The sequence below is a fragment of the Chryseobacterium sp. genome (assembly GCF_019236175.1).
In the GTDB taxonomy this organism is placed as follows: domain Bacteria; phylum Bacteroidota; class Bacteroidia; order Flavobacteriales; family Weeksellaceae; genus Chryseobacterium.
In genome coordinates this window covers 1-57,671 of record NZ_JAFAJM010000009.1, presented here as the reverse complement: position 1 = coordinate 57,671, position 57,671 = coordinate 1, and the positions used below count along the sequence as shown (strand labels likewise).

General features: G+C 36.7%; 57 protein-coding genes (1 of these 57 running past the window's edge). 32 read left to right on the top strand and 25 right to left on the bottom strand.

The features are described 5' to 3' along the window. Positions 1-425 carry the 3' portion of a TonB-dependent receptor gene (locus tag JO178_RS07740; protein ID WP_291933867.1) on the top strand. It extends 1,645 nt beyond the left edge of the window, so 425 of the gene's 2,070 nt are visible here — the last part of the coding sequence; its start codon lies off the left edge, out of view; its stop codon occupies positions 423-425. Positions 426-475: 50 nt separating this feature from the next. After that, complete coding sequence (locus JO178_RS07735) at positions 476-883, top strand: thioredoxin fold domain-containing protein (protein ID WP_291933864.1); 408 nt, start codon at positions 476-478, stop codon at positions 881-883. A 531-nt stretch (positions 884-1,414) separates the two neighbouring features. Here the strand turns inward: JO178_RS07735 and JO178_RS07730 are convergent. Together JO178_RS07730 and JO178_RS07725 are read right to left on the bottom strand one after the other, a co-directional pair. After that, a complete protein-coding gene (locus tag JO178_RS07730; protein WP_291933862.1) occupies positions 1,415-1,885 on the bottom strand; it encodes a cupin domain-containing protein in 471 nt (156 codons plus the stop codon). A 4-nt stretch (positions 1,886-1,889) separates the two neighbouring features. Further along, the gene (locus tag JO178_RS07725; RefSeq protein ID WP_291933859.1) at positions 1,890-2,882 is read right to left on the bottom strand and encodes an NADP-dependent oxidoreductase; all 993 of its coding nucleotides are present in this window, start codon (positions 2,880-2,882) and stop codon (positions 1,890-1,892) included. Between the two features lie 91 nt (positions 2,883-2,973). Between JO178_RS07725 and JO178_RS07720 the strand changes: the two genes are divergently transcribed. Then, positions 2,974-3,363: a helix-turn-helix domain-containing protein gene (locus JO178_RS07720; RefSeq protein WP_291933856.1), complete on the top strand. Its 390-nt coding sequence runs from the start codon at positions 2,974-2,976 to the stop codon at positions 3,361-3,363. 69 nt (positions 3,364-3,432) lie between these two features. Here the strand turns inward: JO178_RS07720 and JO178_RS07715 are convergent, their stop codons facing one another. The 4 genes from JO178_RS07715 to JO178_RS07700 all read right to left on the bottom strand — a co-directional run bounded on the left by JO178_RS07715 (position 3,433) and on the right by JO178_RS07700 (position 7,279). Continuing rightward, positions 3,433-4,287 (bottom strand): glycine betaine ABC transporter substrate-binding protein, encoded by an 855-nt coding sequence (locus JO178_RS07715; protein ID WP_291933854.1) that lies wholly within the window; start codon positions 4,285-4,287, stop codon positions 3,433-3,435. A 1-nt stretch (position 4,288) separates the two neighbouring features. Further along, positions 4,289-5,116 (bottom strand): proline/glycine betaine ABC transporter permease, encoded by an 828-nt coding sequence (locus JO178_RS07710; protein ID WP_291933850.1) that lies wholly within the window; start codon positions 5,114-5,116, stop codon positions 4,289-4,291. Position 5,117: 1 nt separating this feature from the next. Continuing rightward, positions 5,118-6,368, bottom strand: coding sequence for a glycine betaine/L-proline ABC transporter ATP-binding protein (locus tag JO178_RS07705; RefSeq protein ID WP_291933847.1), 1,251 nt, complete (start codon positions 6,366-6,368; stop codon positions 5,118-5,120). 545 nt (positions 6,369-6,913) lie between these two features. Next, positions 6,914-7,279: a DUF1304 domain-containing protein gene (locus JO178_RS07700; protein ID WP_291933842.1), complete on the bottom strand. Its 366-nt coding sequence runs from the start codon at positions 7,277-7,279 to the stop codon at positions 6,914-6,916. A 66-nt stretch (positions 7,280-7,345) separates the two neighbouring features. Here JO178_RS07700 and JO178_RS07695 point away from each other — a divergent pair, with 66 nt between their 5' ends. From JO178_RS07695 to JO178_RS07685, 3 genes are all read left to right on the top strand, one after another. After that, positions 7,346-7,918 (top strand): Crp/Fnr family transcriptional regulator, encoded by a 573-nt coding sequence (locus tag JO178_RS07695; protein ID WP_291933839.1) that lies wholly within the window; start codon positions 7,346-7,348, stop codon positions 7,916-7,918. A gap of 63 nt (positions 7,919-7,981) precedes the next feature. Then, positions 7,982-8,413: a DoxX family protein gene (locus tag JO178_RS07690; RefSeq protein WP_291933837.1), complete on the top strand. Its 432-nt coding sequence runs from the start codon at positions 7,982-7,984 to the stop codon at positions 8,411-8,413. Positions 8,414-8,418: 5 nt separating this feature from the next. Then, the gene (locus JO178_RS07685; RefSeq protein ID WP_291933834.1) at positions 8,419-8,862 is read left to right on the top strand and encodes a carboxymuconolactone decarboxylase family protein; all 444 of its coding nucleotides are present in this window, start codon (positions 8,419-8,421) and stop codon (positions 8,860-8,862) included. Positions 8,863-9,030: 168 nt separating this feature from the next. On the opposite strand, the gene JO178_RS07680 is transcribed toward JO178_RS07685, so the two are convergent. From JO178_RS07680 to JO178_RS07660, 5 genes are all read right to left on the bottom strand, one after another. Then, positions 9,031-9,999 carry a cyclase family protein gene (locus JO178_RS07680; protein WP_291933831.1) on the bottom strand — a complete coding sequence of 323 codons (969 nt, stop codon included), beginning with the start codon at positions 9,997-9,999 and terminating at the stop codon, positions 9,031-9,033. Between the two features lie 364 nt (positions 10,000-10,363). After that, positions 10,364-11,347 (bottom strand): aldo/keto reductase, encoded by a 984-nt coding sequence (locus JO178_RS07675; RefSeq protein WP_291933828.1) that lies wholly within the window; start codon positions 11,345-11,347, stop codon positions 10,364-10,366. Positions 11,348-11,372: 25 nt separating this feature from the next. Next, on the bottom strand, positions 11,373-12,047 hold the full coding sequence (locus tag JO178_RS07670; RefSeq protein ID WP_291933826.1) for a type 1 glutamine amidotransferase domain-containing protein: 675 nt from the start codon (positions 12,045-12,047) through the stop codon (positions 11,373-11,375). Positions 12,048-12,127: 80 nt separating this feature from the next. Continuing rightward, positions 12,128-12,415 carry a putative quinol monooxygenase gene (locus JO178_RS07665; RefSeq protein WP_291933824.1) on the bottom strand — a complete coding sequence of 96 codons (288 nt, stop codon included), beginning with the start codon at positions 12,413-12,415 and terminating at the stop codon, positions 12,128-12,130. Continuing rightward, entirely contained in the window at positions 12,415-13,029 is a 615-nt protein-coding gene (locus JO178_RS07660) for an NAD(P)H-dependent oxidoreductase (RefSeq protein WP_291933822.1), read from the bottom strand. The genes JO178_RS07665 and JO178_RS07660 overlap by 1 nt, the downstream gene beginning before the upstream one ends. 285 nt (positions 13,030-13,314) lie before the next feature. On the opposite strand from JO178_RS07660, the gene JO178_RS07655 reads away from it, so the two are divergent. Next, the gene (locus JO178_RS07655) at positions 13,315-14,061 is read left to right on the top strand and encodes a metallophosphoesterase (RefSeq protein WP_291933820.1); all 747 of its coding nucleotides are present in this window, start codon (positions 13,315-13,317) and stop codon (positions 14,059-14,061) included. 40 nt (positions 14,062-14,101) lie between these two features. Further along, the gene (locus JO178_RS07650) at positions 14,102-15,001 is read left to right on the top strand and encodes a LysR family transcriptional regulator (protein WP_291933818.1); all 900 of its coding nucleotides are present in this window, start codon (positions 14,102-14,104) and stop codon (positions 14,999-15,001) included. On the opposite strand, the gene JO178_RS07645 is transcribed toward JO178_RS07650, so the two are convergent. After that, positions 14,975-15,442 carry a GNAT family N-acetyltransferase gene (locus JO178_RS07645; RefSeq protein ID WP_291933815.1) on the bottom strand — a complete coding sequence of 156 codons (468 nt, stop codon included), beginning with the start codon at positions 15,440-15,442 and terminating at the stop codon, positions 14,975-14,977. The two genes, JO178_RS07650 and JO178_RS07645, sit on opposite strands and share 27 nt — an antisense overlap. 513 nt (positions 15,443-15,955) lie before the next feature. Here JO178_RS07645 and JO178_RS07640 point away from each other — a divergent pair. The 4 genes from JO178_RS07640 to JO178_RS07625 all read left to right on the top strand — a co-directional run bounded on the left by JO178_RS07640 (position 15,956) and on the right by JO178_RS07625 (position 19,294). Continuing rightward, complete coding sequence (locus tag JO178_RS07640; RefSeq protein WP_291933812.1) at positions 15,956-16,831, top strand: aldo/keto reductase; 876 nt, start codon at positions 15,956-15,958, stop codon at positions 16,829-16,831. A 170-nt stretch (positions 16,832-17,001) separates the two neighbouring features. Further along, positions 17,002-18,063, top strand: coding sequence for a nitronate monooxygenase (locus JO178_RS07635; RefSeq protein WP_291933808.1), 1,062 nt, complete (start codon positions 17,002-17,004; stop codon positions 18,061-18,063). A 49-nt stretch (positions 18,064-18,112) separates the two neighbouring features. Beyond that, positions 18,113-18,559 (top strand): lipocalin family protein, encoded by a 447-nt coding sequence (locus JO178_RS07630; RefSeq protein WP_291933805.1) that lies wholly within the window; start codon positions 18,113-18,115, stop codon positions 18,557-18,559. 294 nt (positions 18,560-18,853) lie between these two features. Then, on the top strand, positions 18,854-19,294 hold the full coding sequence (locus JO178_RS07625; protein ID WP_291933803.1) for a lipocalin family protein: 441 nt from the start codon (positions 18,854-18,856) through the stop codon (positions 19,292-19,294). Between the two features lie 86 nt (positions 19,295-19,380). On the opposite strand, the gene JO178_RS07620 is transcribed toward JO178_RS07625, so the two are convergent. The 8 genes from JO178_RS07620 to JO178_RS07585 form a co-directional block, all read right to left on the bottom strand. Beyond that, the gene (locus JO178_RS07620) at positions 19,381-20,718 is read right to left on the bottom strand and encodes a Mur ligase family protein (protein WP_291933799.1); all 1,338 of its coding nucleotides are present in this window, start codon (positions 20,716-20,718) and stop codon (positions 19,381-19,383) included. Between the two features lie 6 nt (positions 20,719-20,724). Next, a complete protein-coding gene (locus tag JO178_RS07615; RefSeq protein ID WP_291933797.1) occupies positions 20,725-21,162 on the bottom strand; it encodes a hypothetical protein in 438 nt (145 codons plus the stop codon). A 16-nt stretch (positions 21,163-21,178) separates the two neighbouring features. After that, complete coding sequence (locus tag JO178_RS07610; protein ID WP_291933795.1) at positions 21,179-21,985, bottom strand: lysophospholipid acyltransferase family protein; 807 nt, start codon at positions 21,983-21,985, stop codon at positions 21,179-21,181. 27 nt (positions 21,986-22,012) lie between these two features. Beyond that, on the bottom strand, positions 22,013-22,642 hold the full coding sequence (locus tag JO178_RS07605; protein WP_291933792.1) for a CoA pyrophosphatase: 630 nt from the start codon (positions 22,640-22,642) through the stop codon (positions 22,013-22,015). A gap of 151 nt (positions 22,643-22,793) precedes the next feature. Continuing rightward, positions 22,794-23,264 carry an OsmC family protein gene (locus JO178_RS07600; RefSeq protein ID WP_291933790.1) on the bottom strand — a complete coding sequence of 157 codons (471 nt, stop codon included), beginning with the start codon at positions 23,262-23,264 and terminating at the stop codon, positions 22,794-22,796. A 129-nt stretch (positions 23,265-23,393) separates the two neighbouring features. Then, a complete protein-coding gene (locus JO178_RS07595; RefSeq protein ID WP_291933788.1) occupies positions 23,394-24,953 on the bottom strand; it encodes a ribonuclease E/G in 1,560 nt (519 codons plus the stop codon). Between the two features lie 370 nt (positions 24,954-25,323). Beyond that, positions 25,324-25,614, bottom strand: coding sequence for an HU family DNA-binding protein (locus JO178_RS07590; RefSeq protein ID WP_002984212.1), 291 nt, complete (start codon positions 25,612-25,614; stop codon positions 25,324-25,326). A 279-nt stretch (positions 25,615-25,893) separates the two neighbouring features. Then, positions 25,894-26,565 (bottom strand): response regulator transcription factor, encoded by a 672-nt coding sequence (locus JO178_RS07585; protein WP_291933786.1) that lies wholly within the window; start codon positions 26,563-26,565, stop codon positions 25,894-25,896. A 203-nt stretch (positions 26,566-26,768) separates the two neighbouring features. Between JO178_RS07585 and tssO the strand changes: the two genes are divergently transcribed. From tssO to polA, 17 genes are all read left to right on the top strand, one after another. Then, positions 26,769-27,281, top strand: a complete 513-nt coding sequence (gene tssO, locus JO178_RS07580; protein WP_291933784.1) for a type VI secretion system TssO — start codon at positions 26,769-26,771, stop codon at positions 27,279-27,281. A gap of 12 nt (positions 27,282-27,293) precedes the next feature. Beyond that, on the top strand, positions 27,294-27,818 hold the full coding sequence (locus JO178_RS07575; protein ID WP_291933782.1) for a type VI secretion system transmembrane protein TssO: 525 nt from the start codon (positions 27,294-27,296) through the stop codon (positions 27,816-27,818). Positions 27,819-27,871: 53 nt separating this feature from the next. Beyond that, positions 27,872-28,783 (top strand): PKD domain-containing protein, encoded by a 912-nt coding sequence (locus JO178_RS07570; RefSeq protein ID WP_291933780.1) that lies wholly within the window; start codon positions 27,872-27,874, stop codon positions 28,781-28,783. A gap of 49 nt (positions 28,784-28,832) precedes the next feature. After that, positions 28,833-31,238, top strand: a complete 2,406-nt coding sequence (tssR, locus tag JO178_RS07565) for a type VI secretion system protein TssR domain-containing protein (protein WP_291933776.1) — start codon at positions 28,833-28,835, stop codon at positions 31,236-31,238. 414 nt (positions 31,239-31,652) lie between these two features. After that, positions 31,653-32,060, top strand: a complete 408-nt coding sequence (gene tssD, locus JO178_RS07560) for a type VI secretion system tube protein TssD (RefSeq protein ID WP_291933773.1) — start codon at positions 31,653-31,655, stop codon at positions 32,058-32,060. A 338-nt stretch (positions 32,061-32,398) separates the two neighbouring features. Further along, positions 32,399-34,894 (top strand): ATP-dependent Clp protease ATP-binding subunit, encoded by a 2,496-nt coding sequence (locus JO178_RS07555; protein ID WP_291933769.1) that lies wholly within the window; start codon positions 32,399-32,401, stop codon positions 34,892-34,894. 72 nt (positions 34,895-34,966) lie between these two features. Then, entirely contained in the window at positions 34,967-35,833 is an 867-nt protein-coding gene (locus JO178_RS07550) for a lytic transglycosylase domain-containing protein (RefSeq protein WP_291933767.1), read from the top strand. Positions 35,834-36,246: 413 nt separating this feature from the next. Then, on the top strand, positions 36,247-36,660 hold the full coding sequence (gene tssD, locus JO178_RS07545) for a type VI secretion system tube protein TssD (RefSeq protein WP_291933764.1): 414 nt from the start codon (positions 36,247-36,249) through the stop codon (positions 36,658-36,660). Positions 36,661-36,849: 189 nt separating this feature from the next. Then, positions 36,850-39,021: a phage baseplate assembly protein V gene (locus tag JO178_RS07540; protein WP_291933762.1), complete on the top strand. Its 2,172-nt coding sequence runs from the start codon at positions 36,850-36,852 to the stop codon at positions 39,019-39,021. A gap of 27 nt (positions 39,022-39,048) precedes the next feature. Beyond that, entirely contained in the window at positions 39,049-39,903 is an 855-nt protein-coding gene (locus JO178_RS07535) for a hypothetical protein (protein WP_291933759.1), read from the top strand. 13 nt (positions 39,904-39,916) lie between these two features. Beyond that, positions 39,917-41,167: a PAAR-like protein gene (locus tag JO178_RS07530; protein WP_291933755.1), complete on the top strand. Its 1,251-nt coding sequence runs from the start codon at positions 39,917-39,919 to the stop codon at positions 41,165-41,167. 112 nt (positions 41,168-41,279) lie between these two features. Beyond that, positions 41,280-42,080 (top strand): ankyrin repeat domain-containing protein, encoded by an 801-nt coding sequence (locus JO178_RS07525; RefSeq protein WP_291933750.1) that lies wholly within the window; start codon positions 41,280-41,282, stop codon positions 42,078-42,080. A gap of 50 nt (positions 42,081-42,130) precedes the next feature. Continuing rightward, on the top strand, positions 42,131-43,216 hold the full coding sequence (locus tag JO178_RS07520) for a LysM domain-containing protein (protein WP_291933748.1): 1,086 nt from the start codon (positions 42,131-42,133) through the stop codon (positions 43,214-43,216). Continuing rightward, the gene (locus tag JO178_RS07515; RefSeq protein ID WP_291933746.1) at positions 43,203-43,883 is read left to right on the top strand and encodes a hypothetical protein; all 681 of its coding nucleotides are present in this window, start codon (positions 43,203-43,205) and stop codon (positions 43,881-43,883) included. The genes JO178_RS07520 and JO178_RS07515 overlap by 14 nt, the downstream gene beginning before the upstream one ends. Before the next feature lie 11 nt (positions 43,884-43,894). Continuing rightward, complete coding sequence (locus JO178_RS07510; RefSeq protein ID WP_291933744.1) at positions 43,895-45,232, top strand: hypothetical protein; 1,338 nt, start codon at positions 43,895-43,897, stop codon at positions 45,230-45,232. 305 nt (positions 45,233-45,537) lie between these two features. After that, a complete protein-coding gene (tssD, locus tag JO178_RS07505; protein WP_291933741.1) occupies positions 45,538-45,945 on the top strand; it encodes a type VI secretion system tube protein TssD in 408 nt (135 codons plus the stop codon). A 210-nt stretch (positions 45,946-46,155) separates the two neighbouring features. Next, a complete protein-coding gene (gene polA / locus JO178_RS07500) occupies positions 46,156-48,987 on the top strand; it encodes a DNA polymerase I (RefSeq protein ID WP_291933738.1) in 2,832 nt (943 codons plus the stop codon). 88 nt (positions 48,988-49,075) lie between these two features. Here the strand turns inward: polA and JO178_RS07495 are convergent, their stop codons facing one another. Genes JO178_RS07495 through JO178_RS07485 form a run of 3 tightly spaced genes read right to left on the bottom strand, consistent with a single transcriptional unit; the run spans position 49,076 to position 50,600 of the window. Then, positions 49,076-49,534 carry a hypothetical protein gene (locus JO178_RS07495; protein WP_291933736.1) on the bottom strand — a complete coding sequence of 153 codons (459 nt, stop codon included), beginning with the start codon at positions 49,532-49,534 and terminating at the stop codon, positions 49,076-49,078. Between the two features lie 23 nt (positions 49,535-49,557). After that, a complete protein-coding gene (locus JO178_RS07490) occupies positions 49,558-50,184 on the bottom strand; it encodes a hypothetical protein (RefSeq protein WP_291933734.1) in 627 nt (208 codons plus the stop codon). A gap of 17 nt (positions 50,185-50,201) precedes the next feature. Then, positions 50,202-50,600, bottom strand: a complete 399-nt coding sequence (locus JO178_RS07485; RefSeq protein ID WP_291933731.1) for an immunity 22 family protein — start codon at positions 50,598-50,600, stop codon at positions 50,202-50,204. 200 nt (positions 50,601-50,800) lie between these two features. Here JO178_RS07485 and JO178_RS07480 point away from each other — a divergent pair, with 200 nt between their 5' ends. Beyond that, a complete protein-coding gene (locus JO178_RS07480) occupies positions 50,801-51,448 on the top strand; it encodes an MgtC/SapB family protein (RefSeq protein ID WP_291933728.1) in 648 nt (215 codons plus the stop codon). A 36-nt stretch (positions 51,449-51,484) separates the two neighbouring features. Here the strand turns inward: JO178_RS07480 and JO178_RS07475 are convergent, their stop codons facing one another. After that, on the bottom strand, positions 51,485-51,970 hold the full coding sequence (locus tag JO178_RS07475) for a copper resistance protein NlpE (protein ID WP_291933725.1): 486 nt from the start codon (positions 51,968-51,970) through the stop codon (positions 51,485-51,487). A gap of 299 nt (positions 51,971-52,269) precedes the next feature. On the opposite strand from JO178_RS07475, the gene JO178_RS07470 reads away from it, so the two are divergent. Further along, the gene (locus JO178_RS07470) at positions 52,270-54,408 is read left to right on the top strand and encodes a S46 family peptidase (protein ID WP_291933724.1); all 2,139 of its coding nucleotides are present in this window, start codon (positions 52,270-52,272) and stop codon (positions 54,406-54,408) included. A gap of 73 nt (positions 54,409-54,481) precedes the next feature. On the opposite strand, the gene JO178_RS07465 is transcribed toward JO178_RS07470, so the two are convergent. Further along, positions 54,482-57,349, bottom strand: coding sequence for an insulinase family protein (locus JO178_RS07465; RefSeq protein WP_291933721.1), 2,868 nt, complete (start codon positions 57,347-57,349; stop codon positions 54,482-54,484). A gap of 97 nt (positions 57,350-57,446) precedes the next feature. Here JO178_RS07465 and JO178_RS07460 point away from each other — a divergent pair. Continuing rightward, the coding region (locus JO178_RS07460; RefSeq protein WP_291933719.1) for a hypothetical protein at positions 57,447-57,671 on the top strand (225 nt) is incomplete at its 3' end.

Below are 57,671 nucleotides of genomic sequence, written 5' to 3'. Positions count from 1 at the left end.
ACCAGAAATATGATGATGAAAATCAAAAGACACAACAACTTCATGCCCCAAAGTGGAGTGGTACCTATAGTCTGACTTATAAATTCCCGAGCAATCTTACAGTAGACTTTACAGGACAATTTTATGGTCCTATGAGGCTGCCTGTTTTACCAAATGACTTCAGACCGGAGTATTCTCCATTTTATTCTCTGGCTAATATTCAGGTTTCAAAGAGTTTTACATCCGGATTTGAAGTGTATTGCGGGGTGAAAAATTTATTCAACTTTACTCCTAAAGATCCCCTGATGAGACCGTTTGATCCATTTGACAAACACGTAGATGATCCTATCAACAACCCCAATCATTATACTTTCGATACGGCGTATGGCTATGCCCCCATGCAGCGTATCAGAGGGTTCTTGGGAGTGAAGTATACTTTACGATGAAAAAAATAGCTTTATTTTTAATGTTAGTGCCCTGTTTTTATCTGTCTCAGATGAAGACAGGCACTTTTTCTGAACTTGAGCGTCAGCAAAAAGAAACTCCAAAGCCTGTTGTTATTCATTTGTATACGGATTGGTGTACAGTCTGCAAAATAGAATCTTTCCGTTTGAATAAGGATAAAGACTTGGTAGAAATGATGAATGATCATTTTTACCTGATTAATTTTGAGGCTGAAAAAACGAGAGAAAAAATTAACTTTCAAGGTCAGGAGTTTAGCTATTTATCCAATGGGAATTCCGGAATTCATGCGCTGGCTTTGGCGCTATCCAAGAATAAGGAACAGCCGGTTTATCCGTTGTGGATTTTTCTGGATAAGAATCAGAATTTGGTGTATTACCAGGAGGGGTTGCTCACTCCTGAAAAAATGAAACAGAAACTGAAGGAGATTTCGGCTTTGTAATAGGTTGGGAAACGCTAAGACGCAAATTTTTCTATTTTAATGTGTTGTATGTAAGACACAAGGATTTTATTTGTGATGCGATTGGATACTGCTAATTTTAATGCCACGAATATCCGAATAAAATGATACTTCCATAATTTCACAAGTAAAATCTATAGGTCTGAGTAGTTCAAAAAATAAACTGCATATCATACAGACTTTGAGCTGTATATGCATTATTCGTGCATTTTGGATGCTGCTAATTTTAATGCCACGAATACCCGAATAAAATGATACTTCCATAATTTCACAAGTAAAATCTATGGGTCTGAGTAGTTCAAAAAATAAACTGCATATCATATAGACTTTGAGCTGTATATGCATTATTCGTGCATTCGTGGCGAAATAATAACAGAGTTGACTGCCGAAAATATTCGATTTTCTTGCGCCTTAAAAACAATATCTTATTTTAAGACCTTTGCGCCTTTGCGATGTCCCACAACAAAAATGTGATTTCCGTTTTTTATTTTTATCTATTGTATGAGAGAATTTTTAAATTTCTGCATCAATCAAAACAGCTAATTGGATACAGGGTTGATGAGATCTGTTGCTCCATGCATGGCTGGTTCCTCTCTGGATCACAATATCTCCTGGCTTCAGCAGGGTTTCACCTTCTTCCATAATCAAATACAGCTCACCCGAAAGGATGATGATATAATCTAATGTGGGGGTTTCATGCATCATCGGATGAGGTTCTCCTTCTTTGAATTCGACACCAAGATCTTTATCCGGAGGGATCACTACGTATCGGAAATAGGTTCCGTTTTTGGGTGTTTGAGGAAATCCGGTATTGGGAATTCTTGTTTCAAAATCAAGGTTTGCCGGCGTTACCTGAGTATTCCAGATGTCTGAGATAATAAGTCCCGGGAGATGTTCTACAGCATTTTCAACTTGTTGATCTTCTACGATAATGGATTTTCCGTTTTTAATGCCTGTTATGATTCGTCTTGGTATGTTGTTCATTGGCTTATGAATTTTTCATGATGAGTTTATGACCTTGGGTCTGGTTATTTTTAAGAATGGAATGTGCTCTGAGAACAGTTTCTAAAGAAAGATTACCGATTATTTTGTGTTGAGAAGGTGCTATGGATCCGTTTTCAATAAGTTCTGAAATTTCTTCCAGACTATTTTTGTAATAATCATACTTTTTAACCATGCTGTAGGCATAATTGGAGATATTCATGATTACCGTTCCTTTATTGAAAAGAAGTTCATGAGCTTCCTTAGTAACAAGAGCTGTAACATCCACATAGGTTCCATTAATTTTCAATACTTCTGCCGTAATTTCAGCCATAACATTTCCAACCAGATCAATTCCGATATCATAAGGTTGATGATAATTGGCCTTTAAAATATTTTGTACAAGATTTTCTTTTTTATAATTGACGATTTGATGAGCTTTTAGTCCGAGGCTGAGAAGCATCTGTCTGTTTTCTTCACTTCCTACGGTCGCAACGAAATTTTCAATGTGGTGAGCTAACAAAATTTTGATTAAAAAGGAGCCTACACCGCCGGCTGCTCCGGTAATGAGAATGGTTTGTTCCGGCTGTAATTTTAGTCTTTTAAAAATTTGCAGAGACGTAAGGCCTGCAGATGGGATGGAGGCTGCCTGTTCGAAAGAAATATTTTGAGGTTTATGAGCAACGATCACTTCCGGAACAGAAATGTATTCCGCATAGCTTCCATTGCTTCCCATAGATCCACTGCCACAGAAGACTTCAGCTCCGATGTTGAACTGAGTGACTTCAGCTCCTTTTTCTACAACAATTCCGGATAATTCGCGCCCTAAAATGGGAGAACTGATGAGTTTTCGTTCCAGTTCATTTTCCAACATCTGATAATCGATAGGGTTGAAGCCGCTTGCTTTAATCCGGATTAATACTTCATGAGGTTTAGGTTGTGGTTGGTCTGTAAAACCATCCTCAAGTTCAAAGTTTTTATTTAAAATGACTGCTTTCATAGGATTGATTTGATGTACAAATGTAAAGCGGGAATAGTTTATATTTGCTACTAGTTAACAATGGGTAACTAGTTACCTCGATGAAACTATTATGGCAAAAATTATTGAAAACGGCATTGAAAGAGAAGCCAGCTGTACGGAAGAATTATTTGCAATGCGTGATAGTCTGGATGTGCTGGGAGGAAAGTGGAAATTGATGATTCTTCGTTATCTGACCAACAGAACGGATCAGCAGATCCATTTTAAAAAACTGGAACGCGGAATTGATGGAATTTCGGCTAAAATGCTCAGTAAAGAACTGAAAGAACTCGAAACGAATCTTCTGATTACAAGAACGATCCGGGATACAAAACCTATTACAGTCACTTATGCTGTTACGGAATATGGAAAATCTGTATTTCCGGTGACAGAGACATTGGTGAACTGGGGAATACTTCATAGAGAGAAGATCAAGGAGTCAATGACTACTTCAGGATCTTAAAAGAACAATAAAAAAATCCTCAGACTCATAAGAGCTGAGGATTTACAGTCATATAAATAGTTGATTACACTATTTTTTGTTAAGCCAGGAATTAACCAGTTCTTTGTGTGCTTCCACCCATTCTTTAGCAGTTTCTTCCTTATTTTTACTGTGTTCCATCTGGATTAAAAGATCACTCATGTTTTCATCATCAAAGTGAAGTCTGGAAAAGAATTCAGCTAAATCAGGGTGATCTTTACCAAAGCTTTTTCTTGCATATGTTTTGATCTGCTCAGATTCACCAAAAATCTTTTTGGGGTCTTCAAGAAACTTCAGTTTCATTTTACCAAACATCCAGTGAGGCTGCCATCCTGTTACTACAATCCATTCTTTACGTTGTATGGCATTCTGTAATTCAGTGATCATGGCAATGGTGGATGAATTGATTTGCTTGTAATCCAATTTGTAATCTACAATGGCTTTATCTGTTCCGGTAGTTAATCCAGCCCCTTTTTCAATTCCAATGATTCTATGATTAAACTGATCCTGATGCTGATTGAGCTCTTCAATAGAGTGAATAGCAACATAGTCGGGAACGACTAATCCTATACGACCGTTGTCATAATTGGTTCCAATATGCATTAATCCTGGAAATTTGGCAAGCTTCTTAGCATGAGTGTAAGGAAGCCAGACTCCCATAAAAAGGTCTGTATCTTCATTATTCATGGAGGCCAGAATCATATCGGTAGAGGCTTTTTGAATAATGACATGATAGCCCTGCTGGTCCAAAATAGCTTTGGCAACATGAGTCATGGCAACATCTTCTGCCCAGCCATCTACCATTCCTATGGTAATATATTTAGAGTTCTTTATGTTTCCGCATGAGTTTAATGCAGCAAACGCTGCTATTAAAATGGGAAAAAATAGATATTTTATTTGTCTCATCTTATTGTTTTTTCTTTACAAATCCCTGGGTAATCCTATCGAGAATGATGGCTAAAATGACAACAGATAATCCACTTTCAAATCCAAGGCCAATATCCAGGTTGTTAATTCCTTCCAATACTTTTTCTCCTAAACCACCTGCGGCAATCATTCCGGCAATCACAACCATAGATAGTGATAAAAGAATCGTCTGATTGATTCCTGTTAAAATAGTTTTCATAGCCAGAGGGAGTTCTACTTTAAATAAAATCTGGCGGTTTGTTGCTCCAAAAGCGCGGGCTGCTTCTACAATATCTTTCGGAACAGATTCAATTCCCAGTGTCGTTAAACGTACCGCCGGTGGCATGGCAAAAATGATGGTTGCAAAAGCACCAGGTACTTTCCCGATACTGAAAAACAGTACCGCCGGAATCAAATAAACAAATGCGGGCATCGTCTGCATTAAATCCAGCAAAGGGCGAATTATTTTTGCTGCGATTTTATTTTTAGCAGCTAAAATTCCCAGAGGAATAGAAAAGACTAAGGCGGTAATGGTGGCCACAAAAATAAGCGCCAGTGTTTCGATGGTTTCTTTCCATAATCCCATTAAAAATATCAGACTCAACCCTGCAACAGTTACTATGGCAATACCTTTTCCGGCTTTCCATAATGCTAAGAGGGAAATGAAGAGAATGATGACATAAAAAGGAGTGTTGATAAGGACCCATTCAATCCCCATGATCGAAGAGTTTCCTATATGTTTTATGATATCAAATACAGGTTTTCCGTTTTCCGTGAGCCAATTGATTGCAGTTTCTACATATTGACCTATATCTATAATTTTATTCATCTTACTGGTTGTTTGCGATTTCTTTTAATTCAATGATTTCTTCTTCGTTAAATTTCGTAGCTTCTATGACAAGAGATAATTGGGTGACAAGACCTAAAAATTTATTGTTTTCATCTACGACGGCAATGGCAGATTTACTCCCTGAAATTAGCGGTAACATTTCTTCTACTGTTACTTCTGGATAAACGGAAGGTACATTGCTATTGATAATGGATTCTACCGTAGGTTCTTTCTTTTTGGCAATGCTGACAACGTCATTAAGCGTTACAAAACCAAGGAATTTATTTTGGAAATCTACAACAGGTAAGTTTTCCAGCCCTGTTGCTCTCATTTTTCTTAAAGCTCCTTCGGGGCCGTCTTTTCTAAAACGTACGACTGTTGCTTTATCAAACATCAGAGATCTGGCAGTGATAATTGTTTTACGGTCTACTTTTTCTACGAATGCTTTTACATAGTCACTAGCCGGGTTGGTTAAAATATCTTCGGCTGTTCCTATTTGTTCTATGACCCCATCTTTCATAATGACGATACGGTCACCGATCTTAATGGCCTCGTCCAAATCGTGGGTAATGAAGACAATCGTTTTTTGTAAAGTGTTTTGCAGTTCCAGCATCTGATCCTGCATTTCAGATTTTATTAAAGGGTCCAGTGCAGAAAAAGCTTCATCCATGAGCAATACTTCCGGATCATTAGCTAAGGCTCTTGCTAATCCTACTCTCTGCTGCATTCCTCCTGAAAGTTGAGAAGGATATTGATTTTCGAAACCGTTTAAACCTACAATGTCTAATGCTTTTTGTGCTTTTTCATCTCGGGAAGTTTTGCTTTCGCCTCTGATTTCAAGTCCGAAACCGGCATTGTCTAAGATATTGTGATGGGGAAGTAATCCAAATTTTTGAAATACCATACTCATCTCTGTTCTTCTTACTTCCAGGAGTTGCTTATTGTTTTTACCGGTAATATCATCATCATTGATGTATACTTTTCCCGAAGTAGGTTCATTAAGCCTGTTAAGACATCGGAGTAAGGTAGATTTTCCACTTCCGGACAAACCCATAATCACAAAGAATTCTCCTTCATAGATTTCAAAACTTGCTTTGTTGATTCCTACCGTACAGCCTGTTTTTTCAAGAATTTCTTTTTTGGAAAAACCTTTGTCTAAAAGTTCCTGTGCTTTTTCTTTGTTTTTACCAAAAATAATAGTCAGATCTTCAACTTTAAGTTTTACTTTTCTACTGTTTTCATTTTTTTCCATATTCAGAATTTTTTAATTAATAATTGATACACAATGTGGTATATCATTATATGATTAAACATTTAATCTTTTGGTGTTGTTCTTTTGGTGACGAGCATAAAAAATAGATTGCCAGGCTTTTACCATTAAAAGCTTATCACAAAAAAATAAAAGCATAAAGCGCTCCGGCCTTATGTTTATTTTAAATATTTCAATAGATTTTACTCTAGAAAAAAGAGTGTTTCATGTAAAAAGAAATGAATCTTTTACATGAATTCTACAATTAAATTACTGATGAGGTAATTAAAGATATGTGTACTGAACAACTTGAATCCTTACATTTCATCATAATGAAGGTTTTGTAAAAAACCTGTGTATCAGATTTTTACAGCGATGCAAATTTACGAATTTTATTTTAAATGGTTTTTTTTGGACCTAAGAAGCTGGTTTTAAGTCAGGTTATGAAGTGGGATACTCATGGTAAATTTCCCTTTATCATTAACGATAAAAGTGTTTTAAAAATGCAGATGTTTTTTAGAAAAATCTATGCAGTATAAGAAGTGAAACTACTTCAGTAAAACTGCAAGAATTGCCAGTATTGCAGGCAGTGCCTGAACGAAAAATATCTTTTTCGTGGCAGAAACAGCTCCATAAATACCGGCTATGGCAACACAACTTAAAAAGAATAACGCGATATGATCCTGCCATTGAGGATCTTTAATCATAAAAGACCAGATAAGTCCTGCAGCGAGAAAACCATTGTATAATCCCTGATTAGCAGCCAATCCTTTGGTTGGTTTGAACATTTCTGCAGGTAAAGCAGCTTTGAAAACCTCTTTCCCTTTGGTTTCCCATGCGAACATTTCCATCCAGAGAATATACAGATGTTCTATGGCAACAACAGCGATCAGAATTTTGGCAATGACTTCCATGATTTAATATTTTTGTCATTGTAAAACTAAAAAAATAAAGTTAAGTTTGGGTATTCAATTCTAAAGATGGATAATTTCAAGGCACATTTAAACAAATTCATTACTGTATCAGAGGAAGAGTATATTTCAATTTTTTCATTCTTTGAAGTATTGGAGGTGAAAAAGAAAGAAACCCTTATGCTGGAAGGTGAGGTATGCAGAAATATGTATTTTGTAGTGGAAGGTTGTCTGAGAAAATACTTTATCAATGAAAAAGGAATAGAACATACGACTCAGTTTGCCATTGAAAACTGGTGGGTGACTGATACCTTTGCTTATGAGCGACAGATACAGACGGATTTCAATATTCAGTCTGTAGAAAAATCAACGATTCTCGTTATTGATTTTAAAAACCAGGAATTATTATTGGAGAAACATCCGATTATGGAGCGGTATTTCAGAATGATTTATCAGCGGGCCTATGCTGCTTCTGAAAGAAAAATCAGGTATTTATATGAATATTCGAGAGAGGAGCTTTATGTTCACTTCAGTACATTGTATCCATGGTTTATTCAGAGAATACCTCAATACCTGGTAGCTTCTTTTCTTGGTTTTACCCCGGAATATTTAAGTGAAATCAAAGCAAAATTACGTTCTTAAACCAGTTTAAGTTTTTTACGGATCGGATATCGGAAATTTGTCATGTAATTAAAAGCGAATGCAATGACAGATACAAAAAATCAATTTCCACAGTTATTTTTAAGATGGGCTCTTTCTGTAACCATGCTTTCTGCAGTAGCCGACCGATTCGGGTGGTGGAGTGCAGAAAATTCTTCATGGGGAAATATGAAGAGTTTTGAAGAATACACAAGATCACTGACCTTTTTTCTTCCGGAAGCGCTAAGTACTTTTTCCGCTTATGCAGCTACATTTTTTGAAATATTATTGCCATTGATGCTGATTGTGGGTTTTAAAACCAGAATTGCCGCCTATGGAAGCAGTATCCTGATGTTGATTTTTGCCGTATCCATGACTATTGCGTTAGGTTCTAAGGCTCCCCTCAATTATTCAGTCTGGGTGGGAAGTGCCGCCGCTCTTTTGCTGGCTGTTCAGCAACACTATTCTTTTAGTATCGATCAATTAACCAAAAAATAAATATAATGAGCGCAAGATTAAATATTGCAACAGTAGATTCAGCAGCTTACAAAGCAATGATGGGATTAGAAGGATATTTACAAACTACTTCCTTAACCCATATTCAAAAGGAATTAATTAAAATCAGAGCTTCCCAGATTAATAAATGTGCTTTCTGCCTTGATATGCATACAAAGGATGCCATCAAATATGGAGAAACAGCTCAAAGAATCTTTATTCTTGATGGCTGGACTGAAGCCAAAGAGTTTTTTACAGAAGAAGAACAGGTACTTTTGGCAATGACAGAGGAAATTACTTTGATCAGCCACAAAGGGCTAACTGATGAAACCTATCAAAAAGCTAAAACGTTCTTTGATGAAGCTCAGATTGCTCAGATTATCATGGCTATTGTAACGATTAATGCATGGAACAGAATTGCAGTAAGTACACATTTGCCAATCGCTAAGTAGGTGAGCCATTAAAATCGGTTTATTAACAAAAAAAGAGCTTTTCAATAGTGAAAAGCTCTTTTTTGTGTTTTCCATTGTTTTAAATTTTATAATTGATAGTTAAAAAAATTCTGTGATCAGTCTCTCAGATTTGGAATATTAAACTACACATTATTCCTGAGAAAGAAATTAATAAATAGCAACCGGGTTTACGTTTACCTGAGTAGAACCTACATAGAGAGGTTGTCCCAATACAAACAGGAATTCCCATACTTTTTGTTTTACCAATGGGCGGCTGTCAATCAATTCTAAATTATAGATTCCTTTTTTAGCCAACATATACTGGTTAATTGGAAATTCTTCTTTACTTTTTGGATTTGGGTATACCTCAGAAGCCCAGGTGTCACCACCAAAAGCAACAATTCCTTGGTCAGCCAGCCATTTGGCAGCATCCATTCCGATTCCCGGTTCAGTTTCTAAGAACTGTTTGTTGTCTTTACCTACCAGTTCAAGCCATCCTGTATTGAAAAGTATAACATCTCCTTTTCTTAAAGTAAGACCTTGTTTCTTTAAAACAGCTTTGATGTCTTCAACGGTGAATTCTGTTCCACCAGGTACAATAGCTTTTCCATAGTGAGCTACCATATCAAGAACAACTCCTCTGGTAACAAAAGGAGGTACTTTTTCAACCCCTAATTTTTTCACACCTTCTACGGTTACAAAATCAGCAGCTTTATTTCCGTTGTAGTAAACATTATCAATACCGATGTGTCCGATACCGTTAAGCTGAGTTCCAACACCTGTCCATCCATTCACCAATTCATCGTTGAATGTAAATTTATTAGGACCAATACTTTTTCCACCTTGTTCTCCCGGTTGAATGTTGTATAGGTTGAAACTTCTGTGTCTGAAAGCGGGTAAGTTTTTGTCAATAGGAACAGCTAATGCTAATGTTTTACCTTGTTTTACTAATCCTAGTGCCTGTTTTACGACTTCAGGGGTTAACAGATTGGCTGCTCCGATTTCATCCTGAGCTCCGTAAGCTGACGGATACCATGATTTGTCTTCCGGATTTACAAGAGTTTGTGCGTTTAATGCCATGCTGTTTATACTCAATAGGGTTACTAACCCGAACATTTTGATCAGATTCTTTTTCATTTTTTTTATGAGGTATAGGTTAAAAAAAGGAAGAGGGAAGCCAGAAGAAGGAAGTTGCTGAAATCGGTGAACAACTGGTGTTCCGTTTATTGAAATATGCTTCCGGGTTTACTTTCCTTTAAAGAGAAAGGAAGCTGGAGGAGGAGAAAGTGTATTTTTTGAAGTCCGTCAACAACTGATATTGTATGGATTAAATTGTTGTAATTATTCAAATTAACAGACGGTAAGGTAACAGTACATGCTGGTGTTTTCAACTTCACATTTCCATCTTACAGGCTGATAATACTTTGGATTCAAAGGTCTGAAAGTCATCACTAACCTGATTATACTTTCATTCTTCCTCTTCCGGCTCCCGGCTTTTATATTAAATCTCGCTTAAAGAGGCGTTGATGAAGTTTAATTCTTCCTGAGAAAGGTTTATATCCATTGCTTTTGCATTATCAATAGCCTGTTCTGCATTTCTGGCTCCGGCTAATACTACTGTAATTGCCGGCTGTAAAGCAGTCCATCTTAATACCAACTGAGAAAGGCTGGCTCCTTTTTCCTGAGCAATAGGTTCAATTTTTTCTAAGAATGTTTTTACTTTATTTACATCAAACTGAGAGAAATAACCGTTTCTGTGGTCGTTATCTTTTAATTTGTTATCCTTGAAATATTTACCTGTTAAAAGGCCTCTTTCCATTGGGCTGTATACGATAATCCCTGAATTGTTCTCTAAAGAATAAGGAACAAGATCACTTTCAATAGAACGGTTCAGCATACTGTAAGACACCTGGTTGCTTGCTAATTTCAATGTTCTGTTCGCTTCTTCCATTTGGGCAACACTATAGTTACTTACCCCTGCAGTACGAACTTTTCCTTGCTGGATTAATAATTCCATAGCTTCCATTGTTTCACTGATAGCAGTTGTGCTGTCCGGCCAATGAAGTTGTAAAAGGTCGATATAGTCAGTTCCCAGTCTTTTTAAGCTCTCTTCAACTTCTTTCATGATGTTTGCTTTAGAAGCTAATTTATATACAGGAATTACTTTTCCTTCATCTTCAGCGTCAAAGAAAAACGCTCCTTTTCCGTTGTTGCTTCCGTCCCATACCAAGCCGAATTTAGTTAACAGCTGGATTTTTGAACGGTCTTTTCCTTTAATGGCTTCACCAATCATTTCTTCACTTAATCCGAAACCGTAGAAAGGTGCCGTATCGATTGAAGTTACTCCATGATCTAATGATGCATGAATAGAGTTAATGGAATCCTGTTTTTCATTACCACCCCACATATTACCACCGATTGCAAAAGCCCCGTGTGTGATTGTTGATAATTCTAAATCTGTGTTTCCTAATTTTCTATATTCCATTTTTTTATTTTTAAATTGATTGTGATTATTTATTTAATTCTTTTAAAATTGCTTCTCCAACACTCTTTGCAGATTGTGGATTTTGTCCAGTGATGACTCTTTGATCGGTAACGACATGCTGCTGCCAAAGTCCGGATTTTTCAAATTGTGCTCCTCTTTCTTTTAATTTGTTTTCCAGTAAGAAAGGAACAATATCTGTTAGCTTTACTGCGGATTCTTCTTCATTGGTAAAGGCATTTATCTTTTTACCATCTATCAGGTATTTTCCGTTATTCAGTCTGATATTCACCAAGCCTGCGGGTCCGTGGCATACGCCTGCCACAATTCCTCCGTTTCCATAAATTTTTGAAGCGATATCTGCCAATTCTTTATTATCGGCCAGATCCCACATCGCTCCATGTCCGCCTGCATAAAAGATCGTTGAGTAGTCTTTGGAATTTATCTGTGACGGCATTAAAGAATGGTCAATCTTGTTTCTGTATTCCTTGTTTTCCCAGAACTCTTTGTTGACAGGATCTTTTAAATCAAATCCGTCTACCGGAGGAGTTCCACCTTTTGGGCTTACAAAGTCAATTTCATATCCTGCTTTGTGAAGGACTTCCCATGGATGAGAAACTTCGCCCAGATAATATCCTGTTTTTTCGTTTGTGCTGCCTTTTTTGTCATGGCTGGTTACAACGAATAAGATTTTCTTTTTCATATCAATAGATTTTTGGTGTTGAGCCTGAATAAATCCTATTGTGAAAAGGCTTAGAAATAAAAGCGCCAGTTTTTTCATTCTTAAATGAGATTGGTGATGTAAAGCTGGGGTACTTCCTGAAGTTTTTCATCAATTAAACTACCGAAAGCTTTAATATAAGGCTGCTCATTATGCTGTGCTAATCCTTCTTTACTTTTCCAAATTTCGTAGAATACAAAATGATTATTGTCTTCAATTCCCTGGTGAAGATTGTACAATTCACAAGCTTCTTCTTTTCTTGTTTCTTTTACCATATTTTGAAGAACTTCCAATACTTCTGAACGGTGCTCTTCTTTGGCTTTAATAACTGCGGTAAGATGAATTTTCATTATACTAATTCTGCTTTTAATTCTTTTTCAAATACATTTTTCACATGGTCTCTGTACAACTTCATGTCACGTTCTACGTTGGCATTTTTTTCCACATCATGGAAGTGGAAGCTATCCATTTTTTCTAACGATACGAAAGCGTTCATTCTGTGGAACCCAAATAGAGGTCCTTCGTCTACGCTTTTCTCATCAAAGAATTCTCCCGGAAGGGTAAAGGCTGTAGCAGGAGCATTCCAGCTTGTAGTCAGCATATATTTTCTTCCGCCAAGCATTCCTCCTGTTCCGTAGTTGATTTCAGGATTTACAGCATTTCTTCCGTCACTCATATAGATTCCTTTAGCGTGGCCTGCTGTGAAAACTTCATCAATATATTTTTTCAATCCGTTCGGAAGCTGGAACCACCAGATGGGAGTGTGGTAAATGATATAATCTGCCCAAACGAATTTTTCTACTTCTTCATGTTTGTCATAATTTTCACTTACATTTGTAATCTTTATTTCTACATTATCAAATTCTTTAAGAACGGTTACTGTATTTTCTGCGATAGTCTGATTATATTTTCCTCCGGAATGTCCGAAGTTCTGTCCTCCGTTGATGATTAATACTTTTTTCATTTTTTGATGATTGTTTACATTTTACTCTGCAAAGTTACCATGGAGTATTGTATAATAAAAATAATATAAATTATAGTAAAGTATTATAATATTTATAGATTGAAATTTTGAATTGAAAGTGGCGGGTTTTATACTGTCGGTTTAAAGTCTGGTATTTCTACGTTCTTATATAGAGTTTAATAATCTTTATTCATTAATATATTTTTTTTCATGGTAAAATGTCATGCTGTATCTGAACTGGAATTTCCATTTGTCTCGTACATTTGATTAACAAATTGACAGACAATGATACAGATAGCAGTTTTTGGTGATGTGCATGGGAATCTTCCTGCATTGGAAGTAGTGTTGAGGGATATTGAACAGAGAGGAATTCGTCAGAAGTTCTGTCTGGGCGATCTTGTAGATTTTGCACCGTGGGGTAATGAAGTAATAGAAAGGATTAGAAGTTTAAACATCCCTTGTATTCTTGGAAATCATGATGAAAGAATTGCTTTTGATTTACCTGTTTTTCCATTATCTAAGCATTCTGCAGAAGAAACAAAGGCAAGAGTTGTCGCTATTGATCATTCTAAAAAACATATTAGAGAGGAAAACAAAAAATTTCTTTCCGAACTTCCTTTTCATTTAAAATTAAATTATAAAGTAGGGAACAGGCATTGGAATATTCAGTTGGTGCATTCCAGTCTGGAAAGCAATGATACTTACTTATACGAATCAGAAAATGATGAGGTTTTTACCAGTATGCTGGAAGATTCAAAGGCTGATATTATTCTGATGGGACATACTCATATATCATTCAAAAAACAGTTTGAAAATGAGAAATGGGCAGTCAATTGTGGTTCTGTTGGGCGCTCCAAAGAAGCAAACAGATTAGCATCCTACGTTATATTGACTTTGGATGCTGAAAAGATGAGTCCTGAAATTATACAATTAGCATATCCGCTTGAAGAAACCGCCCGTCAGATACAGGAGAGCGGGATTCCTGATTATTATGCTTCCTTTTTAAGAAATGAAAATGTATTAATATTATGATTATTTTGTAATTTTACATTATAATATTAATAATTAAGGCATGGTTAATTTAGAATGGTATCGTACTTTTAAGGCGATCTATAAAACCGGGACATTAACAGGTGCTGCTGATGCATTATTTATCTCACAACCAGGGGTGAGTCTGCATTTAAGCTCACTGGAAGCTTATGTAGGGTATAAACTGTTTGACAGGACCGGTAGAAAGATGATTCCGACGGAAAGGGGTAAGGTATTATTTAATGCCGTTGCAGAACCTCTTACGAAACTGGAGGATGTGGAGAAAAATTTCCAGAAATCTACAGAGAAACATACACCAACCATTAGTGTGGGAATGTGCTTTGAAACTTTTCAAACGACATTGGAGCAGTATGTTTCTTCATTGCCTTTCAATCTGATCATCAGTTTTGGAGAATACCCGGAAATGCTGGATCAGCTGGACAAAGGAATTCTGGATCTTATCATTACTCCTAAAAAAGGATCTTCACCCAATATTGAACATGAAGCGTTTTCTTCTGAACAAATTGTTCTGGTAGGAGGAAAGGATGTAGATACAGGAGCGTTCAAAAAAATATTGAAAACAAAAGATATAGAACAGATCGAAGCGTGGCTGAAGAATGAAAAATGGTACGGAACCACCGGAGATATGGAACATCTTTTCCAATACTGGACTTTAAACTTTGGTCACAAACCGAATTTTCGTCCAAATTATATTGTTCCTAATCTTAATTCAATTATCCGTTGTCTGAAAGGAGGAACAGGATTGGCTGTGGTCCCTGATTTCTTATGCAAAAATGAAATCGAAAGCGGAGAAATTAAGCTGATCTGGGAAGGAAAGAAAAAGCTGGAAAATACGTTGTATTTCGGATGCAGAAAGAAAACCAATTATCAAACGGAAATAGAACATATTAAAGGTTTATTTCGTAAGATGATGGGTAAGTAGAATCATATCTCGCATCTGCAATCCGTTTTCATAAATCGGGGATGGGTAATTTTCCATAAAGAAATCTTTACGTATCCCTGTTTTGTTGAAACCGTTTTTCTCATAAAACCTGATTTGTTGAAATCCGGTATCTGAAGTTCCTACACTGAGAACTTTATAATGGTTGCCAAGGGCTATTTCCTTCGCTTTTTTTATTAAAATACTTCCGATTCCTTTGCTTCTGTACCCTTCAATGACTGCAATATTTTTAATCTCAAGTTCCGTATCATTGTTTTGATATAAGGCCATAACGGCAATATTTTCTGTTCCATTCTGTAAGATATAGATATCGCATTTGAAAATGTATTGATCAATAGCTTCAGTGGTTTCATCTGCTAATAAAAGCAATCCATAAGGGGGCTCCGAATCTTTGTCGATTTTATTAAAAGTATATTGTTCCATTTACAGGCTTATATGAATAATCTGAGAATCATCATTTTCACAAAAATAAGAAAAATAGTAACCTAAATCCGGCCATTAATGGAATCATAAATGGTTTTTTGGTTGGAAATCGCAAAAAGGCAAAGAATTTTAAATAATATATTGCTTTTAAGATGCATGAAAATTGAAGATTTTCGGCAGTACAACACTCTTGTTTTTTGCCACGAATTCACGAATAATCAATATAACTCAAAAGGCTATGTTCCTATGTGGTTTAATGATTTTTACCCCATAGGAACATAGATTTTAAGCGTAAAAAGTTATGCGTACATCATTTTTTCGTGCATTGCAATAATCGGTATTCAATTGTACTGCAGATCAAATCCTCGTGACTTTGCGATTTCCCAACATCACTGCAAACATTCATTAAATAACATTTTTTTAACATAAACAGTAAAATTGCTAAGTATAGATTCCGATTTTTTGTTGCAAATTTGTTTAATCACTTTATATTAATAACTAAAATAAAGAACTATGCAAAAGAAAATCTATACAGGACAACCTGTAGTGACTTTAAATAACGGAGTGGATATCCCGGCTTTAGGATTTGGAGTATGGCAGATGGAAGATCTGAAAGAATGTGAAAATGCTGTAATCAAAGCAATTGAAACAGGCTATAGAATGATTGATACGGCTGCTATTTACCAAAATGAAACTGCTGTAGGCGCTGCAGTAAAAAACAGCGGAGTAAATAGAGATGAATTGTTCATTACTTCAAAAGTTTGGGTTCAGGATCATGGGTATGAAAAAGCAAAAAAGGCATTCCGGAGGACATTAGATAGATTACAGATGGATTATTTGGATATGTATCTTATTCATTGGCCTTATGGTGACTTTTTGGGAACCTGGACGGCTTTAGAAGAACTGTATGGGGAAGGAAAGATTAAAGCAATCGGAGTTTGTAACTTTACGGTTGAAAAGCTTGAAGAATTAAAAGCTAATTCAGCAGTTCTTCCGGTCATTAACCAGATTGAACTGCATCCTGTTTTCCAGCAAAAAGAATTACAGGTTTATGACAGAGAAAACAATATCGTCACTCAGCCATGGAGTCCGCTTGGAAACGGAAATGCAAATCTTTTAAGTAATCCTGATTTAAAAGGAATTGCTGAGAAATATGGGAAAACAGTGGCACAGGTGATTTTGAGATGGCATTTACAGGAAGGGTTTGTGGTAATTCCAAAATCTGTAACTCCGTCAAGAATTGAAGAAAACTTTAATGTATTTGATTTTACACTGACAGAAGATGAAATGAATGTTGTCCGGTCTTTAGATACAGGAAAAAGATTATTCTTTGATCCGAAAGACCCGGAATGGGAAGAGAAAATGCTAAATGCTGTAGCGGATATTTAAACTAAATCAATACTATATCTCCCGCAGATTTCACAGATCACATAGATTTTAAATTTATGAAACTCGTGAGATCTGCGGGATTTCTATTTTATTCGGACTGAGGAATGTCATATTCCGTTGAAAGTGAGGTATTCTTATTTTTTGTACCTTTTTAATTAAAATACTTTCTTATGCTTTGGCCGGATACAATCAGTAAAAAGTTCGGGATGAAATATCCCGTTATTCAGGCTCCGATGTTTGGAGTAAGTACGGTGCAGATGACAATTGCTGCTGCAAAAGCGGATTGTCTGGGGTCACTGGCATTAGCAGATCTTTCAGCGGATGAATCCGTTAAACTGATCAGGGAAACAAAGAAATTGACTGATAAACCTTTTGCAGTCAATATTTTTGCTCATGATATACCTGCTGTAACGGAAGACTTAAAAGAAAAATTTGTTAAGACCAAGAGGTTTCTGGAGCAATTAGCCGGAGAAAATAATCTTGAAGCGAGCTTTCCTGATTTTGAAAACCTGAAGGTGAGGAGCTATCATGAGCAGGTAGAAGCGATCATAGAAGAAAACTGCAAGATTGTAAGTTTTACCTTTGGAAATCTTGATGAGAAAAGTATTCATCAGTTAAAAGAAAACGGAGTCACACTTATAGGTACCTGTACTTCTCTCAAAGAGGCTTTACTATTAGAAAAATCAGGGATTGATATTATTTGTGTACAGGGAACTGAGGCGGGTGGACACAGAGGAACTTTTGATCCGGATCATGTTCCGCAGACCGGAGGACTTTCCTTATTATCCCAAGTCTATGACCACGTAAAGATTCCTCTGATCTATGGAGGTGGAATTTATAATGCGAAAACTCTGCAGGCGGTGAAGGATCTGGGAGCGCAGGCTTTTCAGGTCGGCACTCTTTTACTGGCTTCTCAGGAAAGTGCCTTGCTGCCTTTTGAAAAGGAAAGGATAAAAAAGGTGAAAGAAGAAGACCTTATTTTAACCAAGAGTTTTTCCGGTAGATATGCAAGAGGTATTCAAAATAAATATATTCAGATCGTTGAGGATTCTGAATATATTCTGCCTTATCCTTATCAGAATAAACTGACGAACGGATTGCGCAAGGCTGCCAAGACTCAGCAAAATATAGATTTTGTGGGAATATGGATAGGCCAGTCCATTCATAAGTACAGTGAATTTTCTACGACAGAAATCCTGAAAAATCTCATTGCTGAAGCAAATGCTCTTTAGAAAATATTCTCTTATTTTTGCAGCCTTTATAACAACTTTAAATATAATCATGAAAAAATTATTTCTACCATTCGCCTTAGTTTCAATCGTAGCATGCAGCAGCAGTACTGATGATGAAACCCAGACAAGTGATGCTTCAATTACAGGAAAATGGTCTCTGGATAAGGCTGAGCAGTATATGTCCAAAAATAAAGAGACGAAAGTATATAATCCATCAGAATGTGAGAAGAAAAGTATTCACGAATTCAGACTGAAGGATATGACTTCCACTATTTTTGAACCGGTGAATAACATTTGTGAACAAACGGATGTAGTTACCAGAAAATATACCTATAATGCCATGACTAAAAAATTCTGGTATGAAGGAGAAGAAGATTATCCTTACACTATTTCGAAACTGACTTCAACGGATATGGTGATGGAAGACCATACCAATGATACTGACGGAGACGGAATTCCGGATGTTGTTAAAAGATATTTAAAAAGAATAAACTGATGAAGAGATTGCGTAATACTGCCAAGAATCAGTAAAGCGCAGATTTTTTTTGGAATACGGACAGGCCATTGCATTCATAAGTACAACGAACTTTTTACGAATGAAATCCCGAAAAATTAATGACTGAGGGTAATTCTGAAGACAGAGAGGGGGACGGAATGAATGCTGTGATAGCAAGATATTATAGAGGAGTACAATAAAAGAAGCTTAGATAAAGGGAATTTCTTTTTGGCATAAGTGAAAGCCTGCAAAATATGATTATCTTACAGGCTTAAATAACCATTTAACTTAACCATGAAAAAACGATATCTATCGCTTGCTGTATTTTCAGTAATAGCTTCATGTAGCAATAATAATGAACCGGAACCTGAACCGGAAATTATCGGAACCTGGAAGCATGAAAAATCAACAGCGTACTCATCTTCATTAAATGAAACTTCTACTTATGTGCCGACAGGATGTACCACACAAGATACCTACGAGTTCAGGCAATATGATCTGATTACCATAAATCATATGATAACAAATACCGGATGTGTCCCTAAAGCAAGTAGAATTACAAAATATATTTATGACCCCAAAACAAAAAAGATCATGTTTAATGAGGAGGGTACTGAGCAGAATGCGGTTGTTTCAGTTTTAAACCGTATCAATATGGTTCTGGAATATCATTCAGATATTGATAAGGATGGTATCATGGATGTTTCCAAGTCTTATCTGGTCAGAATTAAATAAAAACAAAATTCCTTTCAAAGCTGAAAGGAATTTTATTTTATACAGAAATTTGAAAGATTATTGATATTCAAATTCTCAAATCAAACTTATTTCGTCAGATCCAGTCCTCCGAAATTTCCTGAACTCATCATCAGATAAACACCATCTGTTTTATTTAAAGTGTTCCAGTAGGAATGAAGATCTTCAGCATTGGTGAAAACCTTTAGATTTTCATTTTTAAATTTTTCTTTAATAAATTCAGGAGAGATAGGCTCCATTCTTTTGATCTTTAGAGCATCTTCGGAATAGAATACTACCGCTTCTTCCAGACCGTCCATAGCGTGATCGTATTGCTCCAGGAAAGCAGGATTTAAACTCGAATATGTATGAAGTTCAAGAAAACCGTGTTTCTTTTCATTTTTAAACTGCTCTACAAATGCTTTTACAGCTGCCTTTACTTTACTTGGTGCATGGGCAAAATCTTTATAAAGAATTCCCTTATCTTCTCTTTCTACTTTTTCAAGACGTTTTGAAGCTCCTTTGAAACTCATAATTGCTTCATAGAAATCTTCATCCATGATTCCCAGCTGCTGACAGATATGTCTTGCTCCTTCAAGGTTTAACAGGTTGTGGGCGCCAAAAACAGAAAGCGGTACATCTCCCATTTCGGTTTTTAAGTACACCTTTCCGTTATTGATTTCGTATTCAGGAGTTTTGTAAGGAATTTTTCTGAAATAATTTTCAGCATTTTCCACTACTTTTACAACTTCAGGATCCTCTTCGTTATAGACTAAAACCCCACCTGCCGTAATGCTTGCCACAAATTTTCTGAACTGCTCGATATAATCATCAAAAGTTTTGAAAACATTGATATGATCCCATGCAATACCACTCATCAAAGCAATATTCGGCTGGTATAATAAGAATTTTGAACGCAGGTCAATAGGAGAGGACAGGTATTCATCCCCTTCCAATACCATGAAGTCATTGTCCTGGGTCAGTTTTACCATACAGTCAAAACCTTCCAGTTGTGCACCCACCATGAAATCCACATCTTTCTGATGAAAGTTCAGAACATGAAGAATCATTGAAGTAATAGTGGTTTTACCATGAGATCCGGCAATAACCACTCTTGTTTTATTTTTTGACTGTTCGTACAGAAATTCCGGATAAGAATAAATCTTTAAACCCAGTTCTTTTGCTCTTGCCAGTTCAGGATTGTCCTGATGAGCATGCATTCCGAGAATAACGGCATCAATATCCGATGTGATTTTTTCAGGGAACCAACCCATTTCCTGTGGCAGTATTCCTTTATTTTCTAATCTGGATTTTGAAGGTTCAAAAATAGCATCATCTGAACCTGTAACCTGATATCCTTTATCTTTTAACGCAATAGCAAGATTATGCATAGCACTCCCGCCGATTGCAATGAAGTGGGTTTTCAATTGTATTTATTGTTTTTTTACATTATTATTAATGATCTCCTGAAAAGCCGCAAGGATGTTATTCCAATTGGTCTGATAATTCGGAGTAACCATACTCGCATCTGTTTTGCTGCCTTCGTTAGGCCCTTTCTTGATGTTGATGGAAGTGGTGATATTATCATACAGTTTTTTACGATCTTCCTGTATTCTTCTGAAGTTATTTTGGGAAAGAACCTGATTCAGTTTTTTCAAATCTTCACCGGAAATTTTAAAATCCTGTTTATATTTTTTTCCCTGGCCCTCAAAAGAATAGTGTGCATTATTGTCCTTAATAAGCAGGTTTTCATACACAGGGGCAAAGCCACCGCTTTTCGCATAGCTGATATCAAAATCAGAATATACCTTTTGGCTGTTGCACGAAACTAATACTATGATTGCGAATAAGATTCCTATTATTCTGTTCATAATTTTTTAATTTTCTTTAATTATCTGAGTCCTTTTGTTCTAATTTTTTTGCTTTAAGTTCTTCATCATAGCTGTGTAATAGATTGAAATCTTCAGTCTGTTCAATAGCAGTCATGATTTTCAATAAAATTTCGGGTGCTTTTTCATTATCATAATCGATATCCAGAGGTGCTTTGAATTCCATGGTAGGTTTCACACCCGTTACTTTCACCCGAAGACCCTTTTTATCAAATGCTCTTCTGAAGCCGTTTATTTTGATAGGGATTACAATAGGGCGCTGGTTTTTCACCAACTTGGCAGTACCTCTTCGTCCTTGTGCAAAGGCAGAGGTTGTACCTTGTGGAAAAGTAGCTACCCAGCCATTATCCAGTGCCTTCATAATATTATCAACTTCACTCATATCCACCATTCTGTTGACATTTTTTCCTTCTGCTCTCCAGGTTCTTTTTACCGTTACAGCACCTGCAATCTTAAAAATTTTAGGAAGAATCCCTTTGTTCATAGTCTCTTCGGCCGCTACATAATAGAAGTCAATCTTAGGGTTAAGCAGATAGATCGGATTTTTGATTGTATTTAAATAACCATTATTTACAGCACAAAAAGCATGATACATTGCAGCTACATCTGCAAAATAAGTCTGATGGTTCGATACAAAAAGCACATTGGAGTCCGGCAGGTCCACAAGATGTTCTGTGCCGGTAATTTTCAGTTTATTAAAGCCATTGAATCGCCTGTAGGATACAAGTCCCAAAATAAAAATAATAAACCTTTTTAAAAAATAAGGTGTTCCGAATGCATCGGTGAATATATTTTTCTTCGCCATTTCTCAATTAAACACGGTAGTGCAAAGTTACATTTTTTTCAGCAACTGGCTGAATTCACTTAATATCATTGCTGTAGCGCCCCAGATAATATATCCGTTAAAATTAATGACCGGAACTTCGTGGCCGCCTGCGCTGGGAAGAGCCATAATTTCAGGGGTGTCAGACAGGTTTAAGAAAGAAGTAATGGGGAATTCAATAGTTTCCACCGCTTCGCTCTGCTGAAGAATGAAAAGAGGATTTTTTTTCGTATACGAAATATAGGGATATACATAAAAATTACTCGGTGGAATGTATATGGGAGACATCTCTCTGATGATTCTTACATAGTGCTTATCAATCCCGATTTCTTCAGAAGTTTCCCGAACGGCGGTTTCTGCAAAATCCTGATCCATCTCTTCGCGTTTTCCACCGGGTAATGAAATCTGTCCGCTGTGTCTGTCATGTTCATTGATAGTTCTTTGGATCAGCGGAAAATACCATTCATTGTCTTTTAAATACAGTACAATATTAACAGCCGCAAATTTGGGATTCTTTGCTAAAACTTCATCATAGGTGAAGACAGGACGATAAGGGGGGGAGAATACTCCATGAGCATGTTCTCCGGGTAATGCCACACTTTTTATTTTTCTCAATAAATCTTTTCCAAAACTTTCCATATTCCAAATTTAACAATATATCTTGAAGAAATAAGGGACTTAACAATAATTAACCTATAGGTTTTATGAATTAAAATAGTAAAAATGGAAAGATTTAAAAATTACGGGAGAAAGCATTTGAAACAATCTGTAATGCTGTATCCTGTGAAGATTATTTCTGAACAATTAGGATAGGTTCATGTTTTACCGGAAAATTAACAGAGTTGGCTATAAAACAGTATTCACTGGCTTTATGGTGAAGTTCTTTTGCTTTTTCAACCATGGTTTCATCTGCTACGGTAACGGCCGGATGTAAGGTTACTTCAGTAAAATGACCGCTTCCGTTGGCTGTTTCTGTCATGATTCCTGTAGCGGCATCAGTATAATCTGTGACGATAACTCCGGCTTCTGAACAAAAATGAAGATACCACAGCATATGACATGAAGAAAGAGAAGATAAAAACATCTCTTCAGGATTATATTTTGTTTTATCTCCCCGGAATGAAGGGTCAGAAGATCCTTCAATCGTTATTTTGTTTTCTGCTGAAACGGAGTGGCTTCTTTCATAGTCTCTGTACCCGCTGGTTCCTGTTCCTTTATTGCCGGTCCAGTGAATCGTAACCGTATAATGATGTTTTTTCATCGTTAATTATTAATTTTTTATTCTTAGCAGGCTTTCGCCAATATTTCAATTGCTGGTATTCAGACTTTTATTCTTTATGCTAAAGTAACAAAAAACCTCCAGTATACACTAGAGGCTTTGAATTTTGTCTTAATTAGAAAATTCTATCAATTCTTCTTTTTTCGAATTGTAAATTTTGTATTCTAAATATTTAAAAGAATCCCTTGGTACAATGGTTACCCATTTTTTGTATTTGATAAACCATTTCATCTGGATACTTTTGATGCCTTTGGTGAGGTAGGCTTCCACAAACGGGTGTACATGCAGATATACTTTTCCTTTTTCTTTCTGCAGGATGTTTCTTAAGGTTTCACCCATTCTTTCCACGATCACAATAGGAGCTACAATTTCTCCGTCTTTGTTCGGGTTTTCTTCTTTGGTCTCAATCTGTTTTTCCGGGCGGTTTCTTTGTCTGGTGATCTGAATCAGACCAAATTTGCTCGGAGGAAGGATTTTGTGGCGGGCTTTGTCGCGCTTCATTTCCTCTTTCAGATGTTCATAGAGATCTCTTCTGTGTTCAGAGTTGGGCATATCGATAAAATCGATGACGATAATCCCTCCCATGTCACGGAGACGCAGTTGTCTTGCGATCTCTGTAGCTGCCATTTTGTTCACTTTCAGTGCGTGTTCTTTATTGACAGCGGTTCCGGTAGTAATATTGTTTCCGGAGTTAACGTCGACGACGTGAAGTGCTTCTGTGTGTTCAATAACAAGATAAGCTCCTTTTGAACTTGGAATGTTAACATGTTTTCCGAAGCTTTGTTTAAGCTGTTTTTCAACATTGTAATATTCCAGAAGAGGAATATGAGAATCATAAAACTGGACAATATTCTTTTTTTCAGGGGCTATTACTTCAACGTAATTTTTCATCTCGTGCACCATCTGCTCGTCATCACAGATGATATTGACGAAATCCTGATTGAAATTGTCTCTTAAAATAGCTGAAGCTTTGTCTTCTTCACTTAAAACTTTGGACGGAACTTTATTTCTCTGGATGTTTTTAAAAGTGCTTTCCCATTTCTGAATCAGTTGATTCATATCATTGTGAAGGTCTGCTACTTTTTTTCCTTCGGCTACTGTTCTGATAATTACTCCGAAACCTTCAGGTTTGATACTGTCGATAAGAGTTCTCAGTCTTTCCTTTTCTTCAGAACTTCTGATTTTTTTAGAAATGGAAACTTTGTTGTCGAAAGGAATTAAAACCAGAAAGCGGCCGGTTAAGGAAACCTGGGTCGAAATTCTTGGTCCTTTGGTGGAAATAGGTTCTTTGGTAATTTGCAATAAAACAAGATCGTCTTTTGCGATTACCTTATCTACCGTTCCGTTTTTGTCTATTTCGGGTTGTATCTCGAAATTTTTTAAGCTTGAAGTGCTTTGTTTTTTAGAAATAGTATCTTTTAAAAACTTTCTGTATGTAAGATATTGCGGTCCCAGATCCTGATAATGAAGGAAAGCATCCTTATCATATCCGATATTTACGAATGCTGCATTCAGGTTTGGGGCCAGTTTTTTTACTTTTCCTATAAACAGATCTCCAACTATAAAATCGCTTTTGTCCTCTTGCTCATGAAGTTCACATAGTCTTCCGTCTTCCAGCAGTGCAATCTTTGTCAGATCATCTTCATGCGAAACTATTAGTTCTTTCTTCATTTTGTTATAAGAATAAAGTTATTAAGATTATAGGAAATCGGTAGGGTTCTCGTTAATTCATTGATATAAATATATGGATTTAGAATGAAAACCTGTATATTTTTATTAAAATAATATTTGAAACCGTCCTTTTTTCCGCGGAATCTTATAGTTGTAAAATAAAAATATAGTCGGTGAACCTTAGAAATTTAAAATCACCAACTATATTATTATATTGTAAATCTCGAGAAGAGGAGATTATTTTTTCTTATGTCTGTTTGCTCTTCTTCTTTTCTTTCTTTTGTGAGTCGCAACCTTGTGTCTTTTTCTTTTCTTTCCGCTTGGCATAATTTTAATTTTTTAGTAACTAGTTAATATTCAGTTAATGTTCTTATTTTACTGCAACTTTCGTTTTTACTTTCTCAACAAAAGATTTTGAAGGTTTGAAAGCAGGAATGTTATGAGCAGGAATCTCAATTGCAGTGTTCTTAGAAATATTTCTTCCTGTTTTAGCAGCTCTTGTTTTAATGATGAAAGATCCAAAACCTCTTAGATAAACGTTATCCCCATTATACATAGAAGTTCTGATCTCCTGCATAAAAGCTTCTACAACTTTCTGTGTTTCATTCTTTTCTGTTCCCAACTTATTTGAGATGGTGTTTACCAATTCTGCCTTTGTCATTTCCTTATTTTAATTTTAAATTTTAGGTGTGCAAATTTAGTTAAAAAAATTGAATACTAGCAAATTAGTGGCAAAATATTTTTGTTCAGATCGTTGAGATATTTATGTATACGCTATATTAAGAAGGGCTTGTCGTAATTTAACAAATTAATAATGTAGCAGTATTACCAGGTAAAATCAGGTAGATTAATCAATGAAAATACAGGCGAGAGATCCTGTAAGCTGATATTTCTCATTAGAATGATCTCTTGCAAAATCTTTCTTCTTTCTATAAAATTTTTACATACTGGAATTATAATATCCGTTTTCTACACAGAAACGAATTAAATGAAGTTTGGTCTTTAATCCTAATTTTTCAGTAAGTCTGTTGATGTAGGTATCAATAGTTCTTGTACTCAAATTAAGTTTTTCGGCAATTTCTTTATTGCTGAATCCCTCATAGCAGAATCTCATAAGTTGTATTTCTGCCGGAGAAAGTTCTTCCTGGCTCTTTTTCTGCCGGTCCATATATTCCTGTACGGCAAGCGGCTGTTGTTCCCATTCTTTGGAGTAAGCTTTGTAATCAAAATCATCGGAAGTAATGCTTCCTTTAATGATATCCTTTATCGTATTGCTTTTTTTCTGGCAGTAATATATGTTGGGAATCCTGGACAAAATCTCAGCCATGTCTTCCTGATAAGTTCCGGAATAAGTGATGATGGGAGTTTCTGTATTGCTTTTCCTTATGTATTTAATCGCTTCAATCCCGCTTAATACCGGCATAAACAGCTCTATAATAAATACATCTTCCTGTCTTCTGTAGATTCTGTTCACCAGCTCATGGCCATTGTTACAGTCATTCAGAAGCATATAGAAAGGATTTTCCATAAGGGTTTTGATCATTATTTTTTTAAAATAAAAATCGCTGTCAGCTATGGAAAAACGCACAGTATTAGATAATAATTTACTCATTTTTAATATCGATTTGGCGAATGATATTCAAAATTCAGAGGCCTAATTTATGAAAAACTTATGAAAGAGAAAATTAATATTAAGTTAATCAGGGTTTTCACGAAACAGGCCTGGGGAAATTACGTATTGTGCATAAAATTTTTTTTTTATATTTTCACAGGCCAAACAAATCGCAAATTATGTCTTCAAACAGGGAAAAAAAATTGAACAAATCTGACGTCAGAACGGGCATTTGGAAGTTTATTCTTTCTTTTGCGGTTTTGTCGGTGGTATCTTTTACGTGTCTGTTTTTCTTTTTTAAAAGCTATGATATCCAGAGAGAGGGAATTACCAGAGAGGCAGATGCTTATAGAGAACTGATGCAGCGAAGTGATGTTCTGAAAAATCATATTGATCATATTTATGAAAATATGACTCAGCTGAGCAGTAATAAGGTAGATAATGAAATTTTCCTCAGAACCAAGATTACGGATGATGTAAAGAACGCTAAAAACGTCATGGATAAAGACAGCTCCGGAAGCTTTAAGCACTATGCCATTCTAATGAGACAAATCGCTCCTATGATTAATTTAAAGGCACAGATCTTTGAGGTAGAATATAAAAAGAAAATTGTTCTGAGAAACCTTGAGGAATGCATGGGAAAAGTAGGACGAGCCAATAATGAACTTCGAAAAGACCCAACCAGAAATTTCACCGGAAGTAAAAGAAGAAAATAAAAAAGAAAAGTTATGCAAGGACAGATTACATTATCTAAAAAGGAAAGGCATTATCAGTTTTTTTATTTAATACTGATGCTGGTAGCTTCTATGGTATTTTTAGGAATTATCTTTTTAAAAGGATTTGAATCTCCGTTTTCTGATGAAGATGTAAGAGGAATTCAGAGTCTGGAACAAAAAGCAGAATTTGAACAGCAGCAAAAGGTCGTTTTACCAATGATGGACAGTACTTTTGTGATGATTACCAAACTTACCAATGAAACACCGCAGCCGTTTGTAGAAAACAACGTAATGAACGGGATCAATGACCTGGCTAATTATTTTGGTGATAACGGAATTGTAGATATCAGAAAAGATGCCTATCCACAGATTGCAAAATTCTATAAAATGTATTTTGATGATAAAAAAGTTGTGTCTACTACGACTGAAGATATTAAAAGATTTGAAAAGCAGGTGGAGGATTGCAGAATCGGATTTAAAGATAAACAAAATAAGCTCTATGAGCGTGAAAATGCACTGAAGTCGCGTACTCAATAATGAGCAGAAATGAAATTAGGAACTATAAATAAAACACATCACAATTATTAACTATGAATTATTTTCAAAAGAACAAAAAGAACATTATCATTGGCGTTATTGCAACTTTGCTCATTGCAGCTCTTGTTGCACTGTGGCTGCAGAAAAAAGTGATTCATTCTGCAGATGATATTGTTGGAGTGGTTTATCCGTCTTCATTGTCGGTAGGAGATACTCTTTTATTTGAAGATAAAACCCAATTTGCTAAAACCAAACGATGGAATTTCGGAGATGGGACAACTTCTGATAAAAACAGTGGAATCCACTTTTATAACAGACCAGGATATTATCAGGTAAGCCTTATCGTGGATAATAAGTACACCAAATCTTTCCCGGTAATGGTTACTGCCAGAAGCATGCAGAAACAGAAAGATTCTGCAACGGCCAGAACTACAATTGAAGCTCCGGTGCAGGCTATGCAGAATGAAAACGTACAATTCCGTGCCGTTTCCGATGCTAAACAGTTTTCTTGGAAATTTGGAGAAACCGGAAATACAGATTCAAAAGACAAACTGGCTATTTATTCCTATAAAAAGCCGGGAGATTATCTGATTACCCTGTATACGGAAGAATCTGCAGAACCGATCTATCACCGTATTAAGATCCTTCCTGCTTATGACTCTCTGGAAGAAGAAGAAGTATCTGTAGAAGATTCTTATGCAAAAATTGATAACGACTTCAAATATCATTTGCAGCAGATTGCCAATGGAAACAGTTTTAATATGCATTATAACTACCTGTTGAGAACGTATCTGTGTAATAATGAAAATACCGTAGTCAAGGTAAATGACAGCAAAGTAAATAATTTCTATATGTACTGTGCAGGTCTTCAGTTTGATAAAAATACGGTAATTCAGACCGTAAAGGTAAATCTGGATGACACACAAAACTGTGTAACGAAAGTAGATATAAACCAAAGCAAATAATACCGTCCGGTTTTACCCGGGTGTGCCAATCATAAAAAGATAAAATAGGATGAAAAATAAATTTCCTCTAGCAGCATATTATATAGGACTATCAGTATTACTGGCGAGCTGTCAGGTAAAGCTTCCGTCAAAGAAAACTCCGGAACCTTCCCAGTACGGGCAGGTGGATAATTCACCGGTTGTCAATGGTTATCCTAAAAAGTCAGTTCCATGGATCGTCGTTTCAGACCGGTCCAGAAATACGGCTTATCTTGATAAAGACGATGAGAAGTCATATAAAGAGGTGAAATTCTTAGAACCTTTAATGGTTTTAAAGCATAGAGACGGAATGGTAAAAGTAGCGGAATATGTTCCGGATGCTTTAATGAAAAAAGTTTCGTCAAAATCAATCAAAACCTATGGCTGGATCCCGGAATCTGACCTGCTTTTATGGAGCAATTCTTTAAAAAGCGAAAAAACAGGTTATCCGGTAAGAGTAGCAGTAGTACCTAACAACAGTGAAGTGATCAGAAATGCTGAAAGGTATTATAAAAATGATTCTATTATGGTGTTTAATTCACCAAGCCTTATTGAAACAGCCAATGTAAAGATTCCTAACGGACAAATGGTGTATGTTTACAAACAGGCTGAAAACAACAAACGGTTTTTAGTAGGTAAAAAACCATCTGTCGATATCGATAGCATTGGAAAAAGCCTTTACGGATGGGTAAGCTCAAATGTGATTTCAGCATGGGGTGAACGTTCTGCCGTAAAACTGAAAAACACAACAGGGATTAATGAAAGTGCTCTGGGAATTCATGAAGGACATCCGGGTGCAACAGGATCCGATGCTGTAAATAAAACAGCAGTTCTTCTTACTGATGTAAACAAAAGAACCCCACTGGAAAATATTTATCCTGTCAGCCTGACCCTGGATGAAACACCTACACCGGACTCTAAAACAAAATATTTTACGAATATTCTGGATTATAGTAAAAACTATGTTTTCAATGTGTTAGGAGAACCTATTTATTTCGACCGTTACAGAGAAATTACGGAGAGAGATAAAAACATCAATATTGTTTTCGCACTGGATGTGAGCGCTCCGAATGCTCCGTATGCGCCTATTGTAAAGTCATTATTACAGGATTTACAGCTTAGATTTGAAAAACCTTCTTATTTCGGGAATGTAAAATATGGTGTTGTTTTATACAAAAATAACCCTTGCGGAAACAATACAGCCGTTTCAAATTTAAGTACAGATTACAGTAAAATTACAACGTTTATTGATCAGAAGACCAATGAGATGAATTGTAACAGCAATAGCGGTTATCAACCGGTAGGAGAGGCTCTTACCGCAGCAGGAAATCTTCTCTCAAATGTTCCCGACGAAACCAATATCGTTGTTACTGTTGGTACCTCAGCGAACCAGAGCGGTAATATGTACAGTGTGATCAGCTCATTAACTCAGGCTCAGGCGAGACTGATCATGTTCCAGACCAGCGCAAGATCTTCAGATACCTATAATGACTTTGTATTAATGGCTGAAAATGTAGTAACCAATACGGCCAAAAATATAGCTGAGCTTAAAAAACAAAAGATTATCAATCAGTCTGATGTGCTTACCAAAAATAATTTCAGTCTGGTAGAAGGGGATGAAGGGTTTTTCTCATTAGCTTATCCTAAACAGAGTATGTCTCAGGGATTTGTCATCTTTCCTAAAAAAGGAGATGTGGCAACACCGGGCTTCCTGAAAAAATCTGTAGATAGCCTTATTGCTCAGGTTACTTTAGATAATCAGACCGTTGACAAATCTTTAAATGAGTATTTCCATTCGTCCGTAGGAGCAGGGAGAACAGATGTAGATTTAAAATATAAATATCTGTATCCGGGACTTACAAATCCTGTTTCTGCAGGAATTGCAGCACAGTTGATCAACTATGGCAGTCCATTCCTCGTAAAAGGATATATCCCTAAAGATTTAAAAGAATTTACTCCGGGAATAGAAAAAGGAATTCTGATCTCTGAAGGAGAATATGATAACTTAAAAGCTTTTTATACAGAAGTATATAGAAATACGGAGGCTGAGAAAGCAGACTTTAACCAGGCAAGAGCGATTAAAGAATATGTGAAGCTGCTGAAAAAATATAATCCGACAATCAAATTCCTTGACAAAGGAGCGCTTTATGAAATGCCAATGTCTTATGCTATTGGAATGAGCACAGGATTTGACCTTTCAGAAGAAGAACTGATGGCTAAGTATAAACTTAAAGGCTGGAAAAAGTCTAAAATAGTTTCTAATGAAACCGTAAGAAACTATTTCCGCCACTATAAAGATCTGTCAGACAGAATGCTTGCCAACAGAAATAATCCGGCGGTAAAAATTCAGCAAAACGGACAAACCTTCTACTGGCTTAATGAGTATTTTACTCCGACAAGGTTCCCGACTGAACAACCGGAATATACTAAACATTAAACATTCGTTTTATCATATCAAAAGCAGAAGTAGCAGTACTTCTGCTTTTTTTATTCAGGAGAATGTAAACTGTTGTGGATTTTATTTTGTAAAGGGACGATCTACATGATAAAAAAAGAAGATGTTTTTCAGCTTTTAACTTTGAATTTTTAATGAAAAAATATTATCTATTTCTCTTTTAGGTGTAAAATCGTTGTTTTTGTTTAATATTTGAAATATTATAAATTCCTTTATTAAAGGATGTTACAGATATGTTCGTAAATCTATGATCGTAGAATTACGACATAAAATCGTAGAACTACTACAAAATTTCAATTTTATATTCAAAAGTTTTTTTTAGCGAAAAAGAGCCTTTATCTTTGCTACACAATCACTGAATCACAAAATATTATTAACGATTAAAATTTACTAATCATGGCAGAAAGAAATTCAAGAGGAATCTTAAAATTCAATGGAGGAGAAGGACAAAAGCTGTTAAAAATGAAATACAGCGTATCAAGATCTACAGACGTTTCAGGACGTGTGGCTTCAGATCCGTCTAATGCTTTAATTAAAGTAACGGTAGAAGCTACTGAAAAATCTGATATCCTTGAAAGCTTGCTCAATGGAAAGTATAAGCCTACCGTAGGTGAAATTACTTTCAATAAATCTCACGAAGAGGGAACATTAATCACGCTGAACTGGCACAACGGATATGTAATCCAGCACCAGGTAGATTTCGATGCAATCGACAGCAACAGCATGCTGATCAGCTTCGTGATCAGCGCCGAAACCATAGACTATGGGAATTCCCAGTATGCAGGTCTTTGGCCAAGCAGCTAAAATTGACACATTATCACACATTCATACGAAAAAGACTGTCCTTATTAAAGACGGTCTTTTTTTGCCTCGAATATGCTATGGTTCTTCCAGAAAGAAAGAAGATACCTGTGATAAGAAACCAAGATAAAAATGAAAAAAAGAGCTTGGCGACTTCTCTAATCAAAGAATTAACTATCTTTATCTCATTTAGAATAAAATAATTAATTTTATAGACATAAAAAGCTTTTGTTTCTTCGCCAAAAGAACATAAGCCACCGGATTTCTGACAGATGATAGAACCAGTATCATTTGAAAAAATAATAAACAGAGCGCAAATATTAATATAAGAAAAATTATCAATGGGAGTACTAGTAACCAACGAAACAGTAAAACAACTATTTCATATTGCTCAGTCGATAGCAAAGGAAAATTATAATGCTACTTATGGAGGTCCCCACATCCTTCAGGCTTTAATGCATAAAGATATCGGCCTTAATGAATTTCTGAAAAGCATAGATAAAGATCCCGGCTATTTTTATGAATGGGCAGATGTACGTATTGAAGAATATCCAAAGACCAGTCATCTTCCGGATGAGGCCAGACAGGATGAAGCGGTAGATACTCTTGTAGAAGAAGCAGATGACATCCGTTTAAAATTAGGACTGGATGAGATCACTCCGATCTGTATTCTGACGGCTATCGTAAAACCTCAGGTTGTTTTTTCACTTCAGCAGCTGAAATCACTTCCGCTAAGAGAACACGAAATTTTTAATTTATACAGAAAAGATACCCCTTTTACCGTTTCGGAAGACGGCGACTTTTCTTCTTTATTTTCAAACGGTTCCGATTTTACGGACTCTTCTTTTCCGTCTATCAAAAGCTATTGTGTAGACAGAACAGCACAAGCCAGAACAGGTGATCTGGAAAATATTATCGGAAGAGATAAAGAGCTTAGAATGCTGGTAGAAATCCTTTGTCGAAGAAGTAAACCGAATGTCATTATCATCGGAGAACCGGGAGTCGGGAAAACAGCTTTAGTAGAAGGCTTTGCTATAGAAATCACGAAAGGAAATGTACCGGATATGCTCAAAAACGGAACGCTTTTAGAACTGGATACAGGTGCATTACTAGCCGGAACTTCATACAAAGGAGAAATTGAAGACCGTTTGAAAAAAGTAATCAATGAATGTAAAAAGATTGAAAAAGCAATTCTTTTCATTGATGAGATTCATACCCTTTTAGATCCCAAAGGAAGCATCGGAAATGTTGCCAACCTTTTGAAACCGGAACTTGCAAGAGGTGAAATTACCGTTATCGGAGCAACAACCCAGGAAGAGTATAGAAAAATTATTGAACCGGAACAGGCTTTCAACCGTCGTTTTGAAGTGTTAACCGTAAATGAACCGGATGAAAAAACCTGCGTAAAAATGATTGACGTGCTTTTGGAAGGCTATAAAAAACACCACGGTATTGAAGTGGAAAAAACAGCGCTTCCCGAATGTGTACGACTGGCCAAAAGATATGCAAAAGGTAAGAAATTACCGGATGCAGCCATAGACTTGCTAGACAGAACAATGGCAGCAATCAAAATGCTTGATGAACTTTCCGAAAAAGAACTGGAAAGCTGGAAAGAGAGCTATGAAACGATCTTAAAAGAAGAGTTTACAGACCATAAAGATAAAGCAGACGAACTGATCTGGACGTATAACCTGCTGAGAGATAAAATAAGCCCCATTCTTTGGGGATCGCTGAGTGAACAACCTGCTATTGATAATTCAATGCCGGTTGAACAGATTCAGAAAATCATTGAAGATACTTACGCCGAATTGCTGCAGCATGCTGCTAAGAAAAGAGAAAAAGTAGACCGCCTCGAGCTGGCTGCTGTAATGGCTGCCAAAACCAATATTCCTATCGGTAAAATTCAGGCTCAGGAAAAAGAAAAACTCCTGAATATGGAATCCCTTCTGATGAACAGGGTAGTAGGACAGGATCATGCCTTAAAAATCCTTTCTGATGCTATCGTTGAAAACCGAAGCGGACTAAATAAACCGGGGCAGCCCATCGGATCATTTTTCCTTTTAGGCCCCACAGGTACCGGTAAAACAGAACTTGCCAAATCAATGGCCGAATTGCTGTTCAATGATGAAAAAGCAATGGTGCGTTTCGATATGTCGGAATTTAAAGAAGAACATTCTGCCGCATTACTATACGGGGCGCCTCCGGGATATGTGGGATATGAAGAAGGTGGAATGCTTGTCAATAAAATAAGACAACAGCCTTATACCGTGGTTCTTTTTGATGAGATTGAAAAAGCCCATCATTCCGTATTTGATGTATTCTTACAGATTATGGACGAAGGGAAAGTTCATGATAAGCTCGGAAAAGAAGGGGATTTCAGCAATGCACTGATCCTGTTTACTTCCAATATCGGAAGTGAAGAAATTGTAAAGCAGTTTGAAGAAGGAAAGATTCCTGAATCCTCTTCACTGATGCAGATTATGTCCAATTCAGGAAGATTCAGACCTGAATTTCTGGCAAGAATTACAGAAATTATTCCTTTTGCACCCATCACGGAATCTATTGCAGAAAGAATTTTCAATATTCAGCTGAAATCACTTCATCACTCATTGACAAGACTGGGAATGGCTTTAAAAATCAGTGATGAAGCCGTGAAAAATCTCGCATTGGGAGGGTTTAGCAGTAAATACGGAGCCAGACAGATCTCAGGAGTCATTCGTGCCCAGCTCGCGAGACCAATCTCCAAAATGATCGTAAGAGAAGAAGTGAAATCCGGACAGACCATCCATGTAGACTGGAATACAGAAGAAAATAAACTAAGCTGGAAAGTAGATTAAATTATAAGCAAAAGGTAAAAAGGCGAAAAAGCAAATGCAGATTGGCCTTTTTGCCCTATAAATACATTTAAAATGAAAATTATTGTCAGGAATATTTTTACAGCTTTTCTGTTATTGGGAGCCGGTATTTTTGTAAACGGACAGTTTCTGGCTGCTTCAGATACCTCAGAAAGCAGCGTGAAAAGATATAAAGGAATCATCAGTTCCAATAAAGACCTTGTTGAATTTATTGAACAATTACTTCTTCAGAAAGGACTTCCCAAGCATTTGAGAAACCTGGCCCTGATTGAATCTCATTTTGACAGAAACATTACCTCAGGAGCCGGAGCTGTGGGAGTCTGGCAGTTGATGACAGCCCATGCCAATCAATACGGGCTTACCGAACAAAACCGTACGGATGTTTATAAAAGTACTAAAACGGCTGTGATTTCTTTAGCCAATCTATATAAGAAGTATAATAACTGGGTGACTGTAGTGGCTGCTTATAACTGCGGAGAAGGAAATATTGCCAAAGCGATGCAGGCCGCAGGTTCTTCCCAATATCACGAATTTTACAAATATCTGCCCGGAGAAACCATTAATCACGTTAAAAAATATCTGAATGCCTGTTATGCGACAGGGGAGCTTGAGAGTGTTTTAAATAATTACAATTCTTCAAGAATTAATAAAGTTTTCTTTGAAGATGGAAACAGGAAAATGACAGAGGCTGCTCTTTCAGAAACAGAAATTAACGCCGGATTTAGTCTGAAGGTGGTTGCTGATGAACTGAATGTTGATGTAGATAAAATTCTGGCCTGGAATCCGGGAATTGTGGAAGAGTTACAGAAGAAAGGAGAAAGCCCTTTCTATCTTCCCACCGATCTGATGCCTGATTTTCTTTTAAGAAAAAACAAAATACTGATGAGATCTATTAAAGAAGGAAGAAGTTCTCAACAATAATTTGAAATGATAAGGATGAGCATATTCTTTGAAAGACCTGCCGGTGTTATCGGCAGGTCTTTTTATTTGCTCAATATTCGGTTTTCCTCATATCATCTTTTTTTTCCAATAATGCTGAATTTTCACATCTGTTAAGACTTCTTAATTTTTTATTAAAAAGTCTTAATATTTCTCATTGTTGTGTGAAATTTTATTTTTAATATGTTTTTTTTTATTTTAAATAAATCCTTTATTGATAGTGTTTTATTGGTGTTTTATAAGTCAATTGTCGTAGAATTACTACATGAAATCGTAGAATTACTACAAAATTTCAATTTTATATTCAAAAGTTTTTTTTAGCGAAAAAGAGCCTCTATCTTTGTTACACAATCACTGAATCACAAAATATTATTAACGATTAAAATTTACTAATCATGGCAGAAAGAAATTCAAGAGGAATCTTAAAATTCAATGGAGGTGAAGGACAGAAGCTGTTAAAACTTAAGTACAGCGTATCAAGATCTACAGACGTTTCAGGACGTGTAGCATCAGATCCTTCCAATGCACTTATCAAACTTACAGTAGAAGCTACTGAAAAGTCTGACATCCTTGAAAGCTTGTTAAACGGAAAATACAAGCCTACATCAGGAGAAGTTACTTTCAATAAATCTCATGAGGAAGGAACATTAATCACTTTAAACTGGCAAAACGGATACGTAATCCAGCATGAAGTAGAATTCGATGCAATCGACAGCAACAGCATGCTGATTAGCTTTGTTATCAGTGCTGAAACCATCGATTACGGGAACTCTCAGTACCTTGGTCTTTGGCCGTCAACAGGTCATTAAGCCGATTCATCATCTTAGTAAAAATAAAAATTGGTACAGAACAGCGCACACGTGTATGCTGTTCTGTTTTTCCATTTTTAATAAAATCGCGAAAAATCTGTCAGAAGCCAGTACTATATATCTGAGAACTTTCTGATTCAGTATCAATATCAGCAGCTTATTATTTATTTAACTTAAACACACACAATTATGTTTCAGGATGATAAAACAATTAAAGTAGATAGCTCCCCAGAGGATATCAAACAGAATACGGAGGCAGTTAAAAATACAGTCAAAGAAAATACTGTTAAAAAAGCAGCGGAGAAAGTCAATAAAGCAGTAAAAACCGGACAACAAAGTTTAAGTACTGCTCAGGGAGCTGATATGTTTATGAACCAGACTCTGGTCTCTAATAACCCTTCCGTGGTGGAGAAAAAAGTATGGTCCAAACAACCCACATCAAAAATTCATAATGCAGAAGCCATTCCTCAAAGCTATATTGCAGGAATCAATCGCGTTGTAAAACTGGATGTGGTTATTGAAGGACAGATGATTAAACACTTCAAACATTTTAAGTTGGTTCAGAGTGCGGGTAAGCACCATGAATTCAGCTTGGTTCTGGCTCATGATACCTTAGGAAGCCCGGAAAATCACAACCTTCAGGAAGCCCAGAATTTTTTAGGAAAAAGAATTACCGTAGTTTTTAAATATAAAGATATTGAAAAAGGTGCTGAACGTAACTTTGTGGGTGTAGTCACAGAAGTCGGTTTCAGCCAGGAAAAAGGAAGTCTGGGTAATATCGTTCTTAAAGGGTATAGTCCTACTGTCCTTTTGGATGCAGCACCCCATATTCAGAGTTTTGGCGGAGGTCAGCCGGTAAGCTTAAATAGTATTGCAGACCAGGTGATCCGTGAAGGATTAGGACAAAACAAATTTGATTTCAGAGTAGACGCACAACATGGAAACGTGTCTTACAGCTCGCAATACGAAGAGACTCATTATAACTATCTCGCCAGAATGGCTGAAGCTTATGGTGAACAGTTTTATTATGACGGAGAAGTACTGCATTTCGGAAAACTTCCGCCTCAGGAAAAACCGGTTAAGCTTACTTATGGAAGCAGTGTAAGCGATATCGCCATTAAAATGAAGGCACAGCATGTCAATCCCAGTTTTTACGGATACAACAGCAGTAAAAATGAAAAACTGATTACAGGAAGTTCTAAAATCAATCATACATCAGATATTGCACGACGTGCTTATGAAATCTCAGAAAAAACCTTTACTACGCCTTCTTTAAGAATAGCGCCCATTAAAGCGACTTCCTTTATGGATATTGATGCCTCTCAAAAAGGAACAGCCGGAAGTAAGGCTTCGGAAGTTTTTGTAACTTCAGGAACTACAACGGTACCTTTTTTATATCCCGGATGTACCGCCGATATTGAGATGCGTAAATCAGAAACTAATGATACGTCGTATTTCACAAAACTGATGATCACCGAAGTCATTCATGAAGTGGATGCGAGAGGGTATTATGACGGAAGATTTGAAGCTATTGCTGCCGATACCGGTTTTATTCCCCGCCCCGAATTTGATGTTCCAAGAGCGGAAGCTCAGTTTGCCAAAGTAATTTCCAATACGGATCCTTTAAATCAGGGCAGAGTGAAGATTCAGTTCGACTGGCAGAGCGGGCCGGATACTTCGGAATTTATCCGCGTGATGACACCGGATGCCGGAAGTAGTGATAAAGTCAATAAAAACAGAGGTTTTATGGCTATTCCTGAAGTTGGAGATCAGGTAATTGTCAATTTCGTTCATCAGCATCCTGACCGTCCTTTTGTGATGGGAGGAATGTTCCATGGAGGAATAGGAGCAGGAGGCGGTGCCAACAACATTATTAAAAGCTTGAGCAGCAGAAGCGGAAATAAATTAGAATTAAATGATGGTGAAGGTTCTGTTTTTCTTACGGATCAGGGGGGGGCTAATATGAAGTTTGACGGAGCAGGAAATGCTCAGACAAATGCCAATAACAATAAGACCGTTAATGTCGGAAATAATAATACCGTTAATGCAGGAAGTACCAGTGCGATTAATGTGGGCGGAAAAAAAGGAGAAGGAGCCAATTCCTGCCTGAAAATGGATGCTGCCGGAAATATATCGATAGAAGGTAAAACAAAAATTGAATTAAAAGTAGGAGAGAACAGCATTACAATTACCAAAGAAGGAATAACCATTTCTGCCAAAGAAGGAATGCTGGATATGAATGCGTTGAAAAATGCTTTACTGGTAACACAGGATAATTTAAGTATTTACAGTAAGTCAAAAACATCCATGAACGCTACAGGAGATTTGTTTATTACCGGTAGTACAGTAGATATTAATTAATGTATCATTATCTTAACACCTAATAGAATGGCATTGGAACTGAATAGTCAGGAAACAGATGATTTAACAGGATTTAAATATGCCTGGTACAAAAAATCGGAATATCATATCAATATCAGGTCTTATCTTACTTTAGGGAACGGAAAAGCTAATCAGACAGAAATAGAAGAAGACTGGATGGTATTACCCGGAGAATATAACCATATTGCCATTCATTCTTCTCCTCAGAGATATATTCAGGCAGATGGGCAGATGCAGCCTTTTTATGAAATTCTGGGGGAGATCAGTAAGGCAACCGATGTATTGGAAGTATTGCTGGATACAGACAAAACTATTCTTGAAGTTACCAATAAAGAGGAGGTTTTACGTAAATGGAGTGAGATAAAAAAAGATTTGCGATTTTTTGAACTGGTAAAAGAGAGCTATGATACCTTTATCCATATTTATGATAAGGAGTTTAACGAGATAGACCGCAATATTCAACTGAATTTTTTATATCAGATCATCTTCTATCCATTACCTGCTTTCAGAGGCGGAAGTTTTATTGATGAGATTCCGGTAAGAACAGCCTTATCTACACTATTTCCGGGAGAAAAACTTCGATACAGTTCTCGGTATACAGTTTCTAAAAGGGAAGAAGGCGGATTTAGGGTAAAACTGGAAGGAAAAGAAGATCACGGAGCTTCCCATTTTGAGGAGGTCTATAAAAATAAATATGAGAGAACACTTGGGCTTCCTTTAAAATATAAATATTTTTTAGAAGGTGAATATCTTTATAATGAAGATTCAGTACTTGCAGAAGTTGTGTTCCATGTGAAAGAAGAGCTTAATGAAAAAATGTTTTATGTCTGCAGATATCATATCAAATTAAACAAACAATAAAATCAGGATCATTATGAGTCAGTTATACATAGCACAAAATACTCCGCTGATGTGTAGTAAAGGGAGAAGGCTTATAGGAATCGGAGTGAGTTCCCAGTCTTCGGTACACCTGAAAAAAGGGACTAAGCTGATGGCTACGGAAGAGGATCGTTTCAAGGATAATTTTATCTGTCCTGAAATGATGATGGCCGGAGCTTTGGCCGGAGTAGCTGTAGCTGCCGCTTTTTCCGGAGGACTTTTCGTTCTTGCCGCCGCCGCGTGGGCGGGAAGTGCACTGATTGATGACTGCCTGAATATATGTTCCTTTTTATGTAAAGGAAGTGACTGGAAAAATACCCATCCAAAAGTAAAGATTGAAAATAAAAAACCTTTATTGCAAAACTCCAGTTTACATTGTTTTCTCGGTGGGGAAATTACTTTCCATTTACCGGTTGTTCAGCTGCAGGAAGCAGTTACCGCCAGTAAAATGGCCCAAAATTCTTATGAAGACAATAAAAAGGGAGAAAATACCGATATCGATGGCTATACCAGAATCAACACGGATGACCAGAGTGAATTAAATAAACTCTTTGGTCCGGGTGTATTACTAAAAGAAGATTTTAATACCAATAAAGACGATGGTTTCTTTTCTTCCCTTTATTATAATAAAGAAACCGGAGACTATTTTGTAGCTTTCAGAGGCTCGGAAGCAGGTGACCAGTTTATAAAAGACTGGGTAATAGAAGACGGCGGACAGGCTTTTGGAGCTAATACACCTCAAATAGAAAAGACGAGAAACCTTGCTCAAAAGATGAATGAGGCAACCAACGGAAAAGTGAAATTTACAGGACATTCACTGGGAGGCGGAAACAGTGCGATGGCTTCCTACTATACAGGACTTCCCGGATATACTTTCAATGCGAGAGGTGTGCACAAAAATACACTGGATTATCTTGATAAAAAGAAAGCTGTAGGATCGACCTCAAATATCATCAACTACAGTACAAGCAACGATATCCTTAACGGATTGCAGAATAATAGAGAAGGATTACTTTCCACATTAGCTTTTTCAAGGATTCCCGGACTTAATAAACTGGCCATATTCGGAGGTCTTACAGGTGCTGCTCCCCGTGCATTGGGACAGCAGCATGAAATCTTCGGATATATAGAAGATAATGAAGGTCTTGGTATTAAGACCTTAGGAAGCGGACACGGCGCCTATGCAGATGCTCTTCAGGCGATGGTAGCCAATATCAATACAGACGTTGTAGCAAATAATATATAATATGAAACCATTTTTTTTAATAATATTTTCCATCATGACACTTATTTCCTGCTCAGACTTTAGCCTTAGGTCACGTAAAAAAGAAAATAGAAATGAATATCCTCCTTCAAAGATGTTTAAAGGAGACGGTTTATCAGCAGCCCAAAAAATGTTCGATGGAGATCTGGTAGGTATGGAGCAGCTTATTAAAGAAAAACATATCGACCTTAATGCCTTACAGGAAGAAACAGGATATACATTGCTCATGTATGCTTCTGTGATTGAGAATACCAATGCAATGGAGAAACTTTTGGCCTTAGGTGCAGATCCTAATATTATCGTTCCTAATGAAGGGCTGGAATCCCCCTTAAATCATGCAGTAGCACTTAATAACTATGATATGCTTCAACTGCTTTTCAAGTATAAAGCCAATCCCAATCCAGCTTTAGGAAGATCTCCATTAAGTGTAGCCATGCTGATAGGTGGTTTTGAAAATACCGAAAAAAAAATGATCGATTATTTGCTTCAGAATGGAGCTGATATCAATAACATATCCATTGATGGAAGCAATATAATGGAAGATGCGGCCAGAAATGATCTGAAACTGGCCAGTTATTTTTTAGAGAAAGGAGGCCAGCCTAAGATAAAAGGGACAGATCTTTGTCCAATAGCGGGTTATATTCAGTTTGAAGAAGAAAATCAAAGAAAATTTAATAAAACGGAAAACTTAAATGAAATAACAGCGTTTAAAAAACAGTTAATTGAGAAGTATAACGTTCAGTTTCCCTATAAAAAAGATACCGTAGCAGAAGCTAAGCTCAGAATACAGCTTTATGAAAATCTAAACCCCAAAGATAAAATCTCCATTAATTTTAACAACAATTATGGAGAGAACCTTTATCAGGAAGATTTGAAAAGAGCGAAAGGCAGCTAAGCTAACGTAAAATAATTAAAAAAGTCTCTAGGAGAGGCTGATGAACAATAATGGAGTTTATACAATATAAAATACAGAAAAAAGATACATTAGAGTCTATTGCCGAAAAACAGAAAATTTCAGTGAATGAACTTGTGGATTTTCATAATCAACATTCCGGAATCACCGGTGTTATTATAGGAAGTACACTACCTATTCATCTGGAGCATATTATAGTAAGCAAAGAACACCTTAAAAAACAAAAAGTCAGAAGCATAAGAGAAGGTGAGAAAGTTCCCTTTAATCAAAAAGCAAGATACCGTTGTGAACAGGTCAATACAACCAGTATTAACGGAGAAGTTGCCCAGTTTGTAGAACAGAAATTTCAATACCTCCTTAAAATAGATACCGTACATAATATAGGATCTGTTAAAAGAGAAGATTACCTAAAAAAAATGACCCCTCCGGTTATGCTGAATGTTCTTGATTTTATTGCGGAAACAGACCAAATCAAGCACAATATCCTTTTTACCCTAGATGAGAACGGACAGATCAAAAAGATTCTCAACAGAAAGGAGCTGCATGACAACTGGACAGTATATAAAAAACAACAACTTTTCAGGAATCCCTTTATCATAGAGCTGGCCAAGGCTAATGAAGAAGGAGTTCAGGAAATTATTAAACTGGGAGATACCCAGTTTTCCCCTGAAGCTGCTAATGAAGAAGAGTACAGAAAAGACTTTTTTTATTTCACCTGTTTTAATCAGTATATCAATAGTGATCGTCTGGAGCCTGCTCATTTTAGTTTTCTTTCCACTGTAGTACCTCCTAATGTAATACCTCTTACTCTGAGATATGACAAAGTTTCTGAACATCATGAGATACTTACCCTGAGAATGGTGGCAGAATATGAATTAAATAAAGAGCTGGAAGAAAATATCATCAGCCAGTATAATAACCTGCACCAACCCAGTATAGGCTTTAGTTATACTCAGTATAAACTGATCTTCAGATCAAAAATAGAAATAGATACCCGTACGGGACTGGTAAAAACAGCTATCGTAAAAATGAAGGAATCTATTGCTGATAACATAGAAAATGAATGCAACTATAGTATAAAACAATTAGAAAATTATACCCCGGATGAAGGAAATTAAGAATTTTCAATTTGATGGTATCGATGCCAAAACAGAATGGAAAATAGGACTGATACTGGCTGTTCCTGCATTAGCCGTATTTTTTCTGGTTATGTACATAGGTGAGCTGTATCTGCCAAAGTCTTCTTTTTTATATCCTGTTCTGCTGGCCTCATTTTTAACAATTATAGTAAGCATACTTATATTGAAATTATTGAGTACCACCATAAAAGATAAAAAATGGAATATCAATGTTGATGAAAGTATGCTGGAAATTACTTATAAAAATGAGAAAAAACTAATTCCGCTGAAAGACATCAGATCGATTAAAAATCTGGGAAATGTAGGGTTCAGATATCTGACGATAACCACCCCTGATGAAAACATCAGGATGAGAGTCGGAAATACGGGATTTGTACCATTTTCAACTCAAAAAGATCTTGAAATAATAGATGCATTTGTTGACTATTTAAACCCTTTTTTAGAAGAGAATTTTAATAAAAAAGAGCTTAAAAATAAACTAAATACCCAGGTGTTTCCTCACTATGGAGTATATGTAGTGAAGTCTGAAAAGATAAAATACAGTATGATCAACAGGCTGAAACCATGGCAGATTATGATCATTTTTCTTTGCGGAGGCTTTTTATTACTGATTGTATTATTTACACAACTCGAAAAATACTGGTAACAATATAGATTATGGCAGTTTACTTACCTGAAAAAATATATGCGGTCTGTACCAATCAGATGAATCCTGACCCAAGGCAGCTTTTATTGAGTGATTTGAGAGAGTCATTCGCAAGAACCGTGAAGTTCGGAGCCCGGGATAAAGTTTTTCTTGTCAAAATTGATAAAAAACTTAGCGAGGATTTTAAATGTAAATCAAACTGGAGCACAGGAGCAGGAATGGTGGCGCTAGGTGCCGGTGTGGGAGTAGGGCTTGGGATTGCTGCAGTATGTATGACCGTACCGGTGGCCGGATGGATCGTTGGAGGAGCTATCGCAATCGGGGCCATTATCTGGGGAATCTGTAAAATGGCACAAAGACCTTCATGCAGTGATATGATCGGATATGAAGAAAGTAAATGGACTTTACATCATACTACAGTAAGGTTTGACAGCCATAAAATAAAGGTTAAAGATCTCCATCTGGCACTCACCAAAAATTCTATGCTGTCCTGTAAAGAAGGAGGAGTGGTACTTCCCTTTATCAACAAAGCAGATGCCGTAAGTGCAGCCGGAAATATTGCCGGAAATAATAAAACTGAATTCTGGACTAATGTGGCTGGTGGATTTTTAACAGGTGCTCTGCTTGGTTTCGGAATGGGAGTCGCTTTGCCTGCAGGTGCCACTTTAACCTGGGGACAGGGAGCTTTGCATGCTCTGACGCAGGCTACCATATTTGGACTGTGGATTCCTGTAGGACAAATCTTAATTACTCCCTTAGCAAGCGGATTAGGTGAAAGAATAAATTCAGCACAAGCCGACGGAAGCAGCTATAGTGATGTTAAAAGCGCACAACAGGGAACCGAAGATCCCATCATTCCAACAGATAACTGGGATCTGTGGAGTCCTGTAAAAGACGGACGTGATATCAGAAAGAATATGATTGAGAATAAAGCCTCAAAAGCCGATCTCGAAAAATTTGACAAAGGTATTGCAGAAGCCAAAAAACAGGGAACCTATTCTTTGAAAAATAATCCGGAGTTAAGAGAAATGTTTGAAAGAATGAAAGCCGGAGAATTCGGAAAAGAACTTCAGGAAAAAGTGACCAATAAGAGCGGTAATTTCAGAGGAAAAGTAAACGGGAAGAATGCGAATGCATCAGCCGAAACCCATTCTGAAAAAACCAACCTCTCCATTAGTGAAAATAATAAAGCAAGTTTAAAAAGCGGAGCCACATCAGCGGCTGGTATTCTTACTTTAATTGCTCCGTTTGCTGCAAGTTATTTCTCAGAAAAAGCCATCAGACTGGCCGCTGAAGGTTTTGCCAAAGATATGACCAAAGGAGTGACGGTAAGTGCAACGGATGCCTAAGGCAACAGGGATGATTTTCCTTTACATATCAGATTAAACCGGTCTTTTGATATTGATTATATCCCTTTGCGGGGTATTCGTTTACTACTGATTTTATTATGTATAATAAAAGATAAGTATTTTAAAGATAACAGCTTAAACAGAGCTTTTAAATCTATAGTCGTAGAATTACGACATGAAATCGTAGAATTACGACAAAATTTCAGATTTATCTTCAAAAGCTTTTTTTTCAAAACCAACGGCTTTATCTTTGTTATATAATTATCGAATAACAATTTATTACTAACGATTAAAATTTACCAATCATGGCAGAAAGAAATTCAAGAGGAATCTTAAAATTCAACGGCGGAGAAGGACAGAAGTTATTAAAGATGAACTACAGCGTTTCCAGATCTACAGACGTATCAGGACGTGTAGCATCAGATCCTTCCAATGCATTAATTAAAGTTACAGTAGAAGCTACTGAAAAATCAGACATTTTAGAGAGTTTATTAAACGGTAAATATAAGCCTACAAAAGGGGAAATTACATTTAACAAATCTCACGAAGAAGGTACATTAATTACTTTAAACTGGGAAAACGGATATGTGATTCAGCACGAAGTAGAATTCGATGCAATCGACAGCAACAGTATGTTGATCAGCTTCGTTATCAGTGCTGAAACAATCGACTACGGTAACTCTCAGTATGCAGGATTATGGCCGGGTAACTAAGTTACATAGACCCTTAGAAACTAATTTATATAAAACAGTATGCCCATTGAGTGTACTGTTTTTTATGCATATCCTTGACTGTGATCCTCAAAAATTTCAGCTTTCAATGGTCAGGCGCCAACTCTCAACTTTACACCTTCAGCGCTAAACTCTCCCGTTCACACTAGCAACTTTCTTCCTATTTTCATATATTTGTTCATTATAGATAATATGGAGGCAACACAAGATAAAAGGCTGTTTCTCATCGATGCTTATGCGATGATTTTCAGAGGATATTACGCACTGATCAGGAACCCGAGACTTACAAGTAAAGGACTGGATACTTCTGCCGTCTTTGGTTTTACCAACTCTCTGATCGAGCTGATCAGAAGAGAAAGACCCACTCACCTCGCAGTAGTTTTTGATGTGGGACAGGCAAGTGTAAGAACGGAAGATTTTTCAGATTATAAAGCGAATAGAAGTGAAACTCCCGAAGCCATTAAAATTGCTGTTCCATATATTCACAGGATTTTGGAAGCCATGCATATTCCGATTTTAGGAGTAGAAGGGTATGAGGCAGATGATGTGATAGGAACTATTGCCTGTAAAGCAGAAAAAGAAGGGTATACCACTTTTATGGTAACACCGGATAAAGACTTTGCACAGCTGGTTACCGATAAAATCAAAATTTATAAACCGGGTTTAAAAGGTGGCGATATAGAAATTCTGGGAGTAGAAGAAGTAAAGGCAAAATATGAAATTGAAGATCCGAAACAGGTGATTGATTTTCTTGCCATGATGGGGGACGCTGTAGATAATATTCCCGGGCTGGAAGGAGTAGGAGAGAAGACGGCAATGAAGTTCCTTAAAGAATTCGGAAATATTGAAACTTTACTGGCCAATACCGATAAACTGAAAGGAAAGCTGAAAGAAAAAGTGGAAGCTTCCGCAGAACGTGGAATCCTTTCTAAAAAACTGGCCACCATTATTTGTGATGTACCTGTAGAATTTCATCAGGAACAGTACGATCTTGAAACTCCGGATTTTGAAAAAGTAAAAGAAGTATTTGAAGAAATAGAATTCAGAAGACTCTATGAAAACCTTTACCGGGCTTTCGCTCCCGCAGCTACAGAAACGGTGGTGGTAAGCGAAGTAGAAGTAAAACAGACTTCCGCAGGGACAGAAGTAAAGGGACAGGTGATGCAGCTTGACCTTTTTGCTAATTTTGAAGAACTGGACCAGGCTACTTCTACCAAGTCCAGCATTGAACATAATGATCACCTTTATCAGTTCATCGATAATCCGAAAGCTCAGAAAAAATTAGTAGACAACCTGCTGAAGCAAAAAGTGGTTTGCTTTGATACGGAAACGACTTCATTAAACGAGCTGGAAGCAGAATTAGTAGGGATGAGTTTCTCTTATAAAAAAGGACTGGCTTATTATATTCCCTTATCAGAGAACAGAGCTGAGGTATTACAGACTCTTGAGATTTTCAGACCGTTTTTTGAAAAAGAAGACCTGCTTAAAATTGCTCACAATTTAAAATTTGACTATAAAATTTTAAAACAGTACAATATTACCGTTAAAGGTGCCATGTTTGATACCATGATTGCCCATTACCTGCTGAATCCGGACGGAAGACACGGAATGGATTATCTTTCGGAAGTATACCTTAATTATAAACCGGTTTCCATTGAAACTATTATAGGGAAAGGAAAAAAACAGGGAAACTTCAGAGATGCAGACCTTAAAACGCAGACTGATTATGCGGCTGAAGATGCAGACGTAACTTTCCAGCTCTATGAACTGTTTGCTCCGCAATTGAAAAAAGAAAACCTGGAGGAACTTTTCTATACTATCGAAATGCCATTGATGGAAGTACTGGCAAAAATGGAACTTGCCGGAATTTCTCTTGATGAAAAATGGCTGGCTCAGGAAAGTATTGATCTTGAAAATGATCTAAGACAGCTGGAAACCAAAATTTTTGACCTTTCAGGAGAAGAATTTAATATGAACTCTCCGAAACAGCTTGGTGAGATCCTTTTTGAGAAAATGCAGCTGGATCCAAAAGCCAAGAAAACAAAAACCGGACAATATGCAACTTCGGAAGATGTCCTTCAGAAGCTTTCTTCAAAACATGAAATCATCACGCATATTCTGGAATACAGAACTTACCAGAAATTAAAATCTACCTATGTAGATGCCCTGCCTTCACAGATCGATAAAGCAGACAACAGAGTACATACTAATTTCTCACAGACCACGGCTGCAACAGGACGTTTGGCGAGTGTAAATCCTAACCTGCAAAACATTCCGATCAGAACACTGAGAGGACAGCAGATCCGTGGAGCCTTTGTTTCCGGAGAAGGAAAGAAGATTATCTCTGCCGATTATTCACAGATCGAACTTCGTCTTATCGCTGAAATCTCAGGTGAAGAAAATATGATCAAGGCATTCCAGAACGGAGAAGATATCCACGCTTCCACGGCAGCAAAACTATTTAAAATTCCTCTGGAAGAAGTTTCCAAAACCCAGAGAAGTCAGGCTAAAACGGTGAACTTCGGAATCATCTATGGACAGGGAGCTTTTGCACTGGCAGAACAGACAGGATTATCCCGTACTGAAGCGAAACAAATGATTGAAGCCTATTTCGAAACCTATCCTAAACTGAAACAATATATGGCGGAACAGGTAAATAAAGCACGAGAGGCAGGATATGTGGAAACTATTTTAGGAAGAAAACGTCACTTGAAAGATATCAATTCCAATAACTTTGTGGTGAGAGGTCATGCAGAAAGAAATGCAGTGAATGCTCCGGTACAGGGAAGCGCAGCAGATATTGTAAAAATTGCAATGATTAAAATAGACCGTGAGCTTGAAGAACAGCAGTTAAAAACCAAAATGCTGCTTCAGGTACATGACGAATTGGTATTTGAAGCTCCGGCTGACGAAATAGACGCCGCTTCAGCATTAATTAAAAAAGAAATGGAAAATGCTTTAAAAACACAGGTTCCTTTATTGGTAGAGATCGGAGTAGGGGATAACTGGCTTGAGGCTCATTAATAACAACAGAAATTTTAAAACAATAATAAAGCCGTCCGCCTGAAAAGCGGACGGCTTTCATGTTTAGCCATTCAATATATAAAGATAATTAATGGCTCTTTTTTATTTCTTTATAATGTAAAAGAAAAATACAAACACCTCCAAGAATAATAGCGGGAAAAACCGATTGTGAGAAGGTATAGTAAATTTCTGAACTGAAATCATAGGTGCTCCAGGAAGACTCCCGGTCCACAAAAATACTGTAGTTCCAAAAAAACCAGAGTATAACGAGGATTAAAAACTCAACCATAGCTTTGATATACATCTTTTTAATACAATGCAAAACCCTAAAGCCTGCGGATAAAAATAAACCGGTAAGAAGAGAAAGAAAAACAGCGTCCTCGAAAAAACTGCAATCCGGACAACCACTGGAAATCCGGTTTGAGAATATTCCCATGGACCAGTACATCTGTGCAAAAGTTACTCCTGAAATAATCACAGTAGTGATGAGCATCCTTTTTAAAAAAGGAAGTGCTTTCTTGAATTTAGGTGGCGGTGTAGGGTTCAAAGTGTCTTTTATGGCGAGTCTATTTATTTCCTTGAATTGGTGATAAGCTCATCAATTTCTTTCTGCATTCTTTTCTTCCAGTCTTTTCCATTTCTTTTCGTAAGATAAGGAGTGACTGTTTCCGTGTACTTTTTTCGGGCTTCCATATCCATAGGATCGATGATACAACCTGTATTCTGATAAACGATCCCGTACTTTTTCCTGATATTGTCAATGCTGTTAAGAATTTCCTGGCTCTGAAACGGAAGAGAAAGTCCACCGGCATCAGTAAGCATAATCTTATTATTTTGAATGTCTTTTTCTGCCAGCCGGAAATAAGAATTTTTCATTCTGGCCAGTTCTTTCCTTTTCTCTGTCAGCTGATTTGTCGACAACCCAATGAAAAAAAGCAAAATAATACCGTTGATAAGTGGAAAAATTCTTAAAAATTTTGATTTGAAATTCAGGCCCCGAAAAGGTAAACTGCTGATGAGATAAGATACCAAAGCTGTTCCGGCAAGGATGACAGCCAGGTATTCTAATCTGCATTCTTTAATACTGTATACAGCATTAAACTTCATCGGATATTGAGTGAAATAATATTCAAGAATATATGCCGCTGTTAAAAGCAGAATGATGATCACATTAATGAAAATAAACTTCTTATCCATTAAGGCTCAGGTTTTATTTACACATCAAACTCAATCTCACCGATATAATACAATTTGTTTTCCTCTCCATCCACAGAAACAGGATTAGGGATAATAAATCTGCTGGCAAATATAATCACATTGACAGGCGTATCCAGGTTAAGCTCGTTAAGCTTCTTTTCAAGAACAGGAAGCCACTGGTCAGCATAAGAATATTCTGAAAACTTTTCATACAGTCCGAGTCTTTCGTCTTCAAAACCATATTCCACAAAATCATCATCAAACCATTCTATATTCTGGGATTCTGCGAACTTTGAAACATACTGGTCTTCAGTCTCTTCTTCCATATAATAACTCTCATCCTCTTCTACAAAAGCATAAAAGTCTTCTTCATTTTTAAAATATCCCAGCCAGAAGTGTGAAATTTCTTTGTCCATAATTTTTATTCTAATCTTTTTAATTGTTCACTTGCATCAATGACTTTTCCTAATCTGGAAAGTCTTGTCTTTTCTTGTTTTGAAACGTAATATTACGAAAGTTTTCCATTAAATATCCTATCATTGGATAAAGTGTGGATAACAAATGGTTTCATAAAAATTTTTATGTAATTTTATTTTTTAGGTTTAAATTAAAAACTATGGAATTTCTTCAGGATCATTATGCCGTTAAAAACGAGCTGTTATTGATATTAATTTCTGTTATTCTGGGATTGCTGATTGGTGCAGAGCGGGAATATCGTAATAAATCTGCCGGGCTTCGTACTTTTATCCTGGTTTGCTTTGGATCCTGCCTGTTTACTATTCTTTCCATTAAAATAGGGGTTGCCAATCCGGATCGTCTCGCAGCCAATATCATTACAGGGATCGGATTTTTGGGTGCCGGAGTTATTTTTAAAGGAGAAAATAAAATTGAAGGAATTACCACGGCCACTACCATCTGGGCTACTGCATCTATTGGAATGGCAGTAGGTTCAGGATATGTTTATTTTTCTCTTCTGGGAACAGCTTTGGTCCTTGTTATTCTGAGTGCTCTGACCTATTTACAGAATTTTATAGATAATTATCATAAGATCAGGGAATATAGAATATCCGTTACAGCATCAGGAGATGTGAAGCATTGTGAAGAAATGTTCAGAAATCATCATTTAAAATATCTGATGATCAAACAACAGTATACCCAGGGTAATTTAACGGTTATCTGGAGGCTCACCGGAAAAGGAACCCATCATGAAGACTTGATGAAAAATCTTGTAGATGATCCTAAAATCATAGCCTATCAGTTTTAAGACAAAGCAAAAAAATAAAGGCCTGAGCCTTTATTTTTATTTTTTCTTGAATACATACAAATCCTTATTAGGACCGGTGATTTCTTTTCCATCCATATCCAGCTGGATCAGGATGTTTTCCCCTACTTTATATTTGTAATTGGCTGTTTTACCTTTTAATGTAATCATACTTCCTGTTTTATCCCATTCAAAAGACCCTTTTTCCTGATTTTTTGAATTTCTGTCAAGGTATTCTTCAGTAATGCTGAACGTTTTATCATTATTTAATGTTAATGAAGTTTTGATTCCCGGGCAGTCTGCACAGGGAACCACGGCATTATAAGTTCCGCTCCAGTCCAGTGCATTTTCGGAAGTATCTCCCATAGCACTTGTTACAGCATGTGAAGCAGTATCTGCCGGCATTGGCTGAACAGCGGTAGAATCCGTTACAGAACCTGCGTCTTCAGCTTTTTTTTCATTTTTTGCACAAGAGGTAAGGAACAGAGCAGCTCCCATTCCAAGGATAAGCATTTTGTTTTTCATCGTAATAATCAATTAAATATGTTTTTTTATTAAGTTGACTAGCAATGATCAAAAACTGAGCCATGGCATGAGAAGGGCGATGAGGGGATAGCTTACCGATAATAATTGATGGTTTAAAGTTGAAGAGCGGAGATTTTCCGAAATCTGTCCTCCATTATTTTCTCTCCTGATTCTTTTACCCCGGATCTTCTCTTCCGATTCTTATCCTTTTTCATATTTAAAATCTTCAAAACAACTTTTACAGTTGTTTTCTTGAAGTATTCTTATTTTTCTTCGTAAATTCGGGCAAAATTTTGATTATGACAAAAAAGATACTTTTATCTGTATTTCTTTTGCCGGCTGCAATGGCATTTGCACAACAATATGGAGGAATGTGGATTCCTACAGAACTTAATGAAAGGGAGATGAAGGATTTGGGAATGAAGATTTCTGCCAAAGACATTTTCAACCCTCAGAAGCCGAGCATAAAAGATGCAGTAGTACAGTTTAATGGCGGATGCACCGCAGAGATCATTTCGCCTAAAGGTCTGGTATTAACCAACCACCACTGTGGTTATGGGCAGATTCAGGCGCATTCTACAGTTCAGAATGATCTTCTTTCTAATGGTTTTTGGGCTAAAAATCCGGACGGAGAACTTCCAAACCCCGGAGTAAAAGTAGATTTTATCGTAGATATTAAAGAAGTTACCAATCAGATTTTAGAAGGAACAGACAATCTTACAGAGCCTGAACTTACTAAAAAAATCAATAACAATATCGAGGTTTACAAAAACTCTCAGAAAATTGAATCCTATCAGTCGATCATGGTAAAGCCTATGTATTATGGAAACAAATACTATGCTTATACCATCGAAACCTATAAAGATATCCGTTTGGTAGGGGCTCCGCCTCAAAGCATCGGAAAGTTCGGTAGCGATACAGATAACTGGGTTTGGCCAAGACATACAGGAGATTTCTCCATGTTCAGAATTTATGCAGATAAAAATAACAGACCTGCAGAATATTCAAAAGATAACGTTCCTTACATTCCAAAACATTATTTACCGGTTTCTATAAAAGATAAAAATGAAAATGATTTTACTTTCGTTTTCGGATTCCCCGGGAAAACCACAGAATATCTTCCTGCCATTGCTGTAGAGAAGATCATGAAAGATATTGACCCTGCCAGAATTGCCGTTCGTGATGTTGCTTTGAAAACACTGGACGAGAAAATGCGTGTTGATAGCGAAACGCGTATCAAATATGCTTCAAAATATGCCTCGGTAGCCAACTATTGGAAAAAATGGATCGGTGAAGTAGAAGGATTGAAAAAATCCAATGCCGTTGAGAAAAAAGTAATGTATGAAGGTTCTTTAGTCTCTAAAAACCCGGAAATTAAATCAACGTTAGATCAGCTCAATAAGCTTTATAGCGACCAGGCTCCTTTTGCTTTAAATAATGCCTATTATACCGAAGTGGTAAAAAATGCAGAAACATTAAAGCTTGCAGGTGATTATTATGATTTCATAGCTTCCGTAGAAGCAGGAAGAATGGATGAAAAAGAGCTGACCAAATTAAAAACGAAATTAACTTCTTTTTACAAGGATTACAGTGCAGAACTGGATGCCAAAGTAACCGCAAAATTATTGGCTTTGTATGCTAACAAGACCGCTACTCAGTTCTTACCGACAGGATTCAATAAGTATAAAGATGAAAATGCAAATATTCCTGTGATAGAAGATATGTCTAAAAACTCTATTATTACAGGCAGAACAGCCGTAAACGGAGCGGCATTAACTACCGATATTGATAAAGCATTTTCAAATCAGGATAAATTAATCAAAACCCTAAAGAAAGATCCTATCTATCAGTTGTATGTTTCAATGAAAGAAACATATACAAAGACTGCTGATCCGCAGTATACTACGCTTCAGACCAAAATTGACGCCCTGCAAAAGAAATTTATGGCTCAGCAGATGGAAACGGATAAGGACAGAAAATTCTTTCCCGATGCGAATTCAACCCTTCGTGTAGCATATGGAAAAGTGAAAGGCTCTAGCCCCAGAGATGCCGTTTCTTATGGATATCAGACTCACTTGGCCGGTGTAATGGAGAAATACGTTCCGGGTGATTATGAATTTGATGTTCCTAAAAAGCTGATTGATCTTTATAATAAAAAAGATTTTGGAATTTATAAAGATAAAACCGGAGATGTTCCTGTAGGATTTACAGCAACGAATCATACAACCGGAGGAAATTCAGGAAGCCCCGTATTGGATGCCAATGGAAATCTCGTAGGTCTGAATTTTGACAGACAATGGGAGGGAACGATGAGTGATATCAATTATGACCCCCGTTTCAGCAGAAATATTATGGTAGATACAAAATACATACTGTTTATCATTGAAAAATTTGCTGACTCTAAATGGTTGGTTGATGAAATGAAAGTGATCAAATAAAAATGTCAATCGTATACATATAAAAAAATCCCGGACTTGTCCGGGATTTTTTTTATGGGATTCTGTCTCATATTTAGTGACCGAAAATATCTTGCAGGCTTACTTCCGTAAAATTCCCCATTTTATTGACCGCTTCCATATTAAGATTTTCCTTTTTACCGATAATAGCAGTATTAAATTGTACAGGCTTGATCTCCGTTTGATAAAACTGTTGAATATCTTCAAATTTCAGACTTTCAATCTGTTCATAGATATTTTTCCGGTAATCATGGTAGATATTCAGCCTTTTTAATCGTAAGGTATTGAAAAATATATTGTTTCTTGTTACTCTGGTTGATGCAATCTGCTTCAAAGCAGCATTTTTAGCATTTTCAAACTGAATAGGTACCTCAGGCAGCTCATTCATCAGTTCACTTAAGGTATCAACGGCAATCATCAGTTTATCCGGTTGGGTTCCGATATAAGTGCTGATATAATCCGGATGATTCAGCTCCGCATTAGCACTATAAGAAACATAAGCCGAATAAGCGAGACTTTTACTCTCACGCATTTCCTGAAAAACAATAGAAGATAAGCCTCTGCCAAAATATTCGTTGAAAACATTGATCTTTCCAAAATTGGATGGGTTGACAGGGTTTCCTTTTCCGGCCTTGCTCATTTCCATCTGAACCATATCGTAATTGATAAAATACACATTTCCTCCCGTATCAGCTTCAGGATAAAGCTTTGCTTCAGCGATCTGAAGACTTTCCGTCTCAGTATATCTTTCAATATATTGTTTGAATGACCCAAAATCTCTTCCATAGAAAAATATCTGATAAGGATATCTGAACAGTTTTTTCATACGGTCAGTAAATACTTCAGCCTTACTATTTTCAAGCTCTTCCTTTGAAATCACATCTGTGAAACGCGAGCGATTACCCAGTTTGGTATAATTGGTTAGAGCAGTCATGATCCGGTTCTTATCTTTTTTAAGAGCCTGACGGTTTTCCAGTAAAGTTCCGACAAATTGATTATAGATCTCCTGATCAGGCTTTACATCATACATCCAATGTTGTAAAAGAGCAATCCCTTTTTCTATATTTTCCTCCAGCCCGCTTAATGAAATCAACAGCTGATTATTTGTTGTTTTAAAATCATTATTAATTCCGATTTTAAAAAACTCCTGTTTCAGATCTTCCGGAGAAAGTGTATCCGTTCCCAGATACTGCAATAACTGAGTCGAAAGTCCTAAATCCCGGTCATTATCACTTCCAAAAGGAAAAATAAAATGAACCTGTGCAAGATCATTGTATTTATTTCTTACAAAGCTGATCTTTTTATCTTTAATAACATCAGTGGTAATTTCTTTTCCATAATCAATAAACTCAGGCTGTATATCTTCCGTTTTATCAGCTATAATTTCTTTTAAAAACTCAGACTGTACATCACGATGGATTTTAATGGGCGTAATTCCCGGATTTTCAACGCGAACTAATTTATCATTTACTCCCTTCTCCTTATAAACAATAACGTAATTATCCTTAAAGAATGTATTGGCAAAATTGACCACATCTTCTTTAGTAAGAAGTGAATATTCATCCATTTCATTAAGCTCCTGTTCCCAGGTTCTCCCTTTTATATAAGAATCATAAAGATTAGTAGCCAGCCCTTCTGCCGTCTCCAGCCCTTTTATTCTCTGAAGCTTAAAATCATTAATGATAGCAGGAAGCATCCAGTCGGGAAAATCTCCCTTTTTAATAAGCTCAATTTCTTCCAGTACCATTTCTTTAGCATCGTCCAATGTCTGTGTCTCCTTGGGAACAGCAAAAATAGAAAGATAGCCGTATTGTTTTAAACCTACCGAAAAAGCCTGAGCCCAAAGCAACTTTTGAGTTTGATTGATATGGAGATCCAGTAAGCCTGCCTCAGGTCGGTTGCTAAGAATATTCGCAACAATATCAGCAAGCATGGCCTCTCTTGTTCCATAGCTGTCCGTTCTCCATGCCAGCTGGATCCTTTGAGTAGTAGGACTTTTTACCGTTTTTCTGACGATCTCTGTAGCAGGAGCCTCCACAACCGGTGTTTTTTTAGGAAGCTCCCTGTAAGGAATCATTCCAAAATATTGATCAACCAATTGAATAGTCTCTTCAAAATCTAAATCACCCACCAAAACCATTGCGTAGTTATTGGGAACATAATACTCATCAAAATACTTATGAATGGCTTTCATAGAAGGATTCTTCAAGTGCTCCGGTTTACCCAGTGTCGTTTGCTGTCCATTGGGATGAGTGGGAAATAATGCATCCATCAGTTCATAATTCACAAGCCTTGTATCATTATCCTGCGCTCTGTTGAATTCCTCATATACCGATTCCAGCTCCGTATGAAAAAGACGTAATACAATTTCTGAGAACCTTTCCTTTTCTATCTTTAGCCATTTCTCGAGTTCATTATTCGGAATATTATTCTTATAAACCGTTTCATCAAACCAGGTGTGGGCATTTGTCCCGCTCGCCCCTAAAGAAGAAATAGCTTTATCATACTCATTAGCTATAGCATACTGACTTGCCTCCTGGGATACCTGATCAATCTTTTGATAAATTTCTTTTTTCTTCTCAGGATCCTGTTCTGCTTTATGAGCTTCATAAAGATCTGATATCTGATTCAGAAGTTCCTTTTCTTTATCCCAGTTTTGAGTACCTATTTTAGAAGTCCCTTTAAACATCATATGCTCCAGATAATGAGCCAGCCCGGTATTATCAGCAGGGTCATTATTACTTCCGGTTCTTACCGGAATGAAAGTCTGAATTCTGGGAGCATCAAAGTTCTGAGCAAGGAAAACCTTTAAGCCGTTCTTTAATAAATAGATTCTTACATTATTTTCATCGTGAGTTACCGTTGTATATTCGTAATGGTTTTTATCAGTATGAACCGTTTCTTTATATTTTTTGTCTAGCATATAGTAAATCATTTCATTCCTTGATATCCGGAATGTATTACAAATGTAAGGAATCAAATAAAAATGCTTGCCGCTTTTTATCACTATTACATCTATTATGATAGTTGAAAAGGTAAATTACAGGTATATCCTCTACAGTTTATCAAGAAATAAAGACTTTCATCACCCGGTTGCCAATCCTTTCCCGTATATTCAGGAGCTTATACCCGCTATCCGCTCATACTCCTCGTGCCGCGTTTCCCTCGCCATGCCTTTCATCTTTCCATTCCTTACTGCGGGGTACCCGCTTCTATCGGGGCTAGATATGGGAAGCGAGCCAAGA

What these genes read in the sequence shown, in the direction of transcription:
- JO178_RS07735 (WP_291933864.1), top strand. Translation starts at nt 476, where the DNA reads ATGAAGACAGGCACTTTTTCTGAACTTGAGCGTCAGCAAAAAGAAACT.
- JO178_RS07730 (WP_291933862.1), bottom strand. Translation starts at nt 1,885, where the DNA reads ATGAACAACATACCAAGACGAATCATAACAGGCATTAAAAACGGAAAA.
- JO178_RS07725 (WP_291933859.1), bottom strand. Translation starts at nt 2,882, where the DNA reads ATGAAAGCAGTCATTTTAAATAAAAACTTTGAACTTGAGGATGGTTTT.
- JO178_RS07720 (WP_291933856.1), top strand. Translation starts at nt 2,974, where the DNA reads ATGGCAAAAATTATTGAAAACGGCATTGAAAGAGAAGCCAGCTGTACG.
- JO178_RS07715 (WP_291933854.1), bottom strand. Translation starts at nt 4,287, where the DNA reads ATGAGACAAATAAAATATCTATTTTTTCCCATTTTAATAGCAGCGTTT.
- JO178_RS07710 (WP_291933850.1), bottom strand. Translation starts at nt 5,116, where the DNA reads ATGAATAAAATTATAGATATAGGTCAATATGTAGAAACTGCAATCAAT.
- JO178_RS07705 (WP_291933847.1), bottom strand. Translation starts at nt 6,368, where the DNA reads ATGGAAAAAAATGAAAACAGTAGAAAAGTAAAACTTAAAGTTGAAGAT.
- JO178_RS07700 (WP_291933842.1), bottom strand. Translation starts at nt 7,279, where the DNA reads ATGGAAGTCATTGCCAAAATTCTGATCGCTGTTGTTGCCATAGAACAT.
- JO178_RS07695 (WP_291933839.1), top strand. Translation starts at nt 7,346, where the DNA reads ATGGATAATTTCAAGGCACATTTAAACAAATTCATTACTGTATCAGAG.
- JO178_RS07690 (WP_291933837.1), top strand. Translation starts at nt 7,982, where the DNA reads ATGACAGATACAAAAAATCAATTTCCACAGTTATTTTTAAGATGGGCT.
- JO178_RS07685 (WP_291933834.1), top strand. Translation starts at nt 8,419, where the DNA reads ATGAGCGCAAGATTAAATATTGCAACAGTAGATTCAGCAGCTTACAAA.
- JO178_RS07680 (WP_291933831.1), bottom strand. Translation starts at nt 9,999, where the DNA reads ATGAAAAAGAATCTGATCAAAATGTTCGGGTTAGTAACCCTATTGAGT.
- JO178_RS07675 (WP_291933828.1), bottom strand. Translation starts at nt 11,347, where the DNA reads ATGGAATATAGAAAATTAGGAAACACAGATTTAGAATTATCAACAATC.
- JO178_RS07670 (WP_291933826.1), bottom strand. Translation starts at nt 12,047, where the DNA reads ATGAAAAAGAAAATCTTATTCGTTGTAACCAGCCATGACAAAAAAGGC.
- JO178_RS07665 (WP_291933824.1), bottom strand. Translation starts at nt 12,415, where the DNA reads ATGAAAATTCATCTTACCGCAGTTATTAAAGCCAAAGAAGAGCACCGT.
- JO178_RS07660 (WP_291933822.1), bottom strand. Translation starts at nt 13,029, where the DNA reads ATGAAAAAAGTATTAATCATCAACGGAGGACAGAACTTCGGACATTCC.
- JO178_RS07655 (WP_291933820.1), top strand. Translation starts at nt 13,315, where the DNA reads ATGATACAGATAGCAGTTTTTGGTGATGTGCATGGGAATCTTCCTGCA.
- JO178_RS07650 (WP_291933818.1), top strand. Translation starts at nt 14,102, where the DNA reads ATGGTTAATTTAGAATGGTATCGTACTTTTAAGGCGATCTATAAAACC.
- JO178_RS07645 (WP_291933815.1), bottom strand. Translation starts at nt 15,442, where the DNA reads ATGGAACAATATACTTTTAATAAAATCGACAAAGATTCGGAGCCCCCT.
- JO178_RS07640 (WP_291933812.1), top strand. Translation starts at nt 15,956, where the DNA reads ATGCAAAAGAAAATCTATACAGGACAACCTGTAGTGACTTTAAATAAC.
- JO178_RS07635 (WP_291933808.1), top strand. Translation starts at nt 17,002, where the DNA reads ATGCTTTGGCCGGATACAATCAGTAAAAAGTTCGGGATGAAATATCCC.
- JO178_RS07630 (WP_291933805.1), top strand. Translation starts at nt 18,113, where the DNA reads ATGAAAAAATTATTTCTACCATTCGCCTTAGTTTCAATCGTAGCATGC.
- JO178_RS07625 (WP_291933803.1), top strand. Translation starts at nt 18,854, where the DNA reads ATGAAAAAACGATATCTATCGCTTGCTGTATTTTCAGTAATAGCTTCA.
- JO178_RS07615 (WP_291933797.1), bottom strand. Translation starts at nt 21,162, where the DNA reads ATGAACAGAATAATAGGAATCTTATTCGCAATCATAGTATTAGTTTCG.
- JO178_RS07610 (WP_291933795.1), bottom strand. Translation starts at nt 21,985, where the DNA reads ATGGCGAAGAAAAATATATTCACCGATGCATTCGGAACACCTTATTTT.
- JO178_RS07605 (WP_291933792.1), bottom strand. Translation starts at nt 22,642, where the DNA reads ATGGAAAGTTTTGGAAAAGATTTATTGAGAAAAATAAAAAGTGTGGCA.
- JO178_RS07600 (WP_291933790.1), bottom strand. Translation starts at nt 23,264, where the DNA reads ATGAAAAAACATCATTATACGGTTACGATTCACTGGACCGGCAATAAA.
- JO178_RS07595 (WP_291933788.1), bottom strand. Translation starts at nt 24,953, where the DNA reads ATGAAGAAAGAACTAATAGTTTCGCATGAAGATGATCTGACAAAGATT.
- JO178_RS07590 (WP_002984212.1), bottom strand. Translation starts at nt 25,614, where the DNA reads ATGACAAAGGCAGAATTGGTAAACACCATCTCAAATAAGTTGGGAACA.
- JO178_RS07585 (WP_291933786.1), bottom strand. Translation starts at nt 26,565, where the DNA reads ATGAGTAAATTATTATCTAATACTGTGCGTTTTTCCATAGCTGACAGC.
- JO178_RS07575 (WP_291933782.1), top strand. Translation starts at nt 27,294, where the DNA reads ATGCAAGGACAGATTACATTATCTAAAAAGGAAAGGCATTATCAGTTT.
- JO178_RS07570 (WP_291933780.1), top strand. Translation starts at nt 27,872, where the DNA reads ATGAATTATTTTCAAAAGAACAAAAAGAACATTATCATTGGCGTTATT.
- tssR (WP_291933776.1), top strand. Translation starts at nt 28,833, where the DNA reads ATGAAAAATAAATTTCCTCTAGCAGCATATTATATAGGACTATCAGTA.
- tssD (WP_291933773.1), top strand. Translation starts at nt 31,653, where the DNA reads ATGGCAGAAAGAAATTCAAGAGGAATCTTAAAATTCAATGGAGGAGAA.
- JO178_RS07555 (WP_291933769.1), top strand. Translation starts at nt 32,399, where the DNA reads ATGGGAGTACTAGTAACCAACGAAACAGTAAAACAACTATTTCATATT.
- JO178_RS07550 (WP_291933767.1), top strand. Translation starts at nt 34,967, where the DNA reads ATGAAAATTATTGTCAGGAATATTTTTACAGCTTTTCTGTTATTGGGA.
- tssD (WP_291933764.1), top strand. Translation starts at nt 36,247, where the DNA reads ATGGCAGAAAGAAATTCAAGAGGAATCTTAAAATTCAATGGAGGTGAA.
- JO178_RS07540 (WP_291933762.1), top strand. Translation starts at nt 36,850, where the DNA reads ATGTTTCAGGATGATAAAACAATTAAAGTAGATAGCTCCCCAGAGGAT.
- JO178_RS07535 (WP_291933759.1), top strand. Translation starts at nt 39,049, where the DNA reads ATGGCATTGGAACTGAATAGTCAGGAAACAGATGATTTAACAGGATTT.
- JO178_RS07530 (WP_291933755.1), top strand. Translation starts at nt 39,917, where the DNA reads ATGAGTCAGTTATACATAGCACAAAATACTCCGCTGATGTGTAGTAAA.
- JO178_RS07525 (WP_291933750.1), top strand. Translation starts at nt 41,280, where the DNA reads ATGTTTAAAGGAGACGGTTTATCAGCAGCCCAAAAAATGTTCGATGGA.
- JO178_RS07520 (WP_291933748.1), top strand. Translation starts at nt 42,131, where the DNA reads ATGGAGTTTATACAATATAAAATACAGAAAAAAGATACATTAGAGTCT.
- JO178_RS07515 (WP_291933746.1), top strand. Translation starts at nt 43,203, where the DNA reads ATGAAGGAAATTAAGAATTTTCAATTTGATGGTATCGATGCCAAAACA.
- JO178_RS07510 (WP_291933744.1), top strand. Translation starts at nt 43,895, where the DNA reads ATGGCAGTTTACTTACCTGAAAAAATATATGCGGTCTGTACCAATCAG.
- tssD (WP_291933741.1), top strand. Translation starts at nt 45,538, where the DNA reads ATGGCAGAAAGAAATTCAAGAGGAATCTTAAAATTCAACGGCGGAGAA.
- polA (WP_291933738.1), top strand. Translation starts at nt 46,156, where the DNA reads ATGGAGGCAACACAAGATAAAAGGCTGTTTCTCATCGATGCTTATGCG.
- JO178_RS07490 (WP_291933734.1), bottom strand. Translation starts at nt 50,184, where the DNA reads ATGGATAAGAAGTTTATTTTCATTAATGTGATCATCATTCTGCTTTTA.
- JO178_RS07485 (WP_291933731.1), bottom strand. Translation starts at nt 50,600, where the DNA reads ATGGACAAAGAAATTTCACACTTCTGGCTGGGATATTTTAAAAATGAA.
- JO178_RS07480 (WP_291933728.1), top strand. Translation starts at nt 50,801, where the DNA reads ATGGAATTTCTTCAGGATCATTATGCCGTTAAAAACGAGCTGTTATTG.
- JO178_RS07475 (WP_291933725.1), bottom strand. Translation starts at nt 51,970, where the DNA reads ATGAAAAACAAAATGCTTATCCTTGGAATGGGAGCTGCTCTGTTCCTT.
- JO178_RS07470 (WP_291933724.1), top strand. Translation starts at nt 52,270, where the DNA reads ATGACAAAAAAGATACTTTTATCTGTATTTCTTTTGCCGGCTGCAATG.
- JO178_RS07465 (WP_291933721.1), bottom strand. Translation starts at nt 57,349, where the DNA reads ATGCTAGACAAAAAATATAAAGAAACGGTTCATACTGATAAAAACCAT.